The 56,497-nt window shown below is 73.6% G+C and carries 53 protein-coding genes (1 of these 53 only partly in view); 31 read left to right on the top strand and 22 right to left on the bottom strand.

Going from position 1 to position 56,497, the window contains the following annotated elements; translation table 11 throughout:
* Window positions 1-1,890 carry the 3' portion of a transketolase-like TK C-terminal-containing protein gene (locus I601_RS01855; RefSeq protein ID WP_068105687.1) on the top strand. 432 nt of this gene lie to the left of the window's left edge, so the window shows 1,890 of its 2,322 coding nt (coding positions 433-2,322); the start codon falls outside the window, past its left edge; the stop codon is at window positions 1,888-1,890.
* A gap of 29 nt (window positions 1,891-1,919) precedes the next feature.
* On the opposite strand, the gene I601_RS01860 is transcribed toward I601_RS01855, so the two are convergent.
* From I601_RS01860 to I601_RS01870, 3 genes are read right to left on the bottom strand one after another with little or no spacing between them, the layout of a single operon-like run.
* The gene (locus tag I601_RS01860) at window positions 1,920-2,273 is read right to left on the bottom strand and encodes a hypothetical protein (protein ID WP_157519834.1); all 354 of its coding nucleotides are present in this window, start codon (window positions 2,271-2,273) and stop codon (window positions 1,920-1,922) included.
* Complete coding sequence (locus I601_RS01865) at window positions 2,270-3,472, bottom strand: fatty acid desaturase family protein (protein ID WP_068105696.1); 1,203 nt, start codon at window positions 3,470-3,472, stop codon at window positions 2,270-2,272. The genes I601_RS01860 and I601_RS01865 overlap by 4 nt, the downstream gene beginning before the upstream one ends.
* Before the next feature lie 30 nt (window positions 3,473-3,502).
* Window positions 3,503-4,588 (bottom strand): ferredoxin reductase, encoded by a 1,086-nt coding sequence (locus tag I601_RS01870; RefSeq protein WP_068105699.1) that lies wholly within the window; start codon window positions 4,586-4,588, stop codon window positions 3,503-3,505.
* Between the two features lie 98 nt (window positions 4,589-4,686).
* On the opposite strand from I601_RS01870, the gene msrB reads away from it, so the two are divergent.
* Entirely contained in the window at window positions 4,687-5,106 is a 420-nt protein-coding gene (msrB, locus tag I601_RS01875) for a peptide-methionine (R)-S-oxide reductase MsrB (protein ID WP_068105702.1), read from the top strand.
* 15 nt (window positions 5,107-5,121) lie between these two features.
* Here the strand turns inward: msrB and I601_RS01880 are convergent, their stop codons facing one another.
* From I601_RS01880 to hemG, 3 genes are all read right to left on the bottom strand, one after another.
* Window positions 5,122-5,751 (bottom strand): hypothetical protein, encoded by a 630-nt coding sequence (locus I601_RS01880; protein ID WP_068105705.1) that lies wholly within the window; start codon window positions 5,749-5,751, stop codon window positions 5,122-5,124.
* Window positions 5,752-5,858: 107 nt separating this feature from the next.
* Window positions 5,859-6,578, bottom strand: coding sequence for a hydrogen peroxide-dependent heme synthase (hemQ, locus tag I601_RS01885; RefSeq protein ID WP_068105707.1), 720 nt, complete (start codon window positions 6,576-6,578; stop codon window positions 5,859-5,861).
* Between the two features lie 25 nt (window positions 6,579-6,603).
* Entirely contained in the window at window positions 6,604-7,986 is a 1,383-nt protein-coding gene (gene hemG, locus I601_RS01890; protein WP_237089527.1) for a protoporphyrinogen oxidase, read from the bottom strand.
* A gap of 64 nt (window positions 7,987-8,050) precedes the next feature.
* Here hemG and I601_RS01895 point away from each other — a divergent pair, with 64 nt between their 5' ends.
* The gene (locus I601_RS01895; protein ID WP_068105713.1) at window positions 8,051-9,034 is read left to right on the top strand and encodes a DUF4349 domain-containing protein; all 984 of its coding nucleotides are present in this window, start codon (window positions 8,051-8,053) and stop codon (window positions 9,032-9,034) included.
* Here the strand turns inward: I601_RS01895 and hemE are convergent.
* Window positions 9,013-10,089 carry a uroporphyrinogen decarboxylase gene (gene hemE / locus I601_RS01900; protein ID WP_068105715.1) on the bottom strand — a complete coding sequence of 359 codons (1,077 nt, stop codon included), beginning with the start codon at window positions 10,087-10,089 and terminating at the stop codon, window positions 9,013-9,015. The two genes, I601_RS01895 and hemE, sit on opposite strands and share 22 nt — an antisense overlap.
* A 69-nt stretch (window positions 10,090-10,158) precedes the next feature.
* Between hemE and I601_RS01905 the strand changes: the two genes are divergently transcribed.
* The gene (locus I601_RS01905) at window positions 10,159-10,782 is read left to right on the top strand and encodes a DUF3000 domain-containing protein (RefSeq protein WP_068105718.1); all 624 of its coding nucleotides are present in this window, start codon (window positions 10,159-10,161) and stop codon (window positions 10,780-10,782) included.
* Entirely contained in the window at window positions 10,782-12,122 is a 1,341-nt protein-coding gene (locus I601_RS01910) for an HRDC domain-containing protein (RefSeq protein WP_068105721.1), read from the top strand. Before I601_RS01905 ends, I601_RS01910 begins: the two co-directional genes overlap by 1 nt.
* Here I601_RS01910 and I601_RS01915 read toward each other — a convergent pair.
* The 5 genes from I601_RS01915 to I601_RS01935 all read right to left on the bottom strand — a co-directional run bounded on the left by I601_RS01915 (window position 12,119) and on the right by I601_RS01935 (window position 20,304).
* A complete protein-coding gene (locus I601_RS01915) occupies window positions 12,119-13,519 on the bottom strand; it encodes an ABC transporter substrate-binding protein (protein ID WP_237089659.1) in 1,401 nt (466 codons plus the stop codon). The genes I601_RS01910 and I601_RS01915 overlap by 4 nt on opposite strands.
* 122 nt (window positions 13,520-13,641) lie before the next feature.
* The gene (locus I601_RS01920; RefSeq protein WP_084527031.1) at window positions 13,642-14,103 is read right to left on the bottom strand and encodes a type II toxin-antitoxin system PemK/MazF family toxin; all 462 of its coding nucleotides are present in this window, start codon (window positions 14,101-14,103) and stop codon (window positions 13,642-13,644) included.
* Between the two features lie 129 nt (window positions 14,104-14,232).
* Window positions 14,233-14,841 carry a hypothetical protein gene (locus tag I601_RS01925; RefSeq protein WP_068105730.1) on the bottom strand — a complete coding sequence of 203 codons (609 nt, stop codon included), beginning with the start codon at window positions 14,839-14,841 and terminating at the stop codon, window positions 14,233-14,235.
* A 32-nt stretch (window positions 14,842-14,873) separates the two neighbouring features.
* Window positions 14,874-18,737 (bottom strand): ATP-dependent RNA helicase HrpA, encoded by a 3,864-nt coding sequence (hrpA, locus tag I601_RS01930; RefSeq protein WP_068105732.1) that lies wholly within the window; start codon window positions 18,735-18,737, stop codon window positions 14,874-14,876.
* Window positions 18,738-18,780: 43 nt separating this feature from the next.
* On the bottom strand, window positions 18,781-20,304 hold the full coding sequence (locus I601_RS01935) for a hypothetical protein (RefSeq protein WP_068105735.1): 1,524 nt from the start codon (window positions 20,302-20,304) through the stop codon (window positions 18,781-18,783).
* A 268-nt stretch (window positions 20,305-20,572) separates the two neighbouring features.
* On the opposite strand from I601_RS01935, the gene rocD reads away from it, so the two are divergent.
* Complete coding sequence (rocD, locus tag I601_RS01940; protein ID WP_068105738.1) at window positions 20,573-21,799, top strand: ornithine--oxo-acid transaminase; 1,227 nt, start codon at window positions 20,573-20,575, stop codon at window positions 21,797-21,799.
* Window position 21,800: 1 nt separating this feature from the next.
* Here rocD and I601_RS01945 read toward each other — a convergent pair whose 3' ends face one another.
* Entirely contained in the window at window positions 21,801-22,415 is a 615-nt protein-coding gene (locus I601_RS01945; protein ID WP_237089528.1) for a TetR/AcrR family transcriptional regulator, read from the bottom strand.
* A 49-nt stretch (window positions 22,416-22,464) separates the two neighbouring features.
* Between I601_RS01945 and I601_RS01950 the strand changes: the two genes are divergently transcribed.
* The 3 genes from I601_RS01950 to I601_RS01960 are packed head-to-tail and all read left to right on the top strand — an operon-like array spanning window position 22,465 to window position 25,356.
* Window positions 22,465-24,009 (top strand): flavin-containing monooxygenase, encoded by a 1,545-nt coding sequence (locus I601_RS01950; protein WP_068105742.1) that lies wholly within the window; start codon window positions 22,465-22,467, stop codon window positions 24,007-24,009.
* Complete coding sequence (locus I601_RS01955; RefSeq protein ID WP_068105745.1) at window positions 24,006-24,848, top strand: SDR family NAD(P)-dependent oxidoreductase; 843 nt, start codon at window positions 24,006-24,008, stop codon at window positions 24,846-24,848. Before I601_RS01950 ends, I601_RS01955 begins: the two co-directional genes overlap by 4 nt.
* Entirely contained in the window at window positions 24,841-25,356 is a 516-nt protein-coding gene (locus tag I601_RS01960; RefSeq protein WP_157519836.1) for a ribonuclease FAU-1 family protein, read from the top strand. The genes I601_RS01955 and I601_RS01960 overlap by 8 nt, the downstream gene beginning before the upstream one ends.
* 22 nt (window positions 25,357-25,378) lie before the next feature.
* On the opposite strand, the gene I601_RS01965 is transcribed toward I601_RS01960, so the two are convergent.
* From I601_RS01965 to I601_RS01975, 3 genes are all read right to left on the bottom strand, one after another.
* Window positions 25,379-26,770, bottom strand: a complete 1,392-nt coding sequence (locus I601_RS01965; RefSeq protein ID WP_068105753.1) for a threonine/serine exporter family protein — start codon at window positions 26,768-26,770, stop codon at window positions 25,379-25,381.
* A gap of 64 nt (window positions 26,771-26,834) precedes the next feature.
* Window positions 26,835-27,947 carry an FUSC family protein gene (locus I601_RS01970; RefSeq protein ID WP_068105754.1) on the bottom strand — a complete coding sequence of 371 codons (1,113 nt, stop codon included), beginning with the start codon at window positions 27,945-27,947 and terminating at the stop codon, window positions 26,835-26,837.
* Between the two features lie 27 nt (window positions 27,948-27,974).
* Window positions 27,975-28,367 (bottom strand): hypothetical protein, encoded by a 393-nt coding sequence (locus I601_RS01975; protein WP_157519838.1) that lies wholly within the window; start codon window positions 28,365-28,367, stop codon window positions 27,975-27,977.
* A 232-nt stretch (window positions 28,368-28,599) separates the two neighbouring features.
* Here I601_RS01975 and I601_RS01980 point away from each other — a divergent pair, with 232 nt between their 5' ends.
* Window positions 28,600-30,009, top strand: coding sequence for a WS/DGAT/MGAT family O-acyltransferase (locus I601_RS01980; protein ID WP_084527033.1), 1,410 nt, complete (start codon window positions 28,600-28,602; stop codon window positions 30,007-30,009).
* Window positions 30,010-30,030: 21 nt separating this feature from the next.
* On the opposite strand, the gene I601_RS01985 is transcribed toward I601_RS01980, so the two are convergent.
* Entirely contained in the window at window positions 30,031-31,203 is a 1,173-nt protein-coding gene (locus I601_RS01985) for a site-specific DNA-methyltransferase (RefSeq protein ID WP_068105755.1), read from the bottom strand.
* 98 nt (window positions 31,204-31,301) lie between these two features.
* Here I601_RS01985 and I601_RS01990 point away from each other — a divergent pair, with 98 nt between their 5' ends.
* From I601_RS01990 to I601_RS02000, 3 genes are all read left to right on the top strand, one after another.
* On the top strand, window positions 31,302-32,243 hold the full coding sequence (locus I601_RS01990; protein WP_068105756.1) for a matrixin family metalloprotease: 942 nt from the start codon (window positions 31,302-31,304) through the stop codon (window positions 32,241-32,243).
* Between the two features lie 141 nt (window positions 32,244-32,384).
* Window positions 32,385-33,947, top strand: coding sequence for a CocE/NonD family hydrolase (locus tag I601_RS01995; protein ID WP_068105767.1), 1,563 nt, complete (start codon window positions 32,385-32,387; stop codon window positions 33,945-33,947).
* A gap of 9 nt (window positions 33,948-33,956) precedes the next feature.
* Window positions 33,957-35,183, top strand: a complete 1,227-nt coding sequence (locus tag I601_RS02000) for a phosphodiester glycosidase family protein (RefSeq protein ID WP_068105769.1) — start codon at window positions 33,957-33,959, stop codon at window positions 35,181-35,183.
* Here the strand turns inward: I601_RS02000 and I601_RS02005 are convergent.
* The gene (locus I601_RS02005) at window positions 35,170-35,652 is read right to left on the bottom strand and encodes a hypothetical protein (RefSeq protein ID WP_157519840.1); all 483 of its coding nucleotides are present in this window, start codon (window positions 35,650-35,652) and stop codon (window positions 35,170-35,172) included. The two genes, I601_RS02000 and I601_RS02005, sit on opposite strands and share 14 nt — an antisense overlap.
* A gap of 109 nt (window positions 35,653-35,761) precedes the next feature.
* On the opposite strand from I601_RS02005, the gene I601_RS02010 reads away from it, so the two are divergent.
* Window positions 35,762-36,346 carry a mismatch-specific DNA-glycosylase gene (locus I601_RS02010; RefSeq protein WP_068105773.1) on the top strand — a complete coding sequence of 195 codons (585 nt, stop codon included), beginning with the start codon at window positions 35,762-35,764 and terminating at the stop codon, window positions 36,344-36,346.
* On the opposite strand, the gene I601_RS02015 is transcribed toward I601_RS02010, so the two are convergent.
* Window positions 36,343-37,593 carry a glucose-1-phosphate adenylyltransferase gene (locus I601_RS02015; RefSeq protein ID WP_068105775.1) on the bottom strand — a complete coding sequence of 417 codons (1,251 nt, stop codon included), beginning with the start codon at window positions 37,591-37,593 and terminating at the stop codon, window positions 36,343-36,345. The two genes, I601_RS02010 and I601_RS02015, sit on opposite strands and share 4 nt — an antisense overlap.
* A gap of 76 nt (window positions 37,594-37,669) precedes the next feature.
* Here I601_RS02015 and glgA point away from each other — a divergent pair, with 76 nt between their 5' ends.
* From glgA to I601_RS02035, 4 genes are all read left to right on the top strand, one after another.
* Window positions 37,670-38,878, top strand: coding sequence for a glycogen synthase (gene glgA, locus I601_RS02020; RefSeq protein ID WP_068105777.1), 1,209 nt, complete (start codon window positions 37,670-37,672; stop codon window positions 38,876-38,878).
* A 122-nt stretch (window positions 38,879-39,000) separates the two neighbouring features.
* The gene (locus I601_RS02025; protein WP_157519842.1) at window positions 39,001-39,450 is read left to right on the top strand and encodes a hypothetical protein; all 450 of its coding nucleotides are present in this window, start codon (window positions 39,001-39,003) and stop codon (window positions 39,448-39,450) included.
* A gap of 23 nt (window positions 39,451-39,473) precedes the next feature.
* Window positions 39,474-40,256: an inositol monophosphatase family protein gene (locus I601_RS02030; RefSeq protein ID WP_068105781.1), complete on the top strand. Its 783-nt coding sequence runs from the start codon at window positions 39,474-39,476 to the stop codon at window positions 40,254-40,256.
* Between the two features lie 36 nt (window positions 40,257-40,292).
* The gene (locus tag I601_RS02035; RefSeq protein ID WP_218917734.1) at window positions 40,293-41,012 is read left to right on the top strand and encodes a hypothetical protein; all 720 of its coding nucleotides are present in this window, start codon (window positions 40,293-40,295) and stop codon (window positions 41,010-41,012) included.
* Here I601_RS02035 and I601_RS02040 read toward each other — a convergent pair.
* Window positions 40,992-41,447 (bottom strand): DUF4234 domain-containing protein, encoded by a 456-nt coding sequence (locus I601_RS02040; RefSeq protein ID WP_218917735.1) that lies wholly within the window; start codon window positions 41,445-41,447, stop codon window positions 40,992-40,994. The genes I601_RS02035 and I601_RS02040 overlap by 21 nt on opposite strands.
* A gap of 244 nt (window positions 41,448-41,691) precedes the next feature.
* Between I601_RS02040 and I601_RS02045 the strand changes: the two genes are divergently transcribed.
* Together I601_RS02045 and I601_RS02050 are read left to right on the top strand one after the other, a co-directional pair.
* Window positions 41,692-43,152, top strand: coding sequence for a DUF1800 domain-containing protein (locus I601_RS02045; RefSeq protein WP_068105784.1), 1,461 nt, complete (start codon window positions 41,692-41,694; stop codon window positions 43,150-43,152).
* Window positions 43,153-43,159: 7 nt separating this feature from the next.
* Window positions 43,160-44,440 carry a DUF1501 domain-containing protein gene (locus I601_RS02050; RefSeq protein ID WP_068105788.1) on the top strand — a complete coding sequence of 427 codons (1,281 nt, stop codon included), beginning with the start codon at window positions 43,160-43,162 and terminating at the stop codon, window positions 44,438-44,440.
* Window positions 44,441-44,449: 9 nt separating this feature from the next.
* On the opposite strand, the gene I601_RS02055 is transcribed toward I601_RS02050, so the two are convergent.
* Window positions 44,450-44,641 carry a hypothetical protein gene (locus I601_RS02055; RefSeq protein WP_068105791.1) on the bottom strand — a complete coding sequence of 64 codons (192 nt, stop codon included), beginning with the start codon at window positions 44,639-44,641 and terminating at the stop codon, window positions 44,450-44,452.
* 18 nt (window positions 44,642-44,659) lie between these two features.
* Here I601_RS02055 and I601_RS02060 point away from each other — a divergent pair, with 18 nt between their 5' ends.
* The 5 genes from I601_RS02060 to I601_RS02080 all read left to right on the top strand — a co-directional run bounded on the left by I601_RS02060 (window position 44,660) and on the right by I601_RS02080 (window position 49,584).
* On the top strand, window positions 44,660-45,322 hold the full coding sequence (locus I601_RS02060) for a hypothetical protein (protein ID WP_068105794.1): 663 nt from the start codon (window positions 44,660-44,662) through the stop codon (window positions 45,320-45,322).
* Window positions 45,323-45,484: 162 nt separating this feature from the next.
* Complete coding sequence (locus I601_RS02065; protein ID WP_068105797.1) at window positions 45,485-46,636, top strand: acyl-CoA dehydrogenase family protein; 1,152 nt, start codon at window positions 45,485-45,487, stop codon at window positions 46,634-46,636.
* Between the two features lie 10 nt (window positions 46,637-46,646).
* On the top strand, window positions 46,647-47,792 hold the full coding sequence (locus tag I601_RS02070; protein ID WP_068105799.1) for an acyl-CoA dehydrogenase family protein: 1,146 nt from the start codon (window positions 46,647-46,649) through the stop codon (window positions 47,790-47,792).
* Between the two features lie 77 nt (window positions 47,793-47,869).
* Complete coding sequence (locus tag I601_RS02075; RefSeq protein WP_068105802.1) at window positions 47,870-48,886, top strand: phosphatase PAP2 family protein; 1,017 nt, start codon at window positions 47,870-47,872, stop codon at window positions 48,884-48,886.
* Window positions 48,883-49,584, top strand: coding sequence for a hypothetical protein (locus I601_RS02080; protein WP_068105805.1), 702 nt, complete (start codon window positions 48,883-48,885; stop codon window positions 49,582-49,584). Before I601_RS02075 ends, I601_RS02080 begins: the two co-directional genes overlap by 4 nt.
* 7 nt (window positions 49,585-49,591) lie before the next feature.
* Here I601_RS02080 and I601_RS02085 read toward each other — a convergent pair whose 3' ends face one another.
* Window positions 49,592-50,197 (bottom strand): TetR-type transcription factor C-terminal domain-containing protein, encoded by a 606-nt coding sequence (locus tag I601_RS02085; RefSeq protein WP_068105807.1) that lies wholly within the window; start codon window positions 50,195-50,197, stop codon window positions 49,592-49,594.
* A 66-nt stretch (window positions 50,198-50,263) separates the two neighbouring features.
* Here I601_RS02085 and I601_RS02090 point away from each other — a divergent pair, with 66 nt between their 5' ends.
* From I601_RS02090 to I601_RS02115, 6 genes are all read left to right on the top strand, one after another.
* Window positions 50,264-51,016: an SDR family oxidoreductase gene (locus I601_RS02090; protein WP_068105810.1), complete on the top strand. Its 753-nt coding sequence runs from the start codon at window positions 50,264-50,266 to the stop codon at window positions 51,014-51,016.
* Window positions 51,016-51,846 carry an SDR family NAD(P)-dependent oxidoreductase gene (locus I601_RS02095; RefSeq protein ID WP_068105813.1) on the top strand — a complete coding sequence of 277 codons (831 nt, stop codon included), beginning with the start codon at window positions 51,016-51,018 and terminating at the stop codon, window positions 51,844-51,846. The genes I601_RS02090 and I601_RS02095 overlap by 1 nt, the downstream gene beginning before the upstream one ends.
* Complete coding sequence (locus I601_RS02100; RefSeq protein WP_068105818.1) at window positions 51,843-52,895, top strand: phosphotransferase family protein; 1,053 nt, start codon at window positions 51,843-51,845, stop codon at window positions 52,893-52,895. Before I601_RS02095 ends, I601_RS02100 begins: the two co-directional genes overlap by 4 nt.
* Window positions 52,896-52,918: 23 nt before the next feature.
* Window positions 52,919-54,148, top strand: coding sequence for an acyl-CoA dehydrogenase family protein (locus tag I601_RS02105; protein WP_068105823.1), 1,230 nt, complete (start codon window positions 52,919-52,921; stop codon window positions 54,146-54,148).
* 31 nt (window positions 54,149-54,179) lie between these two features.
* Window positions 54,180-55,331 (top strand): acyl-CoA dehydrogenase family protein, encoded by a 1,152-nt coding sequence (locus tag I601_RS02110; RefSeq protein WP_068105826.1) that lies wholly within the window; start codon window positions 54,180-54,182, stop codon window positions 55,329-55,331.
* Between the two features lie 61 nt (window positions 55,332-55,392).
* On the top strand, window positions 55,393-56,334 hold the full coding sequence (locus I601_RS02115; protein ID WP_068105829.1) for an alpha/beta hydrolase: 942 nt from the start codon (window positions 55,393-55,395) through the stop codon (window positions 56,332-56,334).
* The last annotated feature ends 163 nt before the right edge of the window (window positions 56,335-56,497 follow it).

The following is a 56,497-nucleotide window of genomic DNA, read 5'->3' on the forward strand; positions in this document are numbered from 1 at the left end:
GACGCACCGCCGGCCGGGCGCTTCATCAGCCTGCTGGGTGACGCCGAGCTCGACGAGGGCGCCATCTGGGAGGCCGTGGCCGACCCCGCCGTGGCCCGGCTCGGCGAGATCCTGTGGGTGGTCGACGTCAACCGGCAGTCGCTGGACCGGGTCGTCCCGGAGCTGCAGATCGCCCGGCTCGCCGGCATGTTCGACGGCGCCGGGTGGCAGGTCGCGGTGGTCAAGTGGGGCCGGCGCATCAGCGAGCTCTTCGAGCGGCCCGGCGGTGCGGAGCTGCGCGCCCGGCTGGAGGAGATGCCCAACGAGGAGTACCAGCGGATGCTGCGCGCCGAGACCGGCGAGGTCGCGGAGCGGCTGCTGGCCGACTCGGACGGCTGGTCCCCGTCGGCCGAGCTGCGCGGGCTCGTGGACTCCCTCGACGCCGACGACCTGGCCGAGCTGGTGCGCGACCTGGGCGGGCACGACCTGGGCCTGCTGGTCGACACCTTCCGCGACGTCGACGACGACCGGCCCACGGTCGTGTTCGCGTACACGATCAAGGGCCGCGGCCTGCCCACCGAGGGGCACCCCAACAACCACTCGGCCCTGCTGACCGGCGCCCAGATGGAGGCCCTGGCCGAGCGGACCGGCGGCGACCGGGCCGCGCCCTGGACGCGCTTCGGGTCCGGCAGCGCCGCCGACCGGCTGTGCTCCGAGCGCGCCGCGACCCTGCGTCGCACGCCGCAGCCGCCGACCACCCCGCTCCCGGTGCCGGTCGCGCTGGGTCATGCGCACAAGCGGCCGGTCTCGACCCAGGCGGCCCTGGGCCGGCTGCTGGCCGACCTGCACCGCGACGCGCCCGCAGTCGCCGACCGGGTGGTCACCTGCAGCCCTGACGTCGCCTCGTCGACCAACCTGGGCGGCTGGATCAACAAGACCGGGGTGTGGTCGGTGGCGGAGCGCCGTGACTGGTTCGCCGACGACACCGAGCGGCTGCTGCGCTGGTCGGAGCGCGCCAACGGCCAGCACATCGAGCTCGGCATCGCCGAGGTCAACCTGGTCTCGCTGCTCGGCGAGCTCGGGGCGACCTGGTCGCGCTGGGGCGAGCGGCTGATCCCGATCGCGACGATCTACGACCCGTTCGTCTCGCGTGCGCTGGAGCCGTGGTCCTACGGCATCTACTCCGGCGGCCAGTCGATCCTCGTGGGCACGCCGTCGGGCGTGACCCTGGCCCCCGAGGGCGGGGCGCACCAGTCGATCACCACCCCGTCGATCGGCCTGGAGCAGCCGGGCTGCACCGCCTGGGAGCCGGCGTTCGCGCAGGACCTCGAGTGGTGCTTCCTGGCCGCGATGGACTCGGTCGGCGTGCCCGGTGGCACCTCGTCGTACTTCCGGCTCTCCACGCGCCCCCTCGACCCCGAGCTGGCCGCGCTGCCCGACGACCCGGCACTGGTGGAGCGCCGTCGTCGCCAGGCGGTGGCCGGCGGCTACCGGCTGCCCGCGGACCACCCTCCCGCCGAGGAGCAGGTCACGCTGGTCGGCGTAGGAGCGATCATGCCCGAGGTCGTCAGCGCCCGCGACAGCCTGCTGGCGCAGGGTGTGCGCGCCGGGGTCGTCTGCCTGACCAGCCCCGACCTGGTGTTCCGCTCGTTCCAGCAGCGCGGGCGCCGCAGCGGTGGCACGGGTGGCGACATCCTCGAGGAGCTGCTGCCCGCGAGCGCGCCGGCACCGCTGGTGACCGTGCTCGACGGGCACCCGCACACGCTGTCGTTCCTCGCCGGTGCCCGCGGCGACCGGATCCGCTGCCTCGGCGTCGAGCAGTTCGGGCAGTCCTCCGACCTCGCCGACGCCTACCGGCTGCACGGGCTCGACGCGGCCGCGGTCGTCGACGCGGCACTGGGACTGCTCTGAGGGTCGTGGTCCGGGTCGGGGCGGGTCGGTCAGAGCAGCGAGTTGGGCTGGAACGTCGGTCGCCGGTCGTCCTGACCGGCCGCGGGCCGGACGAACTCGAAGCCGGCCGTGAGCACGACCTGCAGGTCCGGCGAGCCGGCGGCCAGCGCCCGGGCACAGTCCTCGTGCAGGGCCGGGGCGTGGAAGGCGTTGCGGGCGACCTCGTCGGCGTCGCCCACGAACGCCACCGGGCGGCCCAGCGACGCGGCGCACGCGCCGCAGATCCGGCTCAGCGCGCACTGGGTCACCCGGGCCCCGACGAGGACCGGCCGGCCGTCGCCGTCGGGCTCCCAGGCGAAGGGCGCCGTACGGGCGTCGACCGCGCGGGACAGCCCGCGGATCACGAGGCCTGCCCGGCGCCGCGCGACCACCCACCGAGCTCGGAGCGCCGTGCCGGCAGCTCGGCGTCGGACTTGCGACCCCGCTCCACCGGCGGCGGGCTGTCGGGCGAGGTCAACCCGTTCGGCAACGAGAGCTTCAGGATCGTGCGCAGGGTCTGGCCGTACTGCCGGTGGAGGGGGCCGGTCGTGTAGGGCAGGTCGTACTTCTCGCACAGCGCCCGCACCTTCACCGAGATCTCGGCGTACCGGTTGCTGGGCAGGTCGGGGAAGAGGTGGTGCTCGATCTGGAAGCCGAGGTTGCCCGACAGGATGTGCAGCAGCGGGCCGCCCTCGAAGTTGGCGGCTCCGAGGACCTGGCGCAGGTACCACTCCGCCCGAGTCTCGTCCTCGAGCTCCTCGGCGGTGAAGTGCAGCGCCCCGTCAGGGAAGTGGCCGCAGAAGATGATCATGTACGACCACAGGTTGCGGCTGAGGTTGGCGACCGCGTTGGCCTTCATCGTGGTGCGCCACCGCGGGCCCGACAGCGCCGGGTAGACGACGTAGTCCTTGAGCGCCTGGTTGCGACCCTTGCGCCAGATCTGCTTGAGCTGGCGCTTCATCTCCTGCGGGTCCTTCTCGCCCTTGCGGATCTTCTCCAGGTCGAGGTCGTGCAGCGCCACGCCCCACTGGAAGAGCGAGGCGAGCAGCGCGTTGTAGACGGGCTGTCCGAGGTGGGTGGGGTTCCACCGCTGCTCGCGGGCCACGCGCAGGACGCCGTAGCCGATGTCGTTGTCGTAGCCGAGCACGTTGGTGAACTGGTGGTGGATGTAGTTGTGCGAGTGCTTCCACTGCTCGGCCGGCTGGGCGGTGTCCCACTCCCAGCTCGAGGAGTGGATCTCCGGGTCGTTCATCCAGTCCCACTGCCCGTGCATGACGTTGTGGCCGATCTCCATGTTCTCGAGGATCTTGGCCACGCCGAGCATGGCACCGCCGGCGATCGCACCGGGCAGCCGCGCCCGGCGGGAGTGGCAGGTGGTCATCAGGGTGACCCGGGCGGCGGCGGCGAGGCCGCGCTGCACCTTGATCATCCGGTTGATGTACGCCGCGTCGGCGGCGCCGCGCGACTCCTCGACGTCGGCGCGGATCCGGTCGAGCTCGCGGCCGATCTGCTCGACCTCGTCGTCGGTGAGGTGGGTGTACTCCTGGACGTCGGCGATGGCCATGGCGTCTCCTGTGGGGTCGGTCGGAAGGGGTCAGATGTCGAGGACGCAGTCGCCCACGGCGGCGGTCACGCAGGTCTGCACCTGCTCGTGGGGCTGCGCGTACTCCGTGCCGTTGCGCAGATCGCGCACCGTGCCGGAGACGAGGGTCAGCGTGCAGGTGTGGCAGATGCCCATCCGGCAGCCGAAGGGCATGCCGACGCCGGCCTGCTCGCCCGCCTCGAGCACGGTCGTGGCGCCGTCGACGTCGACCTGCTTGCCCGAGGAGCGGAAGCGGATCGTCCCGCCCTCGCCGCCGTCGCCGCCGAGCTGGAGCGTGAAGCGCTCCAGGTGCAGCCGCTCCGCCAGCCCGTGGCGCTCGTAGTGCTCGTGCACCGCGTCGAGCATCGGCCCGGGACCGCAGGCCCAGGTCTCGCGCTCGCGCCAGTCCGGGCACACGGCGTCGAGGCCGCGCTGGTCGTGCCCGACCTCGAGGAGCCCGTCGACGTCGGTGTGCAGCCGGTGCACGGTGAGGCCCTCGTGCGCCTCCTCGAGCCGGGTCAGCTCGTCGCGGAAGATCATCCGCTCGGGCGTCGGGGAGGAGTAGTGCAGGACGACGTCGGGCATGGTGCCGCGCCGGTCCAGGGTGCGCAGCATCGCCATCACCGGGGTGATGCCGGAGCCGCCCACCAGGAAGAGCATCCGCTGTGGCGGCGGGTCGGGCAGCACGAAGTCGCCCTCCGGCCTGGCCAGCCGCACGATCGTGCCGGGCTCCAGCCCGTTGACCAGGTGGGAGGACAGCAGCCCCTCGGGCATCGCGCGCACCGTGATGGCGATGTGGCGCCCGGAGCGGCGCGGGGCGGAGCTCACCGAGTACGAGCGCCACTGGAAGCGGCCCTCCACCGCCACCCCGATGCCGACGTACTGGCCGGGGCGGTGGTCGAAGCGCCAGCCCCAGCCCGGTCGGATCACCAGGGTGGCGGCGTCCTCGGTCTCGCGGACCACCTTCTCGATGCGCCCGCGCAGCTCGCGCTGGCTCCACAGGGGGTTGAGGAGCGAGAGGTAGTCGTCGGGGTGCAGCGGCGTGGTCAGCCTCGCGCCGGCCCGCCGCACCCGCTCCCAGGGGATCGTTGCACTCACCGTGTCTCCTTGCCGTGGACGTCGACACCAGTGAACACATGTGCACCCACATGCGTCAACGGTCCGCAGGGATGAGGTGGCCCACGTAGGCTGGCGTCATGGGCTACGACGTGGACAAGACCGACGCCGAGTGGCGTGAGCAGCTCTCGCCCGAGGAGTACGCCGTGCTGCGCGAGGCGGGCACCGAGCGGGCGGGCGTGGGCCGGCTCACCGACACCGAGACGACCGGCGTGTACCGCTGCAAGGCGTGCCGGGCCACGCTGTTCGAGTCGGACACCAAGTTCCACTCCGGCTGCGGCTGGCCGTCGTTCTACCAGCCGGTGAGCGACACCATCGAGTACATCGAGGACACCTCGCACGGCATGAAGCGCGTCGAGGTGCGCTGCGCCGGGTGCGGCTCGCACCTCGGACACGTCTTCCCCGACGGCTACGGCACACCGACCGGCGACCGGTACTGCATCAACTCGATCAGCCTGACCCTCGAGCCGGCCGACGGCTCGGGACCCGTCGCGGGCTGACGGCGGACCTCCGGGTCAGCCGGCGTCGACCAGCTGGGACACGACCCGGACCGTGTTGGCGCCGTACGTCGCGTCGAGGTGCTCCTGCAGGCCCCCGTCGTCGTAGGCGACCTCGACCACGACCTGGGTGTTCTCGACGCGGCTGCCCTGCACCCCGGGCAGCCCGCTGACCTCGCGGGCGATCTCGGCGATCGACGCCTCGTCGCGCTGGCGCAGCGGCGGGGGCGGGTCCGGCTCGTCCTGACGCATCGCGTCGTAGAGCGCGGCCGGGACCGCGTCGGTGACGGTGAAGGAAGCACCGTCCCACGTCCCGGTGAGCGCGAAGTAGCCCCAGCGCACGTCGCCGACCCGGTCGAAGGCCTGCTGGTCGCGCCAGCGCCAACCCTCGACGGCCGGTCCGCCGCACTGCGGCGGGTAGGACTCGGCCACCGGCCCCACGCACAGCTCGGGCCCGGCGCCGGTGTCCATCACCACGACCAGGTCACGGGTGCGCACCGGCCCCTCCGCAGCGCTCGGCTGCGGTGCGGCGGCTGCACCACCGTCGTCGACGGCGCGGTCGGACCCGCTGCTGCAGGCGCTCGCGAGCAGGAGCGGGACGACGAGCAGGACGATGCCGGACGTACGCCGACGGGCTGGGGCGCGCATAGCAGTGGGACGGGGCCTCTCGCTCGGGGGTTCCACGGGACCCAGCGCGACATCTGGGCCGGGTCAGCGCGACATCTGGGCCGGGTCAGCGCGACATCTGGGCCGGGTCAGGGCAGGCGGTGCAGGAGGTCGGGGACGGCGGTGAGGGCGCCGGTGTAGAACGGCACCTCCTCGCGCACGTGGCGGCGCGCGGTCGAGGCGCGCAGGTGCCGCATCAGGTCGACGATGCGGTACAGCTCGTCGGCCTCGAACGCGAGCATCCACTCGTAGTCGCCGAGCGCGAAGCTGGCCACGGTGTTGGCGCGCACGTCCTTGTAGTCGCGCGCCATCTTGCCGTGCTCGGAGAGCATCGCGCGGCGCTCCTCGTCCTCGAGCAGGTACCACTCGTAGGAGCGCACGAAGGGGTAGACGCACACGTGGCGCTTGGGGTCCTCGCCGTCGAGGAAGGCAGGCACGTGGCTCTTGTTGAACTCGGCCGGGCGGTGCAGCGCCATCTGCGACCACACCGCGTCGAGACGCGCACCGAAGCGGGTGCGGCGGAAGCGGTGGTAGGCGTCCTGGAGCTGCTCGGAGTCCACGGCGTGGATCCACACCAGGAGGTCGGCGTCGGCGCGCAGCCCGCTGACGTCGTAGACGCCGCGCACGATGACGTCGTCGGCGGCGAGCGCGGCGAAGAGCTCCTCGACCTCGGCGGCCTCGGCGGCCCGGTCGGCCTCCTCACCCAGGACGTCGCGCAACCGGAAGACCGACCACATCGTGTAGCGGATGGCGTCGTTGATCTCCCGGACCCGGGCTGCGTTGCTCTTGGTGTCGCTCATGGGCCCCATTGTGCCAAGGGCCCCCGCGCGCCCGTCAGCCGCTCACCCGGGCGACGGCCGTGCGTGCCGAGCTGATCACAGCGGGGATGCCCACGCCGTCGTACGCCGCCCCGCACACCGCGAGCCCCGGCACCTCCGCCACCGCCGCGCGCACGCGGGCGACCAGGTCGAGGTGGCCCACGGCGTACTGCGGCAGCCCGCCGCCCCAGCGCTGCACGTGGGTGTCGACGGGACGCGACCGCAACCCCACGGCCTCGCGCAGGTCGGCGCGCGAGAGCTCGACCAACCGCTCGTCGGGCGCCTGCAGCAGGACCTCGTCGCCGTGGCGCCCCAGCGAGGTGCGCAGGTGCAGCACGCCGGAGGACACGCCCGCCTCGCGGACCCAGGCCCACTTGGCGAACGAGAAGGTGGAGGCCTTGATCCGGCGACCGTCGACCGGCGGCACCAGGAAGCCCGAGCTCTCGGTGGCGGCCAGGTCGGGGACGTCGTCGATCGCGAACGCGAGCGTCACGATCGCCATCGACGCGGTCTCGACGGCCCCCAGCGCGGCCCCGGCGAGCGGGGCGACCTCGCCGAGCAGCCGCGCGGTGGGCGCCGGCGGCGTGGCCAGCACCACGGCGCCGGCGGTGATCGGCTCCGGGGCCGTGGTGGGCCCGACGACCAGCCGGAAGCCGGCACCGTCACGCTCCAGGCGGCGCACGGTCGCGTCGGTCCGGATCTCACCTCCGGCGGCCCGCACCGCGGCCGCGAGGACCTCGGGCAGCGTGCCCATCCCGCCGGTCAGGCCCGCGAACACCGGGGCGGCGTACGTCGCACCCGCGGGCGCCAGGGCCGCGCCCTGCTCGAGCAGCGAGCCGCGCTCGGCCATGGCGACCAGCTGCGGGACACCCGCGCGCGCGGAGATCCGCCGGGCGCGCCCGGCGTACACGCCGCCCAGCAGCGGCTCCACGAGCAGGTCGGTCACGGCGGGGCCGAGTCGGGCGTCGACGAGGTCGCCGACGCTGATGTCGTCGCCGATCTCGCTCGGCGGCAGGGACGGCTCCTCGCGCACCCGGGCCAGGGCGGCGGCGTCGAGGATCCCCGAGGCGGCGAGCTGTTCGAGGTCGAGGGGCACCCCCATCAGCGAGCGCGGCAGCGGTCGCAGCGCGCCCCGGGTCCACAGCCGGGACGAGACGATCGCCGGGTGCACCACCTCGAGCCCGACGGCACGGGCCAGGTCGACGCCCTCGGGACGCCGGTTGAGCATCGCCTCGGCGCCGACGTCGACGACCACGCCCGCCACCTCGTGCGAGCGCAGCTTGCCGCCGATCCGGGGCGCCGCCTCGAGCAGGAGCACGTCCCGGCCGGCCAGCGCGAGCTCGTGGGCGGCCGTCAGTCCGGCGATCCCGCCCCCCACGACCACGACGTCCCTGTGCACGCCCCCACTCTGGCACGCACCCCCGGGGCGGGAACCCGCTCCCCGCCCGCCGCGTCCCAGCACCATGAACCCGACCACGCGACCCCGCCGCCGCTCCCGCACCCGGCTCCTGCTGGCGACCGGCTGCCTGGCCGCACTGACGACCCTGGCGGCCTGCAGCGGCGCCGGCGACAGCAGCGCCGGTGACAGCGACAGCGCCGCCGAGCCGGCCAGCGCCGGCGAGGTCGCCCCCGCGCCCCGCTACGACGGCCGTCGCTCCCTCTCCTCCGACGCGGACGCAGCCGAGCCCGCCGGGGGCGTCGCGGACGTGGCCTCCTCGGTCGACTCCCCGGTGCGCGAGCCGGCGCTCATCTCCACCGGCACCGTGTCGCTGCGCGCCGACGACGTCGCCGACACCCGCTTCGACGTGCAGAAGGTGGCCGACCGCTACCAGGGCCGGATCACCGACAGCGAGACCCGCACCGACGAGGACGGCGAGGTGCGCGACGCGCGGCTGGTGCTGCGGGTCCCGGCCGCCGAGTTCACGGAGGCGATGGACGAGCTGGAGAAGGTCGCCGACCTGGAGAGCTCGACCTCGTCCACCGACGACGTGACCACCCGGGTCGTCGACACCGCGGTCCGCATCCGGGTGCAGCGCGCGAGCATCGCGCGCATCGAGGAGCTGCTCCAGCGCGCCGGCTCGATCCGCGACGTGGTCGCGGTCGAGAGCCAGCTGACCAAGCGCCAGGAGCGGCTGAACTCACTGCTGCGCCAGCAGGCCTACCTGGGCGACCAGACGTCCATGTCCACCATCACCGTGCACGTGCAGCGGACCCGGGCCGTCGAGGTCACCGACCCCGAGGGCGGGTCCGGCTTCGTTGCCGGCCTGCGGGCCGGGTGGGACGGCCTGACGACCGTCGCCGTCGCCCTGGCCACCGTCACGGGCGCGGTGCTGCCGTTCACCGTGCTCGCACTGCTGCTCGGGCTGCCGCTGTGGTTCGTGCTGCGCCCCGTCGTACGCCGCCGCCGCGCGGCGGCGGGCCCCGCTCAGCCGGCGTCGAGCGGGTAGGACTGCACGAACTCGGTGAGCCGCGCGAGCTGGTCGGGGTCGGTCGACGGGATGACGCCGTGCCCCAGGTTGAAGACGTGGCCGCGTGCTGCCCGGCCGGCCTCGATGATGGCGCCGGCCCGGGCGGTCATCACGTCGGTCGGCGCGAAGACCAGCGTCGGGTCGAGGTTGCCCTGCACCGAGCACTCGCCGACCATCGGGATCGCCCGCTCGAGCGGGGTGCGCCAGTCGACGCCCACGACGTCGGCCCCGGCCTCGGCCATCAGGTCGAGCAGGTTGCTGGTGCCCACACCGAAGTGGATGCGCGGCACGCCCAGGGCACCGGCCCGCTCGAGCACCCGGGTGGAGTGCGGCAGCACGTGCTCGGTGTAGTCACCGGGGGTCAGCGCTCCGGCCCAGGAGTCGAAGAGCTGCACGGCCGAAGCGCCGGCGGCGACCTGCACCTCCAGGTAGGCCGAGGCGATCTGGGTGATCTTGCGCATCAGCGCGTCCCAGACGTCCGGGGCGCTGAACATCATCGCCTTGGTCCTGGCGTGGTCCTTCGAGGGACCGCCCTCGACGAGGTAGGAGGCCACGGTGAAGGGGGCTCCGGCGAAGCCGATGAGCGGGGTCGCGCCCAGCTCGCCGACCAGCCCGCGCACGGCCTCGGTGATGAAGGTGACGTGCTCGGGGGTCAGGTCGGGGATGCGGGCGACGTCCTCGAGGGTGCGCACCGGCTCGGCCACCACGGGGCCGACGCCCGGGACGATGTCGAGGTCGACGCCGACGGCCTTGAGGGGCAGCACGATGTCGGAGAAGAAGATGGCCGCGTCGACGCCGTAGCGGCGCACGGGCTGGAGGGTGATCTCCACCACGAGCTCGGGGTCCATGCAGGCGTCGAGCATCGCCACGCCCTCACGCACGCGCAGGTACTCGGGCAGGGACCTGCCCGCCTGGCGCTGGAACCACACGGGCGTGTGCGGCACCTCCTCACCGCGGGCGGCCTTGAGGAAGGCGCTGTCCTCGAGCGGGCTGTGCTGGACGGGTGCGGGGTGCTCATCGGCGACGTGGGTCACGGGACAAGGGTCTCAGGTCCCCCGGCGTGTTCGGACATCGGTTCGACGACACCCGCCTACTGTAGAGCCATGGTCGTCCGACAGGAGACGTACCCCGGCGCCGGGGTGCCCACCGCCCCCGCCGCGTTCACCGCAGCCGTCGCCGGTCTGCGCGCCGCGCGCCTGCGCCCCGAGGTGAGCTGCGAGGAGATGCCGGCCCCGCAGCGGATCGCCCCGTTCTCCTCCGCGCTCAGCGCCGACGTCACCGTCGACGACACCGACGTCGCGACCGGGCGGATCATCCTGCTCCACGACCCCGACGGCAACGACGCCTGGGACGGCACCTTCCGGATGGTGGCCTACGTCCGCGCCGAGATCGAGCCCGACCTGGCCGGTGACCCCCTCCTGGCCGGCGTCGGCTGGACCTGGCTCACCGACGCCCTCGACGCGAGCGGGGCGGAGTACTCCCACGAGTCCGGCACCGTGACCTGCGTGACCACCGAGTCCTTCGGGTCGATGGCCGACGAGTCCGGCACCGCGCAGGTCGAGGTGCGCGCCTCCTGGTCGCCCGCGGTCGACGCCGACGGCGTGCCCGACACGGTCCCGCACGTGGAGGCCTGGGGCGACCTGCTGTGCGCGGCCGCCGGCCTCGAACCGGTGCCCGAGGGTGTGGCGGTGCTCCCCAGCCGTCGCGGTCAGCGCGGCCCCCGCTGATGGCCGCTTCCCTCCCGCCCGAGGTCCCCGAGCAGCCGGACGACGCCGCCCCCACCGAGGAGGCGGCTCCGGAGCCGGCCCCGCTGCTGACCCTGCGCGACCCGCTTCCCGACGTGGTCGACACCCCCGCCGGGCTGGAGGAGCTGTGTGCTGCCATCGCGACGGGCACCGGTCCGGTCGCGATCGACGCCGAGCGCGCCTCGGGTCACCGCTACTCCAACCGGGCCTACCTGATCCAGCTGCGCCGCGAGGGCTCGGGCACCCACCTGCTCGACCCCACGCCGTTCGACGACCTCGCTCCCCTGCAGGAGGCCATCGGGGACGCCGAGTGGATCCTGCACGCCGCGACCCAGGACCTGCCGTGCCTGCGCGGGGAGGGCCTGACCCCGGCCGCGCTCTTCGACACCGAGCTGGCGGGGCGGCTGCTCGGCTACCCCCGCGTCGGTCTCGCCACGCTCGTGGAGACGTTGATCGGGCGCCGGATGAAGAAGGAGCACTCGGCCGTCGACTGGTCCACGCGCCCGCTGCCCCAGCCGTGGCTGGAGTACGCCGCCCTCGATGTCGAGGTCCTCGTCGAGCTGCGCGACCTCATCGCCGCCGAGCTGGTGGCCACCGGCAAGGACGGGTGGGCCCGTGAGGAGTTCGACGCCCTGCGCGGCTTCGAGGCCCCGGTGCGCGTCGACGCGTGGCGGCGTACGTCGGGCCTGCACAAGGTCCGCGGCCGCCGGGCCCTGGGTGCGGTCAAGGCGATGTGGGAGCTGCGCGACGAGATCGCCGAGCAGCGCGACGTGACACCGGGACGCATCGTGCCCGACTCCGCGATCGCGGCCGCCGCCACCGCGCCCACGCTGCCGACCGAGCGCACCGAGCTGATGGCCCTCAAGGGCTTCCACGGGCGCGGGGCGGAGCGCTACTCCTCCCGCTTCGCAGCGGTGCTCCGCGAGGTCGCCGAGCTGCCCGAGTCCGAGCTGCCGGCCCGCACCCCGCGCAGCGACGGCCCGCCGCCGCCGCGTGCCTGGGCCGACCGCGACCCGGTCGCCGCGCGCCGTCTCGTGCTGGCCCGCGAGGCGATGGCCGCACTCGCCGAGAAGCACACGATGCCGGTCGAGAACCTGCTGACCCCGGACTCCCTGCGCCGGGTGCTGTGGGCCCCGCCCGCCTCCCGCGACCCCGAGCAGCTCGCCTCCGAGGTGGCCGCCGTGCTGTCCGGCATGGGTGCGCGGCCCTGGCAGATCGGGCTCGTGGGCCCGGTGGTCGTCGACGCGGTCCTCACCGCCGACGCCGAGCCGCTCGTCGACGCCGAGCCGCTCGTCGACGCCGAGGCGCCGACCGAGGACTAACCCTGCTGCTCGGGGGCCCCGGTGCTGTCGGGGCTGTCGGGGCTGTCGGACTCCTCGAGCTCCTCCGGCGAGAGCACCGTGCGCGAGAGCAGGTCGATCAGCTCGGTGGCGGTCTCGAGGTCGAGGACGCCCGGGGTGGTGACGAGCTTGGCGATCGGGTCGTCGACGAGCGCCTGGAGCTGGGTCCAGGCGTCGAGCAGCGGCGGCACCCGCATCGAGCGCACCGACGAGGTGAAGAGGTCGGCTCGACGGGGCTGGAGCGCCGGCTGGGTGAAGTCCTCGGCCAGCGCGACCTGCTGGTTGGCCGGCACCAGGTAGCCGGTGCGGGTCAGCTCGCCGACGACCTCGTCGGAGATCATGTGCACCAGCAGGTCGGCGGACTCGGTGATCGACTCGGTGGCGGGGTTCAGGCACAGCCCTGTCAGGTCGCCGATCGTGGCCGGGGAGTCGAGGGTCGGCATCGGCAGGACGTCGAAGTCCAGGCCCGCCACCGCGCGCAGCTCGGGGACCAGGTCCCGGTAGCCGGCCATCATCCCCAGGCGGCCGCGCTCGAACCACTCCAGTGGCGTGGCCTTGGCCAGCTGCTCCTCGCTGAGGGTCAGGTTGGAGCGGCGCAGCAGCTCCAGGGTGCGCTCGAGGGCGTCCCGGGACTCGTCGCTGGACAGGTTCAAGGAGGTCGGCGCGCTCTCGTCGTCGAAGACCTCACCGCCGCCGGAGTAGACGAACGGGGCCAGACCCCTCAGCGAGGGCTCGATGTAGACGCCCTTGCTGCGCTTGCGCGGCTTGGTGGCGAACTCCGCGGCGGCACGGAACTCGTCGAAGGTGAAGCGGCTCGAGTCCGGTGAGGGGACGTCGAGGCCGCGCTCGCCCATCCGCTCGAGGTCGACGAGGGCGGTGTTGCGGTAGATCACCATCGGCGAGACGCCGAAGGGCATGCACTGGAGCCGGGTGTCGGCGGAGAACGCCTCGAGGGCGTCGCGGGAGTAGCCGTCACCGAACTCGACCGAGCGCTCGTCGAGCAGCTCGTCGACCGGTGTGGAGTAGCCCTCGCTGCGCAGGAACGTCAGGTCGCGGCGCGAGGCCAGGAAGACGTCGGGGCTGGCCTCACCGGCACGCAGCGCGTCGTCGAGCGCGTCCCGGTCGCTCCACGACTCCACGGTGACGGTGCTCTCGCCGGAGGTCTCGTTGAAGGCCTCGACGACCTTCTCGTAGCCCGCGACCTCCGCGTCCTTGCCCCAGACGCCGAGGGTCAGCTCGACCTTCGCCTGGGGGGCGGGCACCGGGTCGGGACCCGGGAGGGTCTCGCGTCCGGCGTCGCTGTCACAGGCCGTCACGACCAGGGCGAGGGTCAGCAGCGCCACCGTCGTTGCGACACCCCGTCGGGCCCGCCTACGCATGCTGTCCACTGCCACCTCGTCCTCTCAGGATCTGCGGCGCCACCCTACCGAGCCCGACCACGGGACCGGAGGTCTCGGCGCGTCCCGGTCCCGCAACGTGACCGGACTCTCGGTGCGGACGCTCAGCCGAGCGCGTGGAACTGCCGCGCGGCGGCCACCACCGCGTCGAACCGGGGGCGGTCCAGCGCCGCTCCCTCGCGGCGTACGGCGGAGGGGTCCAGGCGCAGCAACCGGTCCAGGCGGACCTCGCTGGGACGCTGCTCGCGGTCCCAGCCGCCGGAGCCCACATCCATCCAGTGCCGACCCGCGCGGGCCTCCTGCGCGGCGTCGCGGTCGTGGTCCTGGCTGGTCAGCATCAGCCCGTAGACGTGGGCGCGGTCCGCGGCGACGAGCAGCACCGGACGGTCCTTGCCCTGGGAGGCGTCCTCCTCGTAGGGCACCCAGGCCCACACGACCTCGCCCGGGTCGGGGCGGCCGTCGCGGTGGGGGGCGTAGGTGACGCGGGGGCCACGACGCACCAGCCGCTGCGCGGCACGACGCAGCGAGGGTCGCGGGCGAGGAGACCTCTTCGACGGAGTGCGCATCAGGTCTGGATGGTACGCCGGACCGGGAGCGCCTCACGGCGCGTGGCCGCTCGTAGCGGCTTTATTTGGGACCCGGGGCTGCCGCGGTCCGGCGTACCGTGCACCAGCATAGGCGCTGCGGCTCGTGACTCAAGCCAGCCGGCCGGCCAGCTCCGCGTGACCAGCGGCCTCGAGCTGCTCGGCCATCGCGAGCATCCGCTGCACGTCGTCGTGGCCGCTCTCCGCCCGCGCCGCCCGGCCGGCGCTGATCACCCGGGCGAACGCCGCACCGCGGAACAGCACGTCGGCGAAGTCACCCTCCGCGATGCCGCGCAGCACCTCGTCGACCATCGCCTTGAGCTCCTCGGGGCCCGGGGGCTCGGCCACCCCGGCCACCACCCGGGCGACCTGGGCGCGCGAGCGGCCCTCCTCGAACTGCGCGGCCGCCTGCACCGGCTCGGCGTGCACCCACGAGCGCAACAGGTAGAGCCGCCACAGGCAGCCGGCGAGCGAGTCGGCCGGCGAGCCCGCCCACACCTCGGCGACGGTCTCGATGCCCTCGGTGTCGGCCAGGTGCAGCAGCCGCTCGGACACCGCACGGTCCGCGCTCTCGCGGGCGCCGCGCACGAGCAGGTGCGCGGCCCGGTCGGCGGCCTCGGTGACCAGGGCCGGGTCGACCCCCCCGACGTGCTCGTCGAAGAACGCACTGGTCGCCTGCAGCGGCCGGTGGTGGGGTCGGCGGTGGTCGGGAAGGCTCACCTGCTCCAGGCTACGCCCGGGGTGGAGATCCCTCAGGCCAGGACCTTGCGGATCCGCTGGTCGGAGACCGGGCCGTCGGTGCCGAGCTGCTGGGCCCACAGCGAGACGCGGTACTCCTCCAGCATCCAGCGCACCCGGCGCAGCCGCTCCCCCGGCGGCCGCCCCTCGGGGAGCGCGTCGACCTGGTGCAGCCAGGCGCCCTGCAGGTCGGCGATGCGGTCCATCAGCTGCCGGTCGGCGCCGATCGCCAGACCGCCGGTGTCGAGCTTCTCGCGGCGCTGGAGCAGGGCCTGCAGGTACGTCGGGTAGCGGCGCAGACGGCTGGGTCCGGCCTCGCTGATGAAGCCGCGGTGCACCAGCCGCCCGAGCTGGGCGCGCATGTCGGTGAGCGCGGTGAGCATGTGCATGTCGGCACGGCCCGAGAGCACCTTCTCGGCGCGGCGCCAGGCGTCCAGGACCCGGACCACGTCGGCGAGCACCCCCCGCAGGTGCGCCTGGAGGTCGGCACCGACGAGCGCCAGCAGGGCGTCGTACGCCGCCTGGTCGCGCACGGGCGCCCGCCCGTCGACGGCGGCCTGGACCACCGCGGCCCGGCAGTCCTCGAGCAGCTCGGCCACCGAGGGGTAGGGCGATCCGGCGAGCCCGAGCTTCTCGGCGTTGCCGAGCCCGTCGAGCACCCGGCGCACCGAGGAGTCACCGCGGCGGTCGAGGTCGAGCAGCAGGAGCCGGCGCACGCCGAGACGGTGCCGGGCGTCGCGCTCGTCCTCGGAGCCGGCGACCTGCAGCCCGACCGTGGCGCCCTCGTCGACGAGGCCCGGGTAGGCGGTGACCTCGTGGCCGGCACGCTTCTGGGTGAAGGACGCCTCGAGGTCGCCGAAGACCCAGGTGGTCTCGCCGGTGCGCGCCAGCCCGGAGTCGGAGGCGACCTCGGCCAGCGCCTGGGTGAACTGTCCGCGCAGGGGGGCCTTGAGCGCCTCCAGGTCCTTGCCCCGGGCCTGCTCGCGGCCGCGGTCGTCGACGACCCGGTAGGTGGGGCGCAGGTGCTCGGGCACCTTGGCCCAGTCCCACGCCTCGCGCGGCACCACGACGCCGCCGGTGGCCCGGCACCAGCGCTCGAGGGCGTCGAGCAGCGGCTCCTCCCCCGGTGGCGTCGCGCGCAGGAAGTCGCGGGCCTTGTCGGGGGCCGGCACGAAGGTGACCCGCAGGTTCTTGGGCAGGCTGCGGATCAGGCTGGTGACCAGCTCCTCGCGCAGGCCCGGCACGTTCCAGGAGAAGTCGTCGGCGGCGACCCGGTTGAGCGTGGCCACGGGCACGTCGATGGTCAGGCCGTCGTCGGCGGCGCCCGGCTCGAAGTGGTACGCGATCGGGAAGGTCAGCCCCTCCCCGTGCCACTGCTCGGGGTAGTCGTCCTCGCGCACCTCCTCGGCCGTGTCGTGGGTGAGCATGCTGGGGTCGAAGTCGAGCAGCCGGCCGTCGCGCTGGCGCTCCTGCTTCCACCACTGGTCGAAGTGCGCGCCGCTGACGACCTCGGGTCCCACCCGGGCGTCGTAGAAGTCGAAGAGCGTCTCCTCGTCGACGACGATGTCCCGGCGCCGCGCCCGGTGCTCGAGCTCGGCGGCCTCCTCGAGTCGCCGGCGGTTGCGCTCGAGGAACTTCTGCTGGGTTCGCCACTCCCCCTGCACCAGGGCGTGGCGGATGAACAGCTCGCGAGCGACCTCGACGTCGACCTTGCCGTAGGAGACGAGCCGGTCGGCGACCAGCGGCACGCCGTAGAGGGTGGCGCGCTCGTAGGCCATCACCGCCGCACGCTTGGTGCTCCAGTGCGGCTCGGACCAGGTGCGCTTGACCAGGTCCCCACCCAGCCGCTCGGCCCAGGCCGGGTCGATTGCCGCCACCTGGCGGGCCCACAGGCGGCCGGTCTCGACGAGCTCGCCGGCCATGACGTACGCCGGGTTCTTCCGCGCCAGGCCGCTGCCCGGGAAGATCGCGAACCGGGCGCCGCGGGCGCCGACGTACTCGCGCATCGGGCGGCGGCCCTTGGCGGCCTTCGCGCCGGGGGCGGGCTTGTCGCGCTCCTCCAGCAGCCCGATCTGCGAGAGCAGCCCGGAGAGCAGCGCCTGGTGGATGCCGTCGGCGTCGGGGAGGTCGGCGGGGTGCCCGACGTCCACGCCCATCTCCTTGCACACGGTGCGCAGCTGGGACTCGAAGTCCTGCCACTCCCGCACCCGCAGGTAGTTGAGGAACTCCCGCTTGCACATCCGACGGAACGCGCTGGAGCTGAGCTCCTTCTGCTGCTCCTTGACGTAGCGCCACAGGTTGAGCCAGGTCAGGAAGTCGGAGTCGTCGGCCTTGAACCGGGCGTGCTGCTGGTCGGCCTGCGCCTGCATCTCGGCGGGCCGCTCACGGGGGTCCTGCAGGCTCAGCGCGGCGGTGATGACCAGCACCTCCCGCAGGCACCCGAGCCGCTCGGCCTCGAGGATCATCCGGCCCAGCCGCGGGTCCAGGGGCAGGCGGGCCAGCCGCTGGCCGAGGCCGGTCAGCCGACGCTCCTCCCGGCCCGGGGCGACCGTCAGCGCACCGAGCTCCTCGAGCAGCTGCACGCCGGAGGCGACGTTGCGACGGTCCGGCGGCTCCACGAACGGGAAGTCCGCGACGTCACCCAGGCGGAGGCTCGTCATCTGCAGGATGACGCTGGCCAGGTTGGTGCGCAGGATCTCGGGGTCGGTGAACTCCGGACGGCCCTCGAAGTCCTCCTCCGAGTAGAGCCGGATCGCCACGCCCGCCGCGACGCGCCCGCACCGGCCCGAGCGCTGGTTGGCCGAGGCCTGGCTGATCGGCTCGATGGGCAGCCGCTGCACCTTGGTGCGCGCGGAGTACCGCGAGATCCGCGCGACACCGGCGTCGACGACGTAGCGGATGCCGGGCACCGTCAGCGAGGTCTCGGCGACGTTGGTGGCCAGCACGATGCGGCGCCCGGTGTGCGAGGAGAAGACCCGGTGCTGCTCGGCGGCCGAGAGCCGCGAGTAGAGCGGGACCACCTCGGTGCCGCCGCCGCGGGTGGTGGTCGTCAGGTCGTGCAGTGCGTCGGCGGTGTCGCGGATCTCGCGCTCCCCGGGCAGGAACACCAGGATGTCGCCGGGCCCCTCGGCGCTCAGCTCGCGCACGGCATCGACGATCGCCTCGGTCTGGTCGCGCTGGACCGGCTCGCCGTCCTCGTCGTCCTCGCCGAGGTCGAGCAGCGGCCGGTAGCGCACCTCGACGGGGTAGGTGCGCCCGGAGACCTCGACGACCGGGGCGGGCGTGCCGTCGCGGTCGGCGAAGTGGGCGGCGAAGCGCTCCACGTCGATGGTCGCCGACGTGATGACCAGCTTGAGGTCGGGACGCCGCGGCAGCAGCCGCTTGAGGTAGCCGAGCAGGAAGTCGATGTTCAGCGACCGCTCGTGCGCCTCGTCGATGATGATCGTGTCGTACTTCCACAGCATCCGGTCGCGCTGCAGCTCGGCGAGCAGGATGCCGTCGGTCATCAGCTTGACCCGCGTCGAGCGCGTCGTGCGGTCGGTGAACCGGACCTGGTAGCCGACCACCGAGTCCTCGCCCAGCGACTGGCCGAGCTCGTCGGCGATCCGCTCCGCGACCGAGCGCGCGGCGATCCGGCGGGGCTGGGTGTGCCCGATCAGGCCCCCGCGACGGCGCTCCTTGCCGTCCCGCGCGGTGTGCATGGTGGGCCGGCCCCGGCCCAGCTCGAGGCAGATCTTCGGCAGCTGCGTGGTCTTGCCCGACCCGGTCTCGCCGGCCACGACCACGACCTGGTGGTCCCGGATCGCCTCGGCGATGTCGTCGCGCCGCTGGGTGACGGGGAGCTCGGGCGGGTAGGAGATCTCGAGCGGCGCGTCCATGACCGGGCCATTGTGCCGGTCGGCCGGGCACCGTGACGAACCCCTACTCCAGGACGTCGTACTTGCCGCTGATCTTGAAGGAGCGGACGTCGTAGCGGCTGCCCTCGCTGAGCCCCATCTGCCAGAGGATGTAGTTGCGACGACCCTCCTTGTGGCCCCACTTCTCCACGTCCACACCACCGGGCTTGTGCCTGCCCCACCCGCCGCGCACGACCGTGCGGCCCTTGAGCGAGTCGTTGCGGTTGACGTAGCCGAAGACGACGTAGGAGCCGCGCACCCGGTCTGCACCGCGCGCCGGGCCGCCGGTGTAGGTGACCTTGACCTTCCGGTAGGCCCGCCCGACGCTGCGGGGCAGGTAGGCGCCCGACAGCACCACGACGGGGCTCTCCGCAGGCTTCGTGCAGCGGGTCTGCGACAGCAGACCGAGCGAGCCCGCCCGCCCGTGGGAGGACGGCCTCCGCAGCCGGCTGCACCGGCCGACCCAGGTGTCCACCACGGAGTCGGCGGCCGTGACCTTGTAGCGGAACTTGCGCCGGCGCAGGCGCTCGCCGAACACCTCGACCGGGTGCGCCCACTCGCCCTGGTGGCCCATGGCGTCGGTGGTGCGCAGCCGCACGGTGTAGCGACCCGCCGGCAGCGGCTCGCCGTCCGGGCTGGCCGACCAGCGCAGCCGGAGCTCCCCCCGGCCGGGGTCGCTGTCGGGCGACCACGACGTCGCCAGCACCTGGGCGGTGCGCCCCTCGGCGTCCACGACCGCGAGCTCGACGTCCTCGATGGTGTCGTGGGTGGCGGCGCGGATGTCGAGGACGTCGCGGTAGCCGTCGTGGACGGGGTAGATCTTGTCCCCGCTCACGACGAGGTACGCCTCGGCTCGGCCGTCGACCCGGAAGTAGCGCCACGACGTCCCGTCGACGCGGCCGACGCGCTCGAGCTCGGCCGCAGCGCTCACGTGCAGCTCGTACTCGCCGTCGGGCAGGGGCTCGCCCGGGTCGAGGTCGAAGACGGCCCGGTCCTGGGTCGTCCCGGGACGGAAGGTGGTGGAGCCGCTGGCCACCTGCTTCTGGCCGTGCCTGGTCCGCACGCTCCACTCCACGTCACCCGTCCGGTCGCTGCCCGGCTCGTCGACGTGCATCGGCACCGGGCCGCCGGCCGGGAGGAGGGTCAGGTCCTTCGGACGGTAGCTGTCGACCCCGATGGCCAGCTGGTGGCGCACGTCGAGGGTGGGCGACCAGACCCAGAGGCACTCGTCGTCGCGGCACGCCACGACCTGCACCCGGTAGGAGCCCCGGGTGAGGTCCAGCCCCACCACACCTCCGTCGATCGGCAGCTCCGCACGCCCGGACCGCAGCCTTGCCACCAGGGAGGTGTTGCCCGCGACCTCGATCTGGACCTCGTAGTCGCCGCCCTGGATGTGGTGGATGGTCTCCTCGGGGAAGGTGACCTCGAGCGACAGCGGGACGTCGGCGCCGGGTTCCTCCTCGGCCGAGACCGGGGCGGAGAGCCCCAGGACCAGGGCGAGCAGGAGCAGGGCGGAGAGCACGGAGGCGTGCGCGCGCGGGAGGAGCATGGAGCGGTCCAGACGGTCGGGCGGAGCGGCACCAGACCGCGTGTCGGGCGGCAGGTTACGACGCGCCGCGCCCCCGTCCGGCACCCGGGCGTCCAGGACCCGACCCGGCCGCACCCCGGGGCCGCGCCGCCGTAGGATCGCGCGCGATCTTGGCTTTCGGGCCGTGATCTGGTCCTCTGGGAGTCGTGGGACCGCACGATCTCCCACCCTCTCCCACGACCTGCACGCCGATGCCGTGCCGGCCACCTTCGATCAGCAGGAGGAAGCCATGACGGCATCCGCGACCGAGACCCGTTCCAGCAGCGAGATGTTCCAGCGCTCCGAGGCCCGCACGGCGCACAACTACAAGCCGCTGCCGGTGGTCGTCGCGCACGCCGAGGGCGCGTGGATGACCGACGTCGAGGGCAAGCGCTACCTCGACCTCCTGGCCGGCTACTCCGCGCTCAACTTCGGCCACGGCCACCCCGACCTGCTGGCTGCCGCGCACGAGCAGCTCGACAAGCTGACCCTGACCAGCCGGGCGTTCGTCCACGACCAGTTCGCCGACTTCTGCGCCGAGCTGGGCGACCTGTGCGGCAAGGAGCTGGTGCTGCCGATGAACACCGGCGCCGAGGCCGTCGAGACCGCCATCAAGGTGATGCGCAAGTGGGGCTACGAGGTCAAGGGCGTCACGCCCGGCCAGGCCAAGATCATCGTGGCCTCGGGCAACTTCCACGGTCGCACCACCACCATCGTCGGCTTCTCCGACGACCCCGACGCCCGCGACGGCTTCGGCCCCTTCGCCCCCGGCTTCGAGATGGTCCCCTACGGCGACCTCGCAGCCGTCGAGGCCGCGATCGACGAGAACACCGTCGGCGTGCTGATGGAGCCGATCCAGGGCGAGGGCGGCGTCGTGCTGCCCCCCGACGGCTTCCTGCGCGGCCTGCGCGAGCTGTGCACCCGCACCGACGTGCTGATGGCCATGGACGAGATCCAGGCCGGTCTCGGGCGCACCGGCAAGACCTTCGCCAGCGACCACGAGGACGTCGTCCCCGACCTCTACGTGCTCGGCAAGGCCCTCGGCGGCGGCATCGTGCCGGTCTCCGCCGTCGTCGCCGACAAGGACGTGCTCGGGGTGCTGCGCCCCGGCCAGCACGGCTCGACCTTCGGCGGCAACCCGCTGGCCTGCGCGGTCGGGCTGGCGGTGGTCCGGATGCTGGCCACCGGCGAGCACCAGGCCCGCGCCACCGAGCTCGGCGAGATCCTGCGCGAGCGGCTCGAGGCCCTCGTCGGCCACGGCGTGCTCGCGGTGCGCGTGCGCGGGCTGTGGGCCGGCGTCGACATCGACCCCGCCGTGGGCACCGGTCGCGAGGTCTGCGAGGCGCTGATGGCCCGGGGCGTGCTGGCCAAGGACACCCACGGCTCGACCATCCGGCTCGCGCCGCCGCTGGTCATCGAGGCCGACGACCTGGTGTGGGGCCTCGACCAGCTCGCCGAGGTCGTCCGCGGCGGCTGACCTACTCCGTGGGCGGGGGGAGCAGCTGCGCGAGCGCCGGCAACGACGCGGTGACCAGGTGCAGCAGCTCCTCGCGCGAGACGCCCTCGGGGCGTGCCTTCCAGCGCAGCACGACGTCCTCGGCCATCGCCGCCCACCCGCGCGCCACGAGCCGGGCGGCGGGCGTGTCCGGGATCAGGTTGCCGTGCGGGTCCTCCTCGAACATCCGGTCGGTGAGGGCGCTGAGGGCCTCCTCGTAGATCTCGCGCATCGAGGCGCTGCCGCTGGCGGCGCCGCGCACGAGCGAGAGGTAGCCCTCGTAGTTGGCGTCGACGTAGTCGACGTACGCCGCGACGGAGACCCGGAGCCGGTGCTCCGGGTCGCCCTCCACCGGCGGCGCGGTCTGGCTGATCAGGGCCGCCGCCGCCCAGCGCATCACGGCCTCGTGGAAGTCCTGCTTGTTGCCGAAGTAGTGGTAGAGCAGGCCCCGGGAGATGCCTGCCTCCTCGGCCAGCAGGTCGATGCTCAGCTCGTCGATCGACCGGGTCGCCAGCAGCCGCACCCCGAGGTCGAGCAGCTGCGCGCGGCGCTGCTCGGGACTCAGGCGGGTGCGGGGAACGGGCGTGTCGGTACTCACGCAGCACATTCTATTGACACTCGTTCAATAACTTCAATACTTTGTGCTCATGACCTCCACCGCTCCCGCGTCGGCCGGCGCACCGGCCACCCGCAGCGTCGACCACCTCGTCGTCGGCGCCGGCTTCGCCGGGCTGTGCGCCGCCATCGGCCTCGCCGCGGACGGTGAGCACGACGTCGTCGTCGTCGAGAAGGGCAGCGACGTCGGCGGCACCTGGCGGGACAACACCTACCCCGGCGCCGCCTGCGACGTGCCCAGCCAGCTCTACTCCTTCTCGTTCGCGCCGAACCCCGACTGGTCCATGTCCTTCTCACCCCAGGCGGAGATCCAGGCCTACCTGCAGCGGGTCGCCCGGGAGTCCGGCACCCTGGACCGCTTCGTCTTCGACACCGCCGTCACCGGGGCGACCTGGGACGACGCCGCCCAGCGCTGGCAGGTCAGCACCGAGGGTCCGACCGGCCCCACCACCTGGACCGCGCGCACGCTCACGATGGCCGCCGGCAGCCTCTCCGAGCCGAGGCTGCCCGACATCGAGGGGCTCGCAGACTTCGAGGGCGAGGTCTTCCACTCCGCCCGCTGGGACCACAGCGTCGACCTCGCCGGCAAGCGCGTCGCGGTCATCGGGACCGGGGCCTCCGCCATCCAGATCGTCCCCGAGCTGCAGCAGCAGGTCGCGCACCTCGACCTCTACCAGCGCACCGCGCCCTACGTGCTCCCCCGCCACGACCGCCGCTACTCCGCTCCCGAGAAGGCCGCGCTGCGCCACGTCCCCGGGCTGCAGAAGCTCTACCGCCACGCCATCTACTGGGCGCGCGAGACCTACGTCCCGGCCTTCACCGTCGATGCCCGGATCGCCTTCCCGGCCAAGCGGGCAGCCCTGGCCAACCTGCGCGACGCCGTCAGCGACCCGCAGCTGCGCGAGCGGCTGACCCCCACCTTCGAGCTGGGCTGCAAGCGGGTGCTGATCTCCAACACCTACTACCCCGCGGTGGCCGCCGACAACGTCGAGCTGGTCACCGACCCCATCACCCGGGTGAGCAGCAACGCCGTGGTCACCGCGGACGGCACCGAGCGCCCCGTCGACGTGCTGGTCGTGGCCACCGGGTTCACCGCGACCGACCTGCCCTTCGCCCACCACGTCCGCGGGCGAACCGGCCGCACGGTCGCCGATCGCTGGGCCGAGACCGGGATGTCGGCGTACAAGGGCACCACGGTGCCGGAGTTCCCCAACCTGTTCGTCCTCGTCGGGCCCAACACCGGGCTGGGGCACTCCAGCATGGTGCTGATGATCGAGGCCCAGGTCGGCTACCTGCGCGACGCGATCGCCACCATGCGCACTCACCGCTACGCCACGGTCGAGCCCACCGAGCAGGCCACCGCCGTCTTCAACGACGACCTGCAGCACCGGATGCGGCGCACCGTGTGGAGCACCGGCGGCTGCGCCAGCTGGTACCTCGACGAGCACGGCCGCAACACCACGCTGTGGCCACGCACCACGGTGACCTTCCGTCGCCAGCTCGCCCGCTTCGACGTCGCGGCCTACGCCGTGGCCGCGGAGCACTCCCACCCCACCCGAGAGGCAGTCACCGCATGAAGAACCTGCGCGACAAGGTCGTCGTCATCACCGGGGCCGGATCCGGCATCGGCCGGGCCCTCGCCCTCGACCTCGCCGGGAGGGGGGCCCAGCTGGCGCTGAGCGACGTCGACGAGGCCGGCCTCGCCGGCACCGTCGAGCTGGCCCGGGCCGCCGGCGCGCTCGCGGTGCGCGGCGACCGCCTCGACGTGGCCGACCGCGCCGCCTTCGAGGCCTACGCCGCCACCGTCGTCGAGCACTTCGGACGGGTCAACGTCGTGGTCAACAACGCCGGCGTCGCCCTGGCCGGCAACCTCGTCGACCTCGAGTACGAAGACATCGACTGGATCATCGGCGTGAACTTCTGGGGCGTCGTCCACGGCACCAAGGCGTTCCTGCCGCACCTCATCGCCTCCGGCGACGGCCACGTCGTCAACATCTCCTCGTTGTTCGGGCTGATCTCGATGCCCGGCCAGAGCATGTACAACGCGGCCAAGTACGCCGTGCGCGGGATGACCGAGGCGCTGCGCGAGGAGATGCTGGTCGCCGGCCACCCGGTCGGTGTCACCTGCGTGCACCCCGGCGGCATCAAGACCGCCATCGCCCGCAACGCCCGCGTCTCGGCGCGCGAGGACCAGGCGCGCACCGCTCGGCTGTTCGACGAGAAGCTGGCCCGGATGACCCCGGAGAAGGCCGCCTCCATCATCGTGCGCGGCATCACCCGCAACCAGGCGCGGGTGCTGGTGGGCGTCGACGCGCACGCGCTGCACCACCTGGCCAAGCTCACCGGCTCGCGCTACCAGGACCTCGTCGCCCGCAGCGCGAAGCGGGTGCTGCCCCAGGACGTCACGGTTGTCTGAGCCGCGACCGGTCCGCGTCGAGATGAGCAAGTGGGGCGGGCGTGCCCACTGGTCCTTCGACGGGCTGCTGCTCGGCGCGGACGCGTGGGGCGAGTGGATCGGGGTGCGCGCCGGCACCGTGCACGAGCGCCCGGGGGCCCGGTTCGTCTCCGAGGTCGACACCGTCACCCTGGCCCCGCGCACCGGCTGGTACGCCGCCACGTTCCACGCCCCGGGCCTGTGGGCCTCGGTCTACGTCGACGTGGCCACCCCGCCCGCGTGGGACGGCCCCGTCCTGCGCTCGGTCGACCTCGACCTCGACGTGGTGCGCACCGCCGAGGGTCGTGTCTACGTCGACGACGAGGACGAGTTCGAGGAGCACCGGGTCGCCCTCGACTACCCCGCCGACGTGGTCGGCGCCGCTCGTGAGTGGTGTGCCCTGGTGCACGAGCAGGTGCTGGCCGAGGCGGCGCCGTACGACGGGCACGCGCAGCGGTGGCTCGCCGAGCTCGCCCGAGCGCACGGCTGAGGGCCCCGACCCGTCGCCCGGGTCAGCCCAGCTCGTCGGCCTCGACCTCGGCCTCGGCCTCCGCCTCCCGTGCGGCCTCGGCGCGCTTGCGGCGACGGCGACGGGTGCTGCTCGCCGCATGCACCGGGCCGACCAGGCGGGGACCGGAGAGACGCGCCTCCACCCGTGCGGCCTCCCGCTTGAGCGGCTGCGCGATGTACTCACCGAGGATCACCCCGCTGGCCAGCGCGAGCGCCACCGAGATGGCCCCGGCCATCGCGAGCAGGCCCTGCGAGGTGGCGCTGCCCCCCTCGGACAGCAACGTCAGCCCGCGGTAGATCAGCAGCCCGGGCAGCATCGGCACGATCGCGGGCACCACGACCACCAGCGGCGGGACCCGGATCCGTCCCGCCACCGTGAAGCTGACCAGACCCACGAAGACGGCCGCCACGCCCACCGACCAGGCCCGACCCACGTCCGCGAGCTCGATCACCCGGCTGATGAGCATCGCCAGACCGGCCACCAGCGCGATGGGCGCCAGGATCCGTCGGGGTGCATAGGTCGCGTACGCGAAGGTCGCAGCCGCGATGGCCGACCCGACGGCCAGCATGCCCAGCGTCTGGAGGTTGGCCACGCCCGGTTCCAGCCGCGGGATCCGCACGCCGAGCACGGTGGCCACGCTCAGGCCGCCGGTGACGCCGGCGATGATGCCCGCCGTGGCGAGGAAGGCCTCCAGCAGCCGGGCGGAGGCGGTGACGTAGAACCCCGTCAGCGCGTCCTGGAGCGCACCCATGAAACCGATCCCGGCCAGCAGCATGATGATGTTGGCGGTCACGACCAGCGACACGTTGACCGGCAGCGGGGTGGCCCCCACGCCCAGCGCCAGCAGCGTGGCGACCCCGCCGCCCACGACCTGCTGGTAGAACGACGGCATCCGCCGGCGCTGCATGCGCAGCTGGATGCGGTCGATGAGGACCGACGACACGATCGCCAGCGCGATGACGACCAGGTCGCCGCCGAGCTGGATCGCGACGCCGCCGCACATCAGGCCCCACCCGGCCGTGATCATGGACCGCCGCCGGTCGTGACCCGTGGAGACGATCCGGGCCAGCTCGGTGCGCGCCTCGCGGACGTCCAGGTCGCCGTCCAGCACCCGGCGCACGAGGTGGTCGACCTGGGTCAGGTGGTCGTAGTCGATGGCACGGTGGTTGACCTGGCGGGACGCACCGAGCGCCGGCTCCTCGGGGTCCGCCTGGTACGACATCGCCAGTGACGTGAAGGTGATGTCGATCTCGGCGTGCCGCATGCCCAGCTCGCGCGAGAGACCCTGCATGGTCGCCGTGACGTCCGCAGCCCCCGCACCCGAGGAGAGCAGCAGCTCCCCGACCCGCAGGCAGAGGTCGATGGTCAGGTTCGCCTCACGCGGTTCGAGCATGGGGCGATCGTGTCAAAGGATGCGGGTGCGACCCGAATTTCTGACCATGTCGTTCCGCGCACGTCTAGCGGGGCGGTGGGGGCAGCGCGTCGGTCGCCTCCAGCTGGTCCATCCCGGTGAGCATCAGGAGGTCGACGACGATGGAGCGCAGCTGGGCCAGCACGACGTCGCCGGTCATCTCCGGGGAGCGCTCCACCCGCCCGGTGTCCAGCCCGACCCGCACGAGGAACGACCGGGCCGCGACCGGGACCTGGTGGGCGTCGAGCTCGGCCGCGACCACGTCGACCGCGTGGGCGAGGTCATTGGCCAGCGCGGCGTACGACGCGGGGACGGGTCGGCGGTGGTAGGCCGCGACCGCGACCTGGCGCATCAGGACCCGGGTGCTGCGGATCGCCCGGTCCATCGGGGACACCATGTCGACCATCCGCCGGATCCCGGGTCCGTGCCGCACGCGGAACGGCGAGGACGCCACCACCGCCATCCCCTCGTCGGCCGCCGCCTTCAGCTCCCGCACCAACGGGTCGGTGGAGCGCGCGTCGGCGAGCAGCTCGAGCCCGCGCTCGGCGTCGCCGTCGAGGATGACGTCCGCCGCTCCCCGCAGCAGCTCGGCCTGCTTGCGCAGCACCACCGCCGCCTGCTCGCGCGGGCGGCGCAGCGGGGCGGAGGGCACCAGCGTCGCAGCCGCCAGGGCCACGGCTCCGCCGACCAGGGCATCGGTCCACCGGGTCAGCGACGCCCCCGCCCCGGGCAGCAGACCGACCACGAAGACGCCCTGGATCGCGGCCTGGCTCAGCAGCATCGTGCCGCCGTCGAGCAGCAGCGCGACCGACATCGCCAGACCCACGACGACGCCGAGCTGCCACCAGCCCGCACCGAGCGTCGCCACGAGCAGGTCGGCCAGGAACACCCCGAGCGCGACCCCCACGGTCACCTCGACGACGCGACGCAGCCGCTGGCCGTAGGACGTGCCCAGGCTGACCACCGCGGCGACGGCGGCGAAGACCGGCACGTCGTGGCCCAGCACCTCGCTGGCGATCAACCAGGCCACCGCCGCCGCGACCGAGCTCTGGGCGATGTGCCAGCGCTTGGACTTCCAGCGGGCCACCCGGCCCCGGTAGGACGAGCGGCCCCGCGCCAGTCCGCGATTCCAGATCGCGTCGATCGATCGCCCCTCCATGGGGCGATCCTCCCACCTGGGCGGCCCTCAGCCCGCCCGGCGGGCGTACTTGATCGCCTGCTTGAGGTCGGCCAGGTCGCGGTACCAGACCTGGGTCTCCTTGCGGCAGCGCACCCGACCGATCTTCTTGGGGTACTCCTGGCACTCCGCCATCGCCTCGCTCGTGGTGGGCGGGAACTGGGTGGAGCCGTCGTAGTGCGCGATCCCGAAGCCGCTGTCGGCGTTGCCGGTCACCTTCACGATCGTGTCCGGGGCCGGGGCCTTGGTGTCCGGGGCCGCTCCGCTGACCTGGGCCGCGCCGACGACCAGGACGGTGGCGCTGGCTCCGGCGCCGAGGGCGAGCAGCAGCCGGCGACCGGCTCCGGGACGCAAAGGGCGGCTCTCGCGACGGGTCGGGTCCTGCTGGGTGGTCGAGGTCATGGGTCGCTCCCGAGGGGTCCGGCACCGGCAGGTCCGGTGCTCGAGAAGGACGCTAGGCAGCCCACGGCCCGCTGGGCCGGGGCCGCCGCCGGCTGGGGACGACCCCCGCTGCGGGCCACGGTGTGGACACGGGATGGCCCGCGGTGGGCGGGGGCGGCGTACCTTCTCCCCTGTGGCGCTCGTCACCCTGGGGGGCGGCGGCCCGCCAGCGTCCGCCCGAGAAAGGCTCACCGTGGTCTCACCGATCGATCCCACGTCCACCGGCTTCCTGCTCGCGGAGAACCGCAACATGCCGATGCACGTGGGCGGGCTGCAGCTCTTCGAGAAGCCGGACGGGGCCGGCGACGACTACATCCGCGAGATGTACGAGGCGATGAGCGACGTCGACGAGCTCGCTCCCCTGTTCCTCAAGCACCCGTACCGCTCGGTGCGCACCGGCGGGCAGCTGGTCTGGAAGCCCGACCTGCAGTTCGACGCCCACCACCACGTGCGCCACAGCGCGCTTCCCGCCCCCGGTCGCTACCGCGAGCTGTTCGACCTGTGCTCGCGCCTGCACTCGACGCGGCTCGCCTGGGAGCGCCCCCTGTGGGAGAGCCACATCATCGAGGGGCTCGCGGACGGCCGGGTCGCGCTGTACACCAAGACCCACCACGCGCTGGTCGACGGCATCTCCGCGATGCGGCTGCTGCAGAGCGTGCTGTCCACCGACCCCGACCGCCGCGGGATGCCGGCCCCGTGGGCCGCGACGCCGTCGAAGCCCCGCTCCTCGCCCCCGGCCGCCGATCCCGGCCACGGCCTCACCGACATCCCGATCTCGGCGCTGCGCAGCGCGCTCGGTCTCACCGCCGAGGCCGCCGGGCTGCCCGGAGCCCTGGTGCGCACCCTGAGCCAGGGCGTGCGCAACGAGACCTCCGCGGTCTCCTTCCACGCCCCGCGCACGATCTTCAACCAGAGCATCACCGGAGCCCGGCGCTTCGCCGCCGAGGACTGGCCCACCGAGCGGTTGCGGGCGATCGGCAAGGCCACCGGCACGACGATCAACGACGTGGTGATGGCGATGTGCAGCGGCGCGATCCGCGCCTACCTGATCGAGCTCGACGCGCTGCCTGCCGCACCGTTGGTCGCGATGGTGCCGGTCGGGCTGAACGCCAAGCAGTCGCAGCACGCCTCCGCCGACGGCGGCAACGCGGTCGGCGCGGTGATGGTGCAGCTGGCCACCGACCGCTCCGACCCGGGCGAGCGGCTCCGGGCGATCCACGACTCGATGGCTGCCGGCAAGGAGGCGCTCTCGTCGATGACCCCGGTGCAGATCATGGCGATGAGCGCCCTGGGACAGGCCCCGATGATCCTGGCGCCGCTGCTGCGGATGCAGGGCATCGTGCGCCCGCCGTACAACCTGATCATCAGCAACGTGCCCGGCCCGCGCACCACCCACTACTGGAACGGCGCGCGACTGGTGGGCACCTACCCGCTGTCGATCCCCATCAACGGGATGGCGCTCAACATCACCTGCACGTCGTACGACGGGCAGATGGCCTTCGGGCTCACCGGCTGCCGGCGCACGGTCCCGCACCTGCAGCGGCTGCTGGGCCATCTCGAGAACGAGGTGGTGGCGCTGGAGCGGGCCGCCGGGGTGGCCTGAGCCGGCCCTCGGCCCGCGACCTCAGCCCAGGGTCTCCTCGACGAGTCCGCCGCCGTGGCGCTGCGCCACCGCGCGCAGGCGCGCCCGGGTGATGTCGGCGACCGTGGCCAGCCCGGCCGCGTCGGCGTTGGAGCCGGGTCGGGTCGGCTCGGCGGAGTTCACGCTGAGGCAGGTGCGGGTGCCACCGTCCTCCTCGTTGAGCATCGCGACCGCGTGACCGGTCGTGCCGCTGCCGGCGAAGAAGTCGAGCACCGCCGCGTCGTCGGGCATCGTCATCAGCACCCGCCGCAGCAGCCCGGTGGGCTTGGGCGACTCGAAGACGTGACCCACGAGCTCCTTGAGTTCGGCGACCCCGGTGTCGGTGGACCCGACCTCCTCGGCGAGCCAGATGGTGCTGAGCTTCTTGCGCCGCCCCGGGTGCAGCCAGTCGCGCTGGAAGACGTCGATGCGGTCCCCCGCCCGGCCGCGCACGGTGCGGCAGACCAGGTCGTCGGTGCGCTGGTCGATCAGCGGACGGCTCCACCGCCACACCGCCGGCCGTCCGTCGCCGAAGACCGGGCTGATCTCCTGGGCCGCGCCGAACCGCTCGGTGCGCACCTCGCCGGTGACCGGGTCGCCCCAGACGGTGAAGTGCAGGGTGCGCGCCGTGACCGGGTTGAACTTCTTGTTGGTGTTGCGCAGCGGCAGCTCGCGGTAGCGCCGACCGCTGGGCTCGTGGAGCAGCGCGAAGTCGCGCTCGTCGACCGTCTCGGCGCTGGTGGTGTCGAGCACGCACCGCCCCGGGTCGCGCGCGTAGACCAGGAGGTACTCGTGGCTGGTCGCGAAGCCGCGCCCCAGCTGGCGCCCCTTGGGGTTGAGGTTGACGACCACCTGCGCGACGAACGACGCCTCGCCGAAGACCTCGTCGAGCAGCAGCCGCAGGTGCGCCGCCTCGTGGTCGTCGATGCTGGCGAAGAGCGCGCCGGTCGGGGCCATCAGCCCGCGGGCCGCCTCGAGACGCGGGCGCATCATCGCCACCCACGCCTGGTGGCGTGACGTCGCGGCGTCCCCGCGGATGTCGTCGCTGTAGGCGAAGTCGTTGCCGGTGTTGTACGGCGGGTCGATGTAGACCAGGTCGAAGACCCGCTCCTGGACCGCGAGATCTCGGAGCACATCGAGGTTGTCCCCCTCGACCACGGTGTTCCAGGTGCCCACGGCCCGACCCTAGCCCCGAGCACCGGGACATCTGCGCCGACTCGGTGGGATATCTGCGCCGGCTCGGCCCGTCACCAGGGGTCCTGGATCATGGTGGCGTGGGATTCTGGCAGCGGCGCGCGCAGGAGCGTGCCCAGCGGCGCGCCCAGCAGCGCTGGGTGCGCGACATGGAGCGCCGCCTGGCCGACCTCGACGCGTTCGACCCCTCCGCCTTCGAGGCCGGCGGGGCCGGTCCGACCCACGGCGAGCTCTACCGCTCCGGCGGGCCCGTGCCGATGCCGGCGGGGCCGAGCGGCGCCCGTCGGCCGCGGCGCACGCACGGCCCGGTGCTGCCCGGCCTGCTGGTCGCACTGGTCCTGGCCTCCCTGGTGGTGCTGCGCGACCCCGGCGCCACCGGTGACCGGGTGCGCGAGCTGGTCGGCGGCAACCAGCGGCTGGCCGAGATCGTCGGCATCGGCGACGGGGAGGGGGCCTACGAGTTCGTGCGCATGCAGCCCCGCGGCCAGGGCCCGGTCACCTGGTCGCCGTGCAAGCCGATCCCCTACGTCGTCAACCCCGACGGCGCGCCGGCGGTGTGGGCGGAGCTGGTCGAGGAGTCGATCGCGGACGTCGAGGAGGCCTCGGGGTTCGTCTTCGACGACCAGGGCCAGACCGACGACCGCGACTTCGACCAGCGCTCGGTGGCCGCCGGTCGTGCGAGCCCGGTGCTGATCGGCTGGTCCGACGCCGACGAGACGCCCGCCCTGGCCGGCGACGTCGCCGGGCTCGGCGGCAGCGCCTGGCAGTCCCGGCAGGTCGGGCCAGAGTGGTTCGTGGCGGGCATGATCGCCCTCGACACCGACACCTTCGACCGGCTCGCGGGCCAGCGCGGCGGCGAGCAGGCGATGCGCGCGATCATCACCCACGAGCTCGGGCACGTGCTGGGCCTGGGCCACGTCGACGACGACACCCAGCTGATGTACGGCGGCAACCTGGTGCGCAGCGAGCTCGGCGCCGGCGACCTCGAGGGCCTGGCCCGCCTCGGCGCCGTGGACTGCTGATCCCCCACCCCCCACCGCCGGCCGAGCAGTCACTTCTGCACCATCGACCGGTCACTTCTGCACCACCCACCGGTCAGCTCCTGCGTGACCCCGGCCCGTGGCACTCGTTGTGCCGGTCGTCACCATCCACCGGGAGCACACATGCGTCGACTCACCGCCCTGGCCACCGCGGCCGCCACGCTGGCCACCCTGGGGCTCACCGCCCTCGGCGGGCCGGGCGCCCCGTCGGCGTACGCCGTCCCGGGCGTGCGCGCCACCGACGGCTGCGTGCGCAGCGTCCCGGAACCGGGCACGACCGAGCCGGTCGACATCTGCTTCACCGTCTTCCGCCCCGCCGGGGCCGGCGCGCGGCACCGTGTGCCGATGATCCTCTCGAGCCACGGCTGGGGCGGGTCGCGCACCACCGATCCGGCGGCGGTGAGCGCCTTCACCGACGCCGGCTACGGCGTGCTCTCCTTCGACCAGCGCGGCTGGGGCGACTCCGGCGGCCACGCGCACGTGGAGGCCCCCGCCTTCGAGGGCCACGACGTACGCCGCCTGGTCCGGCGGGTGAGCCGGATGCGGTGGGTGCAGCAGGACCGCAAGGGCGACCCGCGCCTGGGCGCCATCGGCGGCTCCTACGGCGGCGGCTACCAGTTCCTGGGCGCCTTCGAGTCGCTGCGCACGAAGGGCCGCCCCGTCTTCGACGCCCTCGCCCCGCAGATCACCTGGAACGACCTGTCCAGCAGCCTGGCGCCGGAGGGCGTGGTGCGCACCGAGTGGGCGCTGCTGCTCAGCGCCGCCTCGGTGCCCGACGACGCGCTCCCCCCGAACGTCTACAAGGCGCTCCTGGAGGGGGCTGCGCTCGGCGAGTGGCCCGACGGATCGGTGCCCGGCACCGAGGACATGGTCTCGTTCATGGAGAGGAACGGGCCCGCCTGGCACGTCTCGAAGGGCCGCCGCCTGGACATCCCCGTGCTGTTCGGCCAAGGCACCACGGACGGACTGTTCCCGCTGCAGGAGGGCCTGGAGAACTGGCGCACGGCGCTGACGCCGCGCGCTCGTCGGGACAGCATCTTCGTGGGCTACAACGGTGGCCACGTGCTGCCGGCCGTCCTGCCCATGGGCGTCTCGATCACCTCCGACCCCTGCAGCGCCGCGCTCGCCGGGGGTGACTTCGAGCAGCTCACGATCCGGTTCTTCGACGAGCAGCTGCGCGGGCGCCGCACCGGGCTGGGCGGCTACGGCCGGCTGCACGTCGCGACGCCGACCGACGGGTGCCTCACCACCCGCTCCGAGCGCCCCAACCACAGCGTCGAGATCGGCACCGTGGCCACCTCGGCCGCCGCGGGCGTCCCGGTCGGGACGCTCGTCGCCGAGGGCCCCGTCACCGTGGCGGGCTCGGCGTACCTGACCGCCGACGTGACCTCGGTCGGCGTCGAGAACCGCGCGTTCTACGGCCTCGCGATCGGCACCTCCCCGCTCAACGCGCGGCTGGTGCAGAACAACGTGCTGCCGCTGCGCGAGCCGCTGCCGGTCGCCGGCGAGCGGCGCCGCATCCCGCTTCCGGCCGTGGGCGTCGACGTGCCCGCCGGGCAGAACCTCTACCTGCTGGCCAGCCCGTTCAGCGAGACCTTCGTGGGCATGGGCAGCCGCACGCCCGGCGCCATCCTGCTCGAGGACACGGTGGTGCACCTGCGCCGGACGCTCCTCGAGCGCCCGTAGCCTGAGCCGGTGCTCCCCCGTTCTCGGACCCCCCTCCTCGCCCTGGCCCTCGTGCTCGCGGGTCTCGGCGCGCCCGCCGTCGCCGACTCGACCGACCCCGCGCGCCGCGTCGACCCCGGCCTTCCGGCCCACGCCGGAGCCGACGGTCCGCACAGCTCCGACGGTGTCCGCGGCCGGCTGGCCCCGCGGGTGCGGGCGTACGACGACGAACCGAGCACGCGCGTGGTGCTGGAGAAGCGCCGCATCGCTCCGGGGGTGCGCTACACGTCGTGGAGCGAGACCGACGCCCGCGGCCCGGTCCGCGCGCACCTGCTCAGCGTCGACCTCGACGAGCGCTCCCTGCGCCTCGACTACGCCAGCCCCACCACGGTCGCCTCGACCGACGACGTCCTGGACCTGGCCCGCGCCCGCGGCGCGCTGGCGGCCGTGAACGGCGACTTCTTCGACATCGGTCGCACCGGCGCTCCGCTCGGCGTGGGCCGCTCGGCGCCCCGCGGTCTCTTCAACGGTCGGGCGTCCGGGTGGAACTCGGCGTTCTTCCTGACCAGGAAGGGCCGCGCGCAGGTCGGCGAGGTGAACCTGCGCGGGAAGATCGCCGAGCGTCCCGGCGCCGAGATCACCAACTTCAACTCCCACTTCGTCGCGCCCGGCGGCATCGGCGTCTACACCTCGCGCTGGGGCAGCTCACCCGGGTACGCCGCCACGCAGGGCCAGCAGAAGGACGTGCGGATGGTGGTGGTGCGCGACGGCAGGGTGGTCGCCAACCGCGCCAGGCTGCGTCCGGGGAAGCCCGTCCGAGGCCTGGTGCTCATCGGTCGCGGCGAGGGGGCCAAGCAGCTGCGCAAGCTGCGCACCGGCCCTGCGACCGTGCGGTGGTCGCTGCGCGGGCGACCCTCCATGGTCATCACCGGCAGCAAGTTCCTCATCGACGACGGCGTCATCCAGGTCGTCGACGACGCCGAGATGCACCCGCGCACCGCCATCGGCATCGACCGCGACACCAACGAGGTGCTGCTCCTGGTCGTCGACGGACGCCAGTCGACCAGCCGCGGCCACACGATGGTCGAGCTCGCGCACATGATGATGGACCTCGGCGCCGACGAGGCGCTCAACCTCGACGGTGGCGGGTCCAGCACGATGGTGGCGCGCGAGGACGGCTCGCTGCAGGTGCAGAACTCGCCGTCCGACGGCTCGTTGCGCCCGGTGGCCAACGGCGTGGTCGTCACGAGGCGTTGAGGCTCACGCCCTCCTCGAGCACCACCAGCGCGACCGTGGTCATGGCGGCCAGGCACTGCCGGCCCGGGCTGGGCACCGGCCCGGGCTCCAGGACCACCCCGCCCTCCGCGGCGAGGGCCTCGACCCCGCTCGGCTCGTCGCAGCCCACCGCCACGACCTGACCGGCCAGCTGCTCCCCGTCCCGGACCTCGAGGTCGGTGGCCGCGGACCGGACCTCGCGGGCCAGGCCGTCGGAGAACCCGGCCACGAACGCGTCCAGGGCTCGCGTGCCCTCGAGCGCGACGGCGTGCGTGTCGGGGCCGTCGCCGCTCTCGGTCGCGGTCACCAGCCGGTGCCGCAGGACCGTCGGCTCCGACGCGGTGCTGTCCGCGGCCCGGCTCGGCCCGGCGGACTCCTCCCCGCAGCCGACCAGGGTCGGACCGAGCAGCAGCACGGGCAGGAGGGGTAGGAGTGCTCCGAGACGTCGCATGACCCTGCGACGGTAGCCGGGCCGTCCCGGTTCCCGCCTCGACCGGCCGATCCACGCCGAGTGGGTGGGACATCTGCGCCGGGTGGGCGGGGCGTGGGAGGGTCGGGGCGTGGGTCGATCGTTCTCGCGTGCCGAGCTGGAGTCCTTCCGCGACGCGGAGGTGCCCGACCTGCTGGGCCCCGACGTCCGGCTGATGTTCGTCGGCATCAACCCGGGACTGTGGACCGCCGCCACCGGCACCCACTTCGCCCACCCCGGCAACCGGTTCTACCCCGCGCTGCTGCGCGCCGGGGTGCTCGAGGAGCCGGTCGACCCGGCGGCGGGGATGAGCGAGGCCGAGCGCGACGTGCTGCGGCGCCGTGGGATCGCGATCACCAACCTCGTGCGACGCGCCACGGTGAAGGCCTCCGAGCTGTCCCGCGACGAGCTCCTCGAGGGCGGCGCGAGGCTGCGCGCGCTCGTGGCGCAGGTGCGACCGCGGGTGGTCGCGGTGGCCGGCGTGACGGCGTACCGGACCGCGTTCGGGCTCCCCCGCGCGCAGGTCGGCCGGCAGCCCCGGCCGCTGGCCGACAGCGAGCTGTGGGTGGTGCCCAACCCCTCGGGCCTCAACGCCCACGAGACGGTCGCGACGCTCGCCGAGGCGTACGCCGAGGTGGCCCGCGCGGCCGGCGTCCTCCCGCCCGCAGCGGGCTAGCGCACCGGCAGCTGCTGGTCCTTGCCCATCACGGTCAACCCGTCCTGCACGATCAGGCCGCGCGCCCGGTCCTCCTCGGGGTCCACCCCGATCCGTGCCCCGGCGGGCACCACGACGAACTTGTCCAGGATCGCGTTGCGCACGACGGCACCGGCGCCGACGATCACCCCGTTGAGCAGCACCGAGCCGGTCACCTCGGCGCCGCTGTCGACCCAGCACGCCGGGGACAGCACCGAGCGCGTCACGTGACCGCCGGTCACCACGACGCCGGGCGAGAGCACCGCCTCGTCGGTCACGCCCGGGGTGCCGTCGGCGCCCTGCACGATCTTGACCGGCGGCTGCGGGCCGTAGGAGGTGTAGATGGGCCAGTCGAAGTTGTAGAGGTTGAAGACCGGCAGCGGGGAGACCACGTCCATGTGGGCCGCGTAGTAGGAGCCCAGGGTCCCCACGTCGCGCCAGTAGCCCTTGTCGCGAGCGGTGGCGCCGGGCACGACGTTGTCCTTGTAGTCGTAGACGCCCGCCTGCGAGCGGCGCACGAAGGACGGCACGATGTCGCCGCCCATGTCGTGCAACGACCCGGTCGTCGTGGCGTCACGGGTCACGGCCTCGACCAGGGCGTCGGCGTCGAAGACGTAGTTGCCCATCGAGGCCAGCACCTCTCCGGGGCTGTCGGGCAGGCCGATGGGGTCGGTGGGCTTCTCCAAGAAGTCGCGGATGCGCGACGGCTCGTCGGGTTGCACGTCGATGACGCCGAACTGGTCGGCCATCCCGATCGGCTGCCGGATCGCGGCGACCGTGCAGCCCGCGCCGCTCTCGACGTGCTGCTCGACCATCTGCGCGAAGTCCATCCGGTAGACGTGGTCGGCGCCCACGACCACCACGATGTCGGGCTTCTCGTCGCGGATCAGGTTGAGGGACTGGAAGATCGCGTCGGCGCTGCCGAGGTACCAGTGCTTGCCGACCCGCTGCTGGGCGGGCACCGGTGTCACGTAGTTGCCCAGCAGCGTGGACATCCGCCAGGTCTGCGACACGTGCCGGTCCAGGCTGTGCGACTTGTACTGGGTGAGCACCACGACCTTGAGGTAGCCGGAGTTCACGACGTTGCTCAGCGCGAAGTCGATGAGGCGGTAGATCCCGGCGAAGGGCACGGCCGGCTTGGCGCGGTCGGCGGTCAGCGGCATCAGCCGCTTGCCCTCACCACCGGCCAGCACGATCGCGAGGACCTTCTTGCGCGCCGAGGAGCTCATGGGATCACCGTACTGCCTGTGACGCACGCCACGCCGACATCCACGGGCGAGCGCCGGGGCGGGTAGGTTCGATCCCGTGCGAGTCGATGTGCTGACCAAGGAGTACCCGCCCGAGATCTACGGCGGCGCGGGAGTGCACGTCGCCGAGCTGGTCCGTGCGCTGCGCGACCGCGACGACCTCACCACCCGGGTGCACGCCTTCGGCGCCGCCCGCGACGAGCCGCTGACCTCCTCCTACGCCGACCTCGCCGGCCTCGAGGACGCCAACGCGACGCTGCGCACGGCGGGCGTCGACCTCGCGATGGCCGCCGGGTGCGCGGGCACCGACCTGGTGCACTCGCACACCTGGTACGCCAACCTCGCCGGGCACCTGGCCGGCCTGCTGCACGACGTGCCGCACGTGGTCTCGGCCCACTCGCTGGAGCCGTTGCGGCCCTGGAAGGCCGAGCAGCTCGGCGGCGGCTACCGGCTCTCCTCGTGGATGGAGCGGACGGCGTACGAGGGTGCCGCGGCGGTCATCGCGGTCTCCGCGGCGATGCGCGCCGACGTGCTGCGCTCCTACCCCGCCATCGACCCCGCGCGCGTGCACACCGTGCACAACGGCATCGACACCACCCGGTGGTCCAGGGTCGACGACCCCGACCGGGTCCGGCGCCTGGGCGTCGACCCCGACCGCCCGTCGGTCGTCTTCGTGGGTCGGATCACCCGGCAGAAGGGCCTGCCGCTGTTCCTGCGCGCGGTCGCGGCCCTCCCGCCCGACGTCCAGGTGGTGCTGTGCGCCGGCGCCCCGGACACCCCCGAGATCATGGCCGAGGTGGAGTCCTTGGTCAGCGACCTGCGCGCGGGTCGCGACGGCGTCGTGTGGATCGGCGACATGCTGCCGCGCGCTGACGTCGTCGCGCTGCTCAGCGCCGCGACCGTCTTCGCGTGCCCCTCGATCTACGAGCCGCTCGGGATCGTCAACCTCGAGGCGATGGCCTGCGAGACCGCCGTCGTGGCCACCGCGACCGGGGGCATCCCCGAGGTCGTGGTCGACCCGTCGACCGTCGGACCCACGGAGGCCACCGGCCTGCTGGTCCCGATCGACCAGGCCGACGACGGCAGCGGCACCCCGCTCGACCCCGACCGGTACGTCGCCGACTTCGCCGAGGCGCTCACCTCCCTGGTGGGCGACCCCGACCGCGCCGCCGCCATGGGCCGGGCCGGTCGCGCCCGGGCCGTGGCCTCCTTCGGCTGGCCGGCGATCGCGGAGCGCACCGTCGAGGTCTACCGCTCCGTGCTCTGAGCCGGACCGGTCCACCACCCTCCCGGCCCTCGTCGTCAAGGCCGGGCCCCGCAGGCTGTGGACGCGCCGGGCCTGTGGAGGAGCGGTCGCGGACCGGCCGCGACCGGGTCAACCTGGGCGGCATGGACACCACACCCGAACCCATGTTCCCGCTCCCCTCCGGCGCCCCGCTGCGCCCGGTCGTGCACACCCAGTCCGACCTGCTGCACCTGTGGCAGGCGCTGATGGGCGAGCTCGGCTTCTCCCGCAGCTCGACGTGGACGCTGCGCCTGGACCCCGACGGCCGCCCCGTGCCCGGCCTGCTCGAGATCGAGGACTGCGACGGCGACCCGGTGCCCGAGCACCTCGACTCGCTCACCGCGCTGTGCCTCGACGTCGGCGGCACCTCGGGACGGTGGGTCTTCCTGCGCAGCCGGCCGGGGCGGCACGGCCCGGACGCGACCGACCGTGCGTGGGCCCGCGAGCTGACGCTGGCCTGCCGGCGGGCGGGGCTGGGCACCGACGTGGTCCACCTGGCCACCGACCAGCGGCTGGTGCCGCTGCCCGCCGACGACCTGCTCGCGTCCGCCTGAGGTCGGGGTCGTACGGTCGAGCCGTGCAGACCCAGGACGTGCTGACCCTGCTCCGGACCGTGGGCGAGGAGGTCGTCGAGCCGCGCTTCCGCAGCCTCGCCGACGCCGAGGTGATCGAGAAGAACCCCGGCGACCTCGTCACGGTGGCCGACCGCGAGGCCGAGGTGCGCCTCACCGAGGTGCTGCAGCGCGAGTACCCGCACGCGGTCGTCCTGGGCGAGGAGGCCGCCGAGGACGACACCTCGGTGCTGGAGCGTTTCGCCGGCGCCGACCACGCGTTCACGGTCGACCCGGTCGACGGCACGAAGAACTTCGTGCGCGGCTCGCCCGACCACGCCATGATGATCGCGGAGCTGCGCGGGGGCGTCGTCGAGCGCAGCTGGATCTGGCAGCCGCAGCACCGCGCGGCGTACGTCGCCGAGCGCGGGCAGGGCGCCTGGCGCAACGGCCAGCGCCTGACCCGGCCGCCGGTCGGGGCGGCGCTGCGCGGCGTCACCTCGCGCCGCAGCTGGATCGGGCGCGCCCTGGGCACCCTGAGCGCACTGGAGCTGACCTGGGTCTGCTGCGGGGTCGACTACCCGCGCGTGGTCGAGGGCGGCGCCGACTACGCGCTCTACCGCAAGACCAAGCCGTGGGACCACGCACCCGGCTCGCTGCTGCTCAGCGAGGCCGGCGGGGTGCTCGGCACCTTCGACGGCGAGCCCTACCGACCCCAGGCCGAGGCCCCCTCGGGCCTCGTCGCGGCGGCCGACCGGGCGACGTACGACCTCGTGCGGGGGTTGCTGCACGCCTTGCCGGGACTCTGAGCACCCACCGGCCACGGTTCACCTAGGCTGCCGCGCATGACGACCTGGTTGCCCGCGGGCACGGCCAAGACCATGTTCGTGGTGCGGGCCGACCCTGCCCCGCTGAGCAGCCCCACCCTGCGCGAGGAGCTCGCGAGCGCCGGGGCGCTGCGGGTGCAGCTCAACACCGATGACCAGCACGTCGAGGCGGCCCTGCGCCTGAGCACGGCCGCACCGGTCACCGCGGTGCTCAGCGTGTGGCTCGACCCGGCCCGCGAGCCGGGCGCGGTCGCCGACGTCGTGGCCGGCCACGTGGGCCCGGTCTCGGGCTGGGTCGTCGACGAGCGTCGGCGCCTCGACCCGCGCGAGCGCTACGACGGCACCCGGGCCGAGGAGCTGGCCAACGTCGCGGTGCTCCGCCCGCCCGCCGACCTGGACCGCGGCACCTGGCTGCAGCGCTGGTTGATCGACCACACGGGAGTGGCGATCCGGACCCAGGCCACCAGCGGCTACGTGCAGAACATCTGCGTGGCGGCGCTCGGCGACGTCGCCCCCGAGGACGAGTCCGTGGCGGCGCTGGTCGAGGAGCTGTTCCCGGCTGCAGCCGTGCACGACGTGCACGCCTTCTACGGCAGCGACGGTGACGACGACGAGCTCGCCCGCCGGATCGGGGAGCTCATGGCCAGCGTCGACCGGATCGGGGCCGACCGCGACCTCGACCTGGTGCCGAGCAGCCGGCGGCTGTGGGACCTGGCGTCAGCGGCGCGCGCCGACTGACTCCCAGTACTCGTTGAGCGCCCCGTTGGTCTTGACGAACCAGATGAACGGCCCGACCAGGATGAAGATGCCGGGCAGGTACCACAGACCCGTCACGGCGCTGACCGTGCGCTTGCGGCCCGCCCGTTCCTGCATGGTGCCGACCTCCGACGAGGTCAGGTAGGGCATCACGATGCCCACGAAGAGCGCGAGCACGAGGGCGACGACGCCGCCGATGCCCTGGCCCGTGTGGCGCTTCATCTCCTCGTGCACCTTGAACCAGTAGTAGATGCCGTAGATGCCGAAGGTGACGAAGTAGAGCAGGATCGCCACCCCGGTCCCGCGCACCTCGCCGACCGGACCGGCGCCGAGGGGCTGCATCTGTCCGTGGGCCTGCGGCGCGTGGCCGTAGGGCGGCGGGGGCGGGGGCTGCTGGGCGGGGTGCTGCTCGGACACGGGTGCTCCTGAGGTCGGTGGGCTCACGTGACCCTAGCGGCCGCGGGTCAGCGCCGACGTAGCCCGTTCGGACTATGCCGGGCGACGGTCGGTCAGAAGTCGCCGACGACCGGTCGGAACGCCCGTCCGGCCCTCCCGCAACGGCGCGCCGCGCCGCACAGTTGAGGCCGACGCCATCCCCCGATGCCGCCGCCTCGCACCACCCTGCCGCCCTGAGCCCCCCGAGCCCGAGAAGAGGCCCCCCGTGCCCTCGACGTACGCCCCCGGCCGGTTCCGGGCGACCCCCACCCTCGGGGGCAACGCCCGGCACCTGGCGCTGCGGTTCTCGTACGGACTGACCCCCGGGCTCGTCGAGTCGATCACCCGGGCCGGCGGCGGGCTCGCGTGGTTCGACGCCCAGCTCGAGCGGCCCTACGACGCCGAGGCCGACGCGGCCCTGTGCGACTGGTGGCCCGACCTGCACCTCGACGCGGCCACGGTGTGGCGCCGCCAGGTTGAGGAGGTCCGGGGCACGTGGGAGGTGATGGCCGACTACGCGCGCCGCCTGCTCGTGCGCCGGATGACGTCAACGCACCAGGTGCACGAGGTGATGACGGAGTTCTGGGAGGCGCACCTGCACGTCCCGGTCAACGGCGACTCCCCTGCGGTGTGGCGCGCGTCGTACGGCGACGTCGTGCGCCGCCACGCGCTCGGCCGCTTCGACGAGCTGCTGGTCGAGGCGATCACGCACCCGGCGATGCTGATCTTCCTCGACAACGCGACCTCGTCGAAGGAGCGCCCCAACGAGAACCTCGGCCGGGAGCTGCTCGAGCTGCACACCGTCGGCCTGGGCCAGCACACCGAGGCCGACGTCAAGGGCTCCGCCCGCATCCTCACCGGGTGGCGGGTCGACCTGTGGCGCACCTGGGCAGCGACGTACTCGCCGCAGGACCACTTCACCGGACCCGTGGTGGTCGGTGACTTCCGCGACGACAACACCGACCCCGACGGGCGCCGGCTGACGCGTCGCTACCTGCGCCACCTGGCCCACCACCCCGCCACCGCGCGGCGCATCGCCCGCAAGCTCGCGGTGAAGTTCATCAGCGACACCCCCTCCGAGCAGGTGGTCGACGAGCTCGCACAGGTCTACCTCGACCACGACACCGCCATCGCGCCGGTGCTGCGGGCCCTCGTGCGCACCCGCGACTTCCGCCGCGCCAAGGGCGTCAAGCTGCGCGACCCCGCCGAGGACGTGGTGGCCTCCTACCGCGCCCTGGGCGCCGAGGTCGTGGCCCCGCTGGCCGGCGACCACGCCGCCAACTCGGTGCTGTGGCAGAGCGACGCCGTCGGGCTGCGGCCCGGGGCCTGGCCCCGGCCCGACGGCCCCCCGCTGCACGGCGACCCGTGGGCCTCGCCCCGACGCGCGCTGGCGTCGATGGACGTGCACTGGTCGCTGGCCGGCGGCTGGTGGCCCAAGAAGGGCGTGACCTGGCAGTCCCCGCAGGACTGGGTGCCGCGGCTGCCGATCGAGTTCCGCGACCTCGTCGACCACCTCTCGCGTGCCGTCCACGGACGGCGCTCCGACCGCGCACTGCTGCGGGCGGCCTGCGCGGCCGTCGAGACGCGCCCCGACGAACGCATCACCGAGGACCACCGGTTGCTGGCCTGGCAGTTCAACCGGCTGCTCGCGGTGCTGCTCGACCACCCCGTGCACTACCACCGCTGAGGACGCCGTGACCGCTCTCCCACCCACCGGGGCCGGCGGCCCCTGCGGCTGCCCCGAGTACGCCGCCCTGTCCCGCCGCGGCTTCCTGCGCGGCCTCGGTACGACCGGCCTCGCCTGGAGCGTCGGCTCGGCCGTCGTCAGCACCGCCGGCCCGGTCGCCGCGGCGAGCAGCCCGGACGGCGCCGCCCCGGGGTCGGTCCTGGTCGTGCTGTCGCTGCGCGGGGCCGCCGACGGCCTCTCCCTGGTGGTGCCGCACGGCGACCCCGCCTACTACGCCGCGCGGCCGAGCATCGCCGTGCCGGCCGAGCGGCTCCTGGCCCGCGACGGCTTCTTCGGCCTGCACCCGGCGCTGGCTCCGCTGCTGCCGCTGTGGCAGGCCGGTCGGCTGGCCACCGTGCACGCGGCGGGGCTCCCGGTGGTCAACCGCTCGCACTTCGCGGCCATGGAGGCGATCGAGGACGCCGACCCCGGGTCGCCCGAGCGGGTGGGCTGGTTGAACCGGCTCCTGGGTGAGCTGCCCGGCTCCTCACCGCTGCAGGGCCTGGCCGCCGGCGGTGCAGCCGTGCCCACCTCGCTCTTCGGCCCGGAACCGGTCATGGGCTTCCGCTCCCTGGAGTCGGCCGGCATCGCCGGCAACGACAAGTGGGACCCGGCGGGTGCCCGGGTCCGCTCGCTCGAGCGGATGTGGGGCGCCTCGGGCACCCCGATGGGCCGTGCGTTCCGCTCGGCCATGCAGGCCGTGGGCGACCTCGAGCCGGCCCGGCGCCAGCCGGACCGCCGCACGTCATACCCCGACGACGACCTGGGCGGCGCGCTGGCCTCGGTGGCCCGCACGCTGCGGGGCGACGTGGGGGTGTCGCTGGTCAGCGTCGACCACGGCGACTGGGACATGCACACCGACGTCGGCACCCTCGAGCGCGGCCGGATGCGCCGCGAGGCCGACAGCCTGGCCCGGTCGATCGCCGCGTTCTTCGAGGACCTCGGACCGTTGGCGGACCGGGTCACGCTGGTGACGATCTCGGAGTTCGGTCGTCGGGTGGCCGAGAACTCCGACCGCGGTCTCGACCACGGCTGGGGCACCGTGATGATGCTGGCCGGCGCCGGTGTGCGCGGCGGATACCACGGGACCTGGCCGGGCCTGCGCAGCTCCGCCGACGCCGACCTGGGCGTGACGACGGACTACCGCTCGGTGCTGGCGGAGGTCGTCGCCGCCCGCACCGACGCCTCCCCCGCCGTCGTCTTCCCCGGCTTCCGCCGCGAACGCGTCGGGGCGATGCTCGGTCAGTGACGACCCGGGTCAGCGCTGGTGGGTGCCGGGCTCCCGACGCGCGGCGTCGGCTGCGGCGACGCGCTCGAGCAGCCGGGCGCGCACCTCGTCCGGGGACAGCCCGCTGCGCCGGCGCTGGTCGCGCGCCACCACCACCCCCGTCGCGGCCACGCCGGCCAGACCGGCCACGCCCAACGCCTTCCACACCCTGCTCGCTCTCATGCCCCAGACTCTCCCACCATGGAGCACCATCACCCCCGGCACCGTGGCCCGTCGCGTCGCTCGGCGCACCGGGCCGGCACCACGATCGGCCTCGACGAGGCCGTCGACCTGACCCGGACCGGGGACCTGTGGCTCTTCCGCGGCCGTTCCGCCGCCGACCACGCGATCCGGGTGCTGACCAACGCCCCGGTGAACCACGTCGGCATGGCGGTGGTCCTCGACGACCTGCCGCCGCTGATGTGGCACGCCGAGCTCGGCAAGGGGCTGGTGGACGTGTGGACCGGCAAGCACCAGCGCGGCGTGCAGCTGCACGACCTGCGCGCCGCCGTCGAGCAGTGGTCGGGCCGCTACGAGCAGCACGCGTGGCTGCGCCAGCTCGACGTCGAGATCACCCCGACGATGGAGGACGCCCTGCTGCGCAGCATCGCCCGCCTCGACGGCACCCCGTTCCCCAGCACCGCCGCCCTGGTCGGTCGCTGGGCCCGGGGCCGGGTTCGCCGCGCCGCACCGGCCGAGCTGACCTACTGCGCCGAGGTCGTGGCATCGTCGTACGCCGCCATGGGGCTGCTGGACGCGGACCTGCCCAGCAACTGCTACGACCCCGGCACGTTCTGGTCCGGTGACGACCTCGAGCTGCGCCGGGGAGCCCGCCTGGGCGACGAGATCGCCGTCGAGGTCTAGACCCGCGCCGGCTTGGGCGCCGGCACCAACCCCGGGTGGGCGCACCGCCACGCCCCGGGAACCGGACCGCCAGGGGGTGCCCCACGAGGCGGCGCCAGGGGCCATGATGGAGACGACCCGCCCCCGCGCCGCGAGGCGCCCCCCGACCGAGAGGTACGTCGGATGCAGCTTGCCCTGTCCGCCGAGGACCAGAAGTTCCGCGAGGAGATGCGCACCTTCTTCACCACCGAGGTGTCCGAGGACATCCGCCGCACGGTGATCGAAGGACGCGAGCTCACCAAGGAGCAGATCGTCGAGAGCCAGCAGACGCTCAACGGGGCCGGGCTGGCCGTGCCGCACTGGCCCACCGAGTGGGGCGGCCGGGACTGGAGCGACCTGCAGCGCCACATCTGGAACGAGGAGATGCAGCGCGCCGGGGTGCCGACCCCGCTGGCGTTCAACGCCAGCATGATCGGACCGGTGCTCGCGCAGTTCGCCAGCCAGGAGATGAAGGAGCGCTTCCTGCCGAGGACCGCGAACCTCGACATCTGGTGGAGCCAGGGCTTCTCCGAGCCCGACGCCGGCTCCGACCTGGCGAGCCTGCGCACCACCGCGGTGCGCGACGGCGACGACTGGGTGGTCAACGGGCAGAAGACCTGGACCACGCTGGGCCAGTACGGCGACTGGATCTTCACGCTCGTGCGCACCGACCCGGACGTGAAGAAGCAGGCCGGCATCTCGATGCTGCTGATCGACATGACCACCCCCGGTCTCACCGTGCGCCCCATCGAGCTCATCGACGGCGGCCACGAGGTCAACGAGGTCTGGTTCGACGACGTCCGCGTGCCCGGCGAGAACCTGGTCGGCGAGCTGAACAGCGGCTGGACGATCGCGAAGTTCCTGCTCGGCAACGAGCGCGTCGGCGTCGCCCCCGTGGGCACCACGAAGCGGGTCCTGGCGCGAGCGAAGTCGCTGGCCGGCGACCGGGCCGCCGAGCCGCTCACCGCCGCCCGCATCGCCGACCTCGAGAACGACCTCCTCGCCCTCGAGCTGACCGCCCTGCGGGTGGTCGCCAACTCCACCGACGGCGAGCCGCACCCCGCCTCGTCGGTCCTCAAGCTGCGGGGCACCGAGCTGCAGCAGGCCGTCAGCGAGCTGATGGTCGACCTCGCCGGCCCGGCCAGCATCGCCTCGGGCGCGGACGGCTCCAGCGCGCTCGAGGAGTGGACGCACCACACGACCCCGACCTACCTGAACCTGCGCAAGGCCTCGATCTACGGCGGGTCGAACGAGATCCAGCGCCAGATCATCGCCCGCACGATCCTGGGACTCTGAGGAGCACGACATGGACTTCACCTACGACGACGAGCAGGACGCGCTCCGCGATGCCGTGCGCGGGCTGCTGACCAAGGCCTACGGCGACTTCGAGCAGCGTCGCCAGACGAGCAAGCAGGACCCCGGCTTCTCCGAGAAGACCTGGACCCAGATGGCGGAGATGGGCCTGCTCGGTCTGCCCTTCGCCGAGGACGACGGCGGCGTCGGCGCCGGCCCGGTCGAGATCGCGATCGTGTGCCACGAGCTGGGCCGGGTGGTCGCCCCCGAGCCGTACCTGCACGCGGTGGTGCTCGCGGGCGGGCTCGTGGCCGCCTGCGGCAGCGCCGAGCAGCGCGGGGAGCTCCTCGGCTCGCTGGCCGCCGGTGAGCGTCTCCTGGCCTTCGCCCACGACGAGCCCGGCTCCCGCTGGGCGCCCGAGGCGACGGCGGTGAGCGCCACCGAGGACGGCGGCTCGTGGGCCCTGACCGGCACCAAGGAGCCGGTGGTCCAGGGCGCCCGCGCCGAGACCCTCGTGGTCAGCGCGCGGCTGCCCGACGGCGGCACCGGCCTCTTCGTCGTCGACGGCGAGGCGTGCGAGCGCACCGGCTACCCGACGTACGACGGCGGGCGGGCGGCCAAGGTGGTCCTCGACGCCACCGCGGCCACCCCGCTCGGGGAGCCCGGCCGTGACCTGACCGCCAGCATCGCCACGATCCTGGACCTCGGCCGGATCATGGCCGGCAACCAGGCGCTCGGGGCGATGGAGGTGGCGCTGGCGCAGACCACGGCCTACCTCAAGAGCCGCAAGCAGTTCGGGGTGCCGCTGAGTACCTTCCAGGCCCTGACCTTCCGCGCGGCCGACATGTACGTCTCCCTCGAGCTGGCCACCAGCGTGGTGCAGTGGGCCACGATGGTCATCGAGACCGGCGACCCGGTGGCGCTCCACGACGCCGCGGCCCGGGCCGGGCTGCAGGTCAGCCGCGCCGGGCGGCACGTGGGCCAGGAGGCCATCCAGCTGCACGGCGGCATCGGCATGACCGCCGAGTACGCCGTGGGGACCTACACCTCGGTGCTCACGATGCTCGAGCACCTGCTCGGCGACGGGACCCACCACCTGGCCGCCCTCGCCGGCCGGGTGGGCGAGCACGAGGATCTCGACCCGCTCGCGATGACCTGAGCGGCTGCACGTCGCAGCCCCTGCCGGGCGGTGCCCTGCACGTACCGCCCGGCAGGAGACGTCCCTAGGATTCATCCATGACCGGGTCCCCCGCGCACACCGCGCCCCCGCCGGTCGCCGTCAGTGCACCGCAGCGGACGCGTCGGCTGCCGCGCATCCTGGCGATGAGCGGGTACGCGCTGGCCCTGGTGGTCTGGTCGAGCAGCCTCGGCATCCCCAACGACACCGTGCAGGTCTTCGTCTGGCTGTGGTGGGGCACCATCGCCTGGAACATCGAGGCGCCGCCGCGCTCGCACCTGTCGTTCCTGCGCGACTGGTGGCCACCCGTGCTGGGCCTGGTCGTCTACTTCTACAGCCGCGGCCTCACCGACGAGCTCGGCCTGCCGGTGCACTGGACGATGCCGATCCGGGTCGACGAGTGGCTGGGCGGGGGCGTGACACCGACCGAGCGGCTGCAGGCCGCCTGGTGCGGCGACCCGTGCCTGCGCTCGGCCGCGCCGCGCTGGTACGACGTCGCGCTCACCACCGTCTACGCCAGCCACTTCCTGGTCGGCCTGACCCTGGCGGCGGTGCTGTGGGTGCGGGACCGGGCGGAGTGGGTGCGCTGGATGCGGCGCTACCTGATGATCAGCTTCGGCGCGCTCGTCGTCTACATCCTCTACCCGATGGCACCGCCCTGGATGGCCGCCCGCGAGGGGCTGATGGGCGAGGTCACCCGGATCACCGGCCGCGGCTGGGACGATCTCGGCATCGGCAGGTTCGACCTGGTGCTGCAGGGGGTCGGCAACCCGGTCGCGGCGATGCCGTCGCTGCACGCGGGCATCGCGTTCCTGGTGGCCATGTACGCCGTCTGGCGGCTGCGCTCGCCGTGGCGCTGGACCCTGGTGCTCTACCCGGCGCTGATGAGCCTGGCACTGGTCTACTACGCCGAGCACTACGTCGTCGACATCGTGGCCGGCGCCGCCCTGGCCCTGGCCGTCATGGTCGCGGCCGGGCGGTGGGAGCGCGCCCGCGGGGCCGGGCGCCCGGAGGGTCCACAGCCTGTGGACGAGGAACGTGTGGACCTCCCCGCGGTGGGTACGGTCCGGGAGTGACCACCCGATCGCGCACCGCGCCCGCCGCCCTGGCCCTGCTCGCCGTCCTCTCGACCACGGGCCTGGCCGCCTGCGGCGGCGACGAGGACTCCGCGCCCGGCTCCTCGTCCAGCGGGTCGCCGGAGGTGAGCGAGCCGAGCGCCACCGGGACGCCCGCCTCCCCGGACGTCGACGTCGACCTCGACGAGACCCAGGAGGTCAGCACCGACCAGGTGACGCTGCGGATCCCCGAGGGCTGGAAGAGCCTGGACGCCGGCGAGGCGCTGGCGGACGCCGGCGGTGAGCAGAACACCCTGCTGACCACCATCGCGGAGCGCCTCGGCGTCCCCCGCGAGCAGCTCGTGGCCACGCTGGAGAACGTCGACCTCCTCGCCGTGGCCAACGGTGGCGCCCGGGGCGGGGTGCTCACCAACCTCAACGTCCTGCACCAGCAGGGAGAGCTGCCGAACGAGGCCCAGTTCGCGCTCCAGCTGGCCCAGTTCGCCGACGAGACCGGTGACGTCTCCACCGTCAGCACCGCCTTCGGAGACGTGCTGCGCGCCGACTACACGCTGGCGATCGGCGAGCAGGACGGCAGGTTCGAGGTGCTCCTCGCCCAGGCGGGCAGCGACCTGGTCACCATCACCATCACCTCCGCCGACGCGGACGACGCCGCCGAGATCGCCGACCTCGTCGTGGCCACCCTCGACGGGGCCTGAGCACCCGTCACTGCTCGACGACCGGCGCCCCCACCATCCGCAGCGCCAGGTCGCGGTAGTGCGCGGCGACCTCGTCGGGGCTCCACCCGGCGTCGTCGCGGTACCACCGGGCGACGTCGATGCCCAGGGACAGCAGCGCCGTGGCGGTCATGGCCGGGTCGGTGGTGGACAGCACGCCGCCGGCGACCCCGCGCTCGATGACGTCGCGCACGACCGCGTCGATGCGGCGGCGCAGGTCCATGATCTCGGCCAGGTGCTCGGGGCCCAGCGCCGCCATCTCGTAGTTGATGACCCGGGCGGTGGTGTGGGTCAGGGCGTGGTGGCGCACGAACTCCTCGATGAGCCGCGTCAGCTGCGCCACCGGGTCGTCGTGGTCGCCCGCAGCGGCCTCGACCAGCGCGAGCGTGCGCAGGTGGCCGTCGCGGGAGATCAGGTGCAGCAGCTCCTCCTTGGAGCGGTGGTGCACGTAGAGCGCCGCCGGGCTCATCCCGGCCGCGGCGGCGATGTCGCGGGTGGTGGTGCCGTGGAAGCCCCGCACGGCGAAGGCGGCGACCGCGGCCTCGAGCAGGCGCTCGCGCGCGGCCGCCGGGGAGGGTTGACGCGCGGCGTTCATGCGATCAGAGTAAGCAAGCGCTTAGTCATCGCGCAACGAACCGTCCGCACCACGTGAGGGAGCACCATGCAGGGACTCAAGGGCCGTACCGCCGTCGTCACCGGCGCCAGCCGCGGGATCGGCCTGGGCATCGCCCAGCGCCTCGTCGACGAGGGCGCCCGGGTGGTGCTGACCGCCCGCAAGCCGGAGGCCCTCGAGGAGGCCGTCGCCGCGCTCGGCGGGCCCGCCGTGGCCCTCGCGGTGGCCGGCAAGGCCGACGACCCGGCCCACTGCGAGGAGGCCGTCTCCCGCGCCGTCGAGACCTTCGGCAGCCTCGACCTGCTGGTCAACAACGCCGGCATCAACCCGGCGTACGGACCGCTGGTCGACCTCGACCTGTCCGCCGCCCGCAAGATCGTCGAGGTCAACGCGATCGCCGCCCTGGCCTGGGTCCAGGCCGCCCACCGCGCCTGGATGGGCGAGCACGGCGGCTCGGTCGTGAACGTCTCCTCGGTCAGCGGCGTCAAGCCCGCCCCGGGCATCTCCATGTACGGCGCCAGCAAGGCCATGATGATCTCGCTGACCGAGTCCCTGGCCGTCGAGCTCGGCCCGGGCATCCGCGTCAACGCCGTGGCCCCGGCCGTGGTCAAGACCCAGTTCGCCTCCGCGCTCTACGAGGGCCGCGAGGACGAGGTCTCCGCCGCCTACCCGCTCAAGCGTCTCGGCGTGCCCGAGGACGTCGCCAGCGCCGTGGCTTTCCTGCTGTCCGAGGAGGCCGCCTGGGTCACCGGGCAGACGATGGTCATCGACGGCGGCGTCACCCTCACCGGCGGCGTGTGATGGCCGGCCACGAGGCGCTGTCCGGGCGCGGGGCCGTGGTCACCGGCGCTGCCGGAGGCATCGGTCGCGCCCTCGCCGAGCGCCTGGTGGCCGAGGGTGCCCGCGTGGTGCTCAACGACCTCGACGCCGACGCCGTGCGCCGCACCGCCGAGGAGCTCGGCGCGGTCGCGGTCCCCGGTGACTGCTCGTCGGACGCCGGTGTCCGCGCCCTGGTCGAGGAGGCCACCAGCGAGCTGGGTCGCATCGACCTCTACCTCGCCAACGCCGGGATCGACGGCGCCGGCGGACCCGACAGCCTGCAGACCTCCGACGAGGTGTGGGAGCGCGTCGTCGACGTCAACGTGATGGCGCACGTGCGCGCCGCCCGGTTGCTGGTGCCCGGCTGGGTCGCCTCCGCCGAGGCGGGCGGCCAGGGCGGTCGCTTCGTGGTGACCGCGTCCGCCGCCGGGCTGCTGACCATGATCGGCAGCGCGCCGTACTCCGTGACCAAGCACGCCGCGGTGGGCTTCGCCGAGTGGCTCTCGGTCACCTACGGCCACCGCGGCGTCACCGTGCAGGCGATCTGCCCCCAGGGCGTGCGCACCCGGATGCTCGAGGAGGCCGGCCCGTTGCAGGACCTGCTCTCCCACGACGAGGCGCTGGCACCGGAGGCGGTCGCCTCGAGCTGGGTCGAGGCGCTCGACGACGACCGGTTCCTGGTGCTGCCGCACCCCGAGGTCGCCGCCTACTACGCCGCCCGGGCGACCGACACCGACCGCTGGCTGGGCGGCATGCGGCGCCTGCAGGGCAAGCTCGACGTCCACCTGTCCGGGTCCGGCGGTGACCGGTGAGCGGCGACCTCCCGGGCCTCGACCTGACCGCGGTCCAGCGGTGGTTCGACACGCAGCGGCCCGGTGAGATGCCTCCCGCCGAGCAGCTCGACGCGCAGCTGCTGACCGGCGGTCGCTCCAACCTGACCTACGCGCTGCACGTGCGCCGGGAGCCCGCCCGGCGCTGGGTGCTGCGCCGCCCCCCGCTGGGTCACGTCCAGGCCACCGCGCACGACATGGGCCGCGAGTTCACGGTCATGGACGCCCTGGCCGACACGCCCGTCCCGGTGCCGGCCATGCACGCCCACTGCCCGGACGCCTCGGTCCTGGGCGCCCCCTTCTACGTCATGGAGGCCATCGACGGCGTCGCCCTGCGCCGCGCCGTCCAGCTCGAGCAGCTGGGCCCCGACCGGACCCGCACCATCGTCGAGCGGATGATCGAGGTGCTGGCCGACCTGCACGCCGTCGACCCCGACGAGGTCGGCCTCGGCGAGCTCGGGCGACCGGCCGGCTTCCTGGAGCGCCAGGTACGCCGCTGGGGCCGACAGCTCGACGGCTCGCGCAGCCGCGACCTGCCCGACGCGGACACGCTGCTGGCGCGCCTGGCCCAGCACGTGCCGGGCGACTCGACGGCGGCGGTCGTGCACGGGGACTACCGGCTCGACAACCTGCTGGTCGACCCCGAGCACCCGCAGCCGGTGCGCGCGGTCGTCGACTGGGAGATGGCCACCCTGGGCGACCCGCTCACCGACCTCGCGCTGCTGGTGGTCTACGACCGGCTGGCCGACCTGGTCACCGGACTCGGCGCCGCCGGCCTCGCGGACGGGTCCGCGGCCCCGGGCTACCCGAGCGCCGAGGACCAGCTCGAGGCGTACGCGAGCGCCTCGGGTCGGGACCTGGGACCGATGGACTTCCACCTCGGGCTGGCCCACCTCAAGCTCGCCGTCATCCTGGAGGGCATCCACTACCGCCACGCCCACGGCCAGACCGTGGGCGAGGGCTTCGACACCATCGGCGCCGCCGTCGAGCCGCTGCTCGCCGCCGGCCTGGCCGCCACCGACCACCTCTGAGCGACCGAGAGAGAAGAGACCCCATGGACTTCGCGTTCGACACCCGCACCGAGGAGCTCCGCGCGAGCCTGCTCGACTTCATGGACTCCCACGTCCACCCCCAGGAGCAGGTCTTCGCCGACCAGCTCGCCGGCCTGGACGACCGCTGGGCGTGGTCGACGGCGCCGGTGCTGCAGGAGCTGCGCGCCGAGGCCCGCAGCCGCGGCCTGTGGAACCTCTTCCTGCCGGTCGGGCACTACGGCGACCTCGGCGCGGGGCTGACCAACCTGCAGTACGCACCGCTGGCCGAGATCACCGGCCGCGCGGGGCACCTGGCGCCGGCCGCGCTCAACTGCGCCGCTCCCGACACCGGCAACATGGAGGTGCTGGCGATGTTCGGCACCCCCGAGCAGCAGGAGCGCTGGCTGCGTCCCCTGATGGAGGGCCGGATCCGCTCGGCGTTCGCCATGACCGAGCCGGACGTGGCCTCCTCCGACGCCACCAACATCGAGACCCGCATCGAGCGCGACGGCGACGAGTACGTCCTGAACGGTCGCAAGTGGTGGATCACCGGGGCGATGAACCCGGAGTGCGAGATCTTCATCGTGATGGGCAAGACCGACCCCACCGCCTCACGGCACCGCCAGCAGAGCCAGGTGCTGGTCCCCCGCGACACCCCCGGGCTCACCGTGGTGCGTCCGATGCACGTGATGGGCTACGACGACCACGAGCACGGCGGGCACGCCGAGCTGCGGTTCGAGGACGTCCGGGTGCCGGTCAGCCACCTGATCGGCGAGGAGGGCGGCGGCTTCGGGGTCGCCCAGGCCCGGCTCGGCCCGGGCCGCATCCACCACTGCATGCGCGCCATCGGGGTGGCCGAGAAGGCCATCGAGCTGATGTGCACCCGCGCGGACTCCCGGGTCGCGTTCGGCCGGGCCCTGTCCGAGCAGGGCGTCATCCGGGACTGGATCGCGGAGTCGCGGGTCCGCCTGGAACAGCTGCGCCTGCTGGTGCTCAAGACCGCCTGGTTGATGGACGAGGTCGGCGCGCGCGGCGCGCACACCGAGATCCAGGCCATCAAGATCGCCACGCCCAAGACCGTGCAGTGGATCCTCGACAAGGCGATCCAGGTGCACGGCGCCGGCGGGCTGTCGCAGGACTTCCCGCTCGCGAACGCCTACGCCTCGATCCGCACCCTGCGCTTCGCCGACGGTCCGGACGAGGTGCACAAGAACGCGCTGGCCAAGGCCGAGATCCGCAAGCAGACGAGCTAGTCCCCACCCACCAGCCAGGCAGGATGGCCAGATGGACCTCTCCCTCGACCAGGAGCAGCAGAGCTTCCGTGCGCTCGCCCGCGACTTCTTGGACAAGGAGGCCGTGCCCCACCGGATCCAGTGGGACCGCGACGAGTCCGTGGACCTGGCGATCCTGCCCAAGATGGCCGAGATCGGCTTCTTCGGGCTGACCATCCCCGAGGAGTACGGCGGCCTCGGCGGCGACTACGTCACCTACGCCCTGGCCATGGAGGAGCTCGGCCGCGCCGACTCGGCGCTGCGCGGGATCGTGTCGGTCTCCAGCGGCCTGGTCGGCAAGTCGATCCTGTTCTTCGGCTCCGAGGAGCAGAAGCAGGAGTGGCTCCCCGAGATCGCCAGCGCGCGCCGGCTCGGCTGCTTCGGGCTCACCGAGCCCGGCACCGGCTCCGACGCCGGCAACCTGACCACCCGGGCCCGCCGCGACGGCGACGACTGGGTGATCACCGGGCAGAAGCTCTACATCACCAACGGCACCTGGGCCGACGTGGCGCTGATCTTCGCCCGCACCGGCCAGGACGGGCCCCGCGGGGTCAGCGCCTTCCTCGTCCCCACCGACTCCCCCGGCTTCGAGGCCCGGGAGATCAAGGGCAAGCTCGGACTGCGGGCCCAGGCCACCGCCGAGCTCTTCCTCAGCGACGTCCGGGTGCCGGCCTCCGCGATGCTCGGCGACGAGGGGCAGGGCTTCAAGATCGCGATGAGCACCCTCGACAAGGGCCGCCTGGCGGTCGGCGCCGGCTGCGTCGGGATCGTGCAGGGGTGCCTGGAGTCCGCGGTCGAGTACGCCACCGCGCGCACCCAGTTCGGCCGACCGATCGCCGGCTTCCAGCTGGTGCAGGACATGATCGCCGACATGTCGCTGGACGCCGACGCCGCGCGACTGCTGGTCTGGCGCTGCGCCGACCTCGTCGACCGTGGCGAGCCGTTCGGCATCGCGGCCTCCAAGGCCAAGCTGTTCGCCTCCGAGGCCGCCGTGCGCGCCGCCAACCTGGCCATCCAGGTGCACGGCGGGGCCGGGTACGTCGACGAGTACCCGCCCTCGAAGTACCTGCGCGACGCCCGGGTGATGACGCTCTACGAAGGCACCAGCCAGATCCAGAAGCTGCTCATCGGTCGCGACGAGACCGGCATCAGCGCCTTCGTCTGAGACCCGCCCGACCCTGCTCGCTCCCCGCCCGCTCCCGCCCGACACACCCGGAGGACCACCCGTGCCGATCGACCCCCAGCTGGCCACCCTGCTCTCGTTCCTGGAGCAGGCCGGCACCCCACCGATGCACCAGGGCAGCGCCGAGGAGGCGCGGGCCGGCTTCCGCACGCTCGCGGTCGACCTGCGCGACCCCGCCGTGCTGCCCGAGATGGCGTCGGTGGAGGAGGTCCGGCTGCCCGGGGGCGCCGCCGCCCGGGCGGGGCGCGTCTACCGCCCGATCACCGACACCGAGGCCCTGCCGACCGTGGTGTTCTTCCACGGTGGCGGCTTCGTCATCGGCGACCTCGACACCCACGACCTGACCTGCCGCCTGATCGCTGCCCGGTGCGGGGCCGTGGTCGTCTCCGTCGACTACCGCCTCGCCCCCGAGCACCCCTTCCCGGCCGGCCTCGAGGACGCCCTGGCCGCCTCGCACTGGGTGGGCGACCACCTCGCCGACCTCGGCGGGTCCGACGCGATGGCCGTGGCCGGCGACTCCGCCGGCGGCAACCTCGCCGCCGTCGTCGCCCAGGTGCTGCGCGACGAGGGCCGCCCGCTGGCGGCGCAGCTGCTGATCTACCCGGTCACCGACTCAGCGGGCTCCTACCCCTCACACACCGAGAACGCCGAGGGCTACTTCCTCGACTCCGCCACGATGCTCTGGTTCGGGGCCCAGTACGTCGGGGACACCCCCGGCATCGACCCCGCGGATCCGCGGCTCTCCCCGCTGCACGGACGCCTCGACGGACTCGCTCCCGCGGTGATCGTCACCGCCGAGCTCGACCCGTTGCGCGACGACGGCAACGCCTACGCCGACGCCCTCACCGAGGCCGGCGTCCGTGTCGAGCACCGGGTCTTCCCCGGCCTGATCCACGGGTTCGTGGACATGGGCCGCCACTCCGAGGCCGCCGACCGCGCCGTCGAGGACACCCTCGCCCTCTTCCGCACCCTCCTGCACTCCTGAGCGACCCGCAGCCGCTCCCCGCAGCCGGTCGAGCAGCGAGGGCCGAAGGCTCGAGCGTCGCCGAGACCCCCCGACCCCACGACGTACGACGAGCGGGCACCGCACCGGGCCTCGACGACGCTCGTCGCCGGCGCTTCGCACTGCTCGACCAGCGGGGTGGGGC

Source organism: Nocardioides dokdonensis FR1436 (genome assembly GCF_001653335.1).
In the GTDB taxonomy this organism is placed as follows: domain Bacteria; phylum Actinomycetota; class Actinomycetes; order Propionibacteriales; family Nocardioidaceae; genus Nocardioides; species Nocardioides dokdonensis.

Coding starts and splice junctions, on each gene's coding strand:
- I601_RS01865 (WP_068105696.1), bottom strand. CDS start 3,472: ATGGCCATCGCCGACGTCCAGGAGTACACCCACCTCACCGACGACGAG.
- msrB (WP_068105702.1), top strand. CDS start 4,687: ATGGGCTACGACGTGGACAAGACCGACGCCGAGTGGCGTGAGCAGCTC.
- I601_RS01880 (WP_068105705.1), bottom strand. CDS start 5,751: ATGCGCGCCCCAGCCCGTCGGCGTACGTCCGGCATCGTCCTGCTCGTC.
- hemQ (WP_068105707.1), bottom strand. CDS start 6,578: ATGGGGCCCATGAGCGACACCAAGAGCAACGCAGCCCGGGTCCGGGAG.
- I601_RS01895 (WP_068105713.1), top strand. CDS start 8,051: ATGAACCCGACCACGCGACCCCGCCGCCGCTCCCGCACCCGGCTCCTG.
- I601_RS01905 (WP_068105718.1), top strand. CDS start 10,159: ATGGTCGTCCGACAGGAGACGTACCCCGGCGCCGGGGTGCCCACCGCC.
- I601_RS01910 (WP_068105721.1), top strand. CDS start 10,782: ATGGCCGCTTCCCTCCCGCCCGAGGTCCCCGAGCAGCCGGACGACGCC.
- I601_RS01915 (WP_237089659.1), bottom strand. CDS start 13,519: ATGCGTAGGCGGGCCCGACGGGGTGTCGCAACGACGGTGGCGCTGCTG.
- I601_RS01920 (WP_084527031.1), bottom strand. CDS start 14,103: ATGCGCACTCCGTCGAAGAGGTCTCCTCGCCCGCGACCCTCGCTGCGT.
- hrpA (WP_068105732.1), bottom strand. CDS start 18,737: ATGGACGCGCCGCTCGAGATCTCCTACCCGCCCGAGCTCCCCGTCACC.
- I601_RS01935 (WP_068105735.1), bottom strand. CDS start 20,304: ATGCTCCTCCCGCGCGCGCACGCCTCCGTGCTCTCCGCCCTGCTCCTG.
- rocD (WP_068105738.1), top strand. CDS start 20,573: ATGACGGCATCCGCGACCGAGACCCGTTCCAGCAGCGAGATGTTCCAG.
- I601_RS01950 (WP_068105742.1), top strand. CDS start 22,465: ATGACCTCCACCGCTCCCGCGTCGGCCGGCGCACCGGCCACCCGCAGC.
- I601_RS01955 (WP_068105745.1), top strand. CDS start 24,006: ATGAAGAACCTGCGCGACAAGGTCGTCGTCATCACCGGGGCCGGATCC.
- I601_RS01965 (WP_068105753.1), bottom strand. CDS start 26,770: ATGCTCGAACCGCGTGAGGCGAACCTGACCATCGACCTCTGCCTGCGG.
- I601_RS01970 (WP_068105754.1), bottom strand. CDS start 27,947: ATGGAGGGGCGATCGATCGACGCGATCTGGAATCGCGGACTGGCGCGG.
- I601_RS01975 (WP_157519838.1), bottom strand. CDS start 28,367: ATGACCTCGACCACCCAGCAGGACCCGACCCGTCGCGAGAGCCGCCCT.
- I601_RS01995 (WP_068105767.1), top strand. CDS start 32,385: ATGCGTCGACTCACCGCCCTGGCCACCGCGGCCGCCACGCTGGCCACC.
- I601_RS02005 (WP_157519840.1), bottom strand. CDS start 35,652: ATGCGACGTCTCGGAGCACTCCTACCCCTCCTGCCCGTGCTGCTGCTC.
- I601_RS02015 (WP_068105775.1), bottom strand. CDS start 37,593: ATGAGCTCCTCGGCGCGCAAGAAGGTCCTCGCGATCGTGCTGGCCGGT.
- I601_RS02025 (WP_157519842.1), top strand. CDS start 39,001: ATGGACACCACACCCGAACCCATGTTCCCGCTCCCCTCCGGCGCCCCG.
- I601_RS02035 (WP_218917734.1), top strand. CDS start 40,293: ATGACGACCTGGTTGCCCGCGGGCACGGCCAAGACCATGTTCGTGGTG.
- I601_RS02055 (WP_068105791.1), bottom strand. CDS start 44,641: ATGAGAGCGAGCAGGGTGTGGAAGGCGTTGGGCGTGGCCGGTCTGGCC.
- I601_RS02060 (WP_068105794.1), top strand. CDS start 44,660: ATGGAGCACCATCACCCCCGGCACCGTGGCCCGTCGCGTCGCTCGGCG.
- I601_RS02065 (WP_068105797.1), top strand. CDS start 45,485: ATGCAGCTTGCCCTGTCCGCCGAGGACCAGAAGTTCCGCGAGGAGATG.
- I601_RS02070 (WP_068105799.1), top strand. CDS start 46,647: ATGGACTTCACCTACGACGACGAGCAGGACGCGCTCCGCGATGCCGTG.
- I601_RS02075 (WP_068105802.1), top strand. CDS start 47,870: ATGACCGGGTCCCCCGCGCACACCGCGCCCCCGCCGGTCGCCGTCAGT.
- I601_RS02085 (WP_068105807.1), bottom strand. CDS start 50,197: ATGAACGCCGCGCGTCAACCCTCCCCGGCGGCCGCGCGCGAGCGCCTG.
- I601_RS02090 (WP_068105810.1), top strand. CDS start 50,264: ATGCAGGGACTCAAGGGCCGTACCGCCGTCGTCACCGGCGCCAGCCGC.
- I601_RS02095 (WP_068105813.1), top strand. CDS start 51,016: ATGGCCGGCCACGAGGCGCTGTCCGGGCGCGGGGCCGTGGTCACCGGC.
- I601_RS02105 (WP_068105823.1), top strand. CDS start 52,919: ATGGACTTCGCGTTCGACACCCGCACCGAGGAGCTCCGCGCGAGCCTG.
- I601_RS02110 (WP_068105826.1), top strand. CDS start 54,180: ATGGACCTCTCCCTCGACCAGGAGCAGCAGAGCTTCCGTGCGCTCGCC.